This is a genomic window from Flavobacterium fragile (assembly GCF_023634865.1).
GTDB classification, from domain to species: Bacteria; Bacteroidota; Bacteroidia; order Flavobacteriales; family Flavobacteriaceae; genus Flavobacterium; species Flavobacterium fragile.
Map to the genome: position 1 here is coordinate 288,358 of NZ_JAMLJN010000001.1, position 57,671 is coordinate 346,028.

Annotated in this window: 53 protein-coding genes and 3 tRNA genes (2 of these 56 only partly in view); 35 read left to right on the forward strand and 21 right to left on the reverse strand. The window is 33.0% G+C overall.

Going from position 1 to position 57,671, the window contains the following annotated elements; translation table 11 throughout:
- The 3 genes from NAT47_RS01375 to NAT47_RS01385 all read left to right on the forward strand — a co-directional run.
- Positions 1–76: the end of a GatB/YqeY domain-containing protein gene (locus NAT47_RS01375; protein WP_250579629.1), read on the forward strand. It extends 374 nt beyond the left edge of the window; the window shows 76 of its 450 coding nt (coding positions 375–450); its start codon lies beyond the left edge, outside the window; the stop codon is at positions 74–76.
- Positions 77–136: 60 nt separating this feature from the next.
- Positions 137–210: transfer RNA gene (locus NAT47_RS01380), tRNA-Arg, on the forward strand.
- 190 nt (positions 211–400) lie between these two features.
- The gene (locus NAT47_RS01385) at positions 401–820 is read left to right on the forward strand and encodes a CBS domain-containing protein (protein WP_250579631.1); all 420 of its coding nucleotides are present in this window, start codon (positions 401–403) and stop codon (positions 818–820) included.
- A gap of 40 nt (positions 821–860) precedes the next feature.
- Here NAT47_RS01385 and rpe read toward each other — a convergent pair whose 3' ends face one another.
- The 6 genes from rpe to NAT47_RS01415 all read right to left on the reverse strand — a co-directional run bounded on the left by rpe (position 861) and on the right by NAT47_RS01415 (position 7,171).
- Positions 861–1,520 (reverse strand): ribulose-phosphate 3-epimerase, encoded by a 660-nt coding sequence (rpe, locus tag NAT47_RS01390; protein WP_250579633.1) that lies wholly within the window; start codon positions 1,518–1,520, stop codon positions 861–863.
- 207 nt (positions 1,521–1,727) lie between these two features.
- Positions 1,728–2,591: a sigma-70 family RNA polymerase sigma factor gene (locus NAT47_RS01395; RefSeq protein ID WP_014389330.1), complete on the reverse strand. Its 864-nt coding sequence runs from the start codon at positions 2,589–2,591 to the stop codon at positions 1,728–1,730.
- A 140-nt stretch (positions 2,592–2,731) separates the two neighbouring features.
- Positions 2,732–4,900 (reverse strand): polyribonucleotide nucleotidyltransferase, encoded by a 2,169-nt coding sequence (locus tag NAT47_RS01400; protein ID WP_250579635.1) that lies wholly within the window; start codon positions 4,898–4,900, stop codon positions 2,732–2,734.
- Positions 4,901–5,034: 134 nt separating this feature from the next.
- Positions 5,035–5,304 carry a 30S ribosomal protein S15 gene (gene rpsO / locus NAT47_RS01405; RefSeq protein WP_231843136.1) on the reverse strand — a complete coding sequence of 90 codons (270 nt, stop codon included), beginning with the start codon at positions 5,302–5,304 and terminating at the stop codon, positions 5,035–5,037.
- A gap of 117 nt (positions 5,305–5,421) precedes the next feature.
- A complete protein-coding gene (locus NAT47_RS01410) occupies positions 5,422–6,648 on the reverse strand; it encodes a cation:proton antiporter (RefSeq protein WP_250579637.1) in 1,227 nt (408 codons plus the stop codon).
- Between the two features lie 67 nt (positions 6,649–6,715).
- Positions 6,716–7,171, reverse strand: a complete 456-nt coding sequence (locus NAT47_RS01415; protein WP_250579639.1) for a GAF domain-containing protein — start codon at positions 7,169–7,171, stop codon at positions 6,716–6,718.
- Between NAT47_RS01415 and xrtF the strand changes: the two genes are divergently transcribed.
- From xrtF to NAT47_RS01475, 12 genes are all read left to right on the forward strand, one after another.
- A complete protein-coding gene (gene xrtF / locus NAT47_RS01420; protein ID WP_250579640.1) occupies positions 7,116–7,799 on the forward strand; it encodes an exosortase family protein XrtF in 684 nt (227 codons plus the stop codon). The genes NAT47_RS01415 and xrtF overlap by 56 nt on opposite strands.
- Positions 7,774–8,217, forward strand: coding sequence for an exosortase F system-associated membrane protein (locus NAT47_RS01425; RefSeq protein ID WP_408610579.1), 444 nt, complete (start codon positions 7,774–7,776; stop codon positions 8,215–8,217). The genes xrtF and NAT47_RS01425 overlap by 26 nt, the downstream gene beginning before the upstream one ends.
- Before the next feature lie 32 nt (positions 8,218–8,249).
- Positions 8,250–9,074, forward strand: coding sequence for a restriction endonuclease (locus NAT47_RS01430; RefSeq protein WP_250579642.1), 825 nt, complete (start codon positions 8,250–8,252; stop codon positions 9,072–9,074).
- Positions 9,075–9,085: 11 nt separating this feature from the next.
- The gene (locus tag NAT47_RS01435; protein ID WP_250579643.1) at positions 9,086–10,441 is read left to right on the forward strand and encodes an MBL fold metallo-hydrolase; all 1,356 of its coding nucleotides are present in this window, start codon (positions 9,086–9,088) and stop codon (positions 10,439–10,441) included.
- A gap of 45 nt (positions 10,442–10,486) precedes the next feature.
- Positions 10,487–10,894 (forward strand): HYC_CC_PP family protein, encoded by a 408-nt coding sequence (locus NAT47_RS01440; protein ID WP_250579644.1) that lies wholly within the window; start codon positions 10,487–10,489, stop codon positions 10,892–10,894.
- 56 nt (positions 10,895–10,950) lie between these two features.
- Entirely contained in the window at positions 10,951–13,188 is a 2,238-nt protein-coding gene (locus tag NAT47_RS01445) for a TonB-dependent receptor (RefSeq protein WP_250579646.1), read from the forward strand.
- Positions 13,189–13,204: 16 nt separating this feature from the next.
- The gene (locus tag NAT47_RS01450) at positions 13,205–13,549 is read left to right on the forward strand and encodes a heavy-metal-associated domain-containing protein (RefSeq protein ID WP_250579648.1); all 345 of its coding nucleotides are present in this window, start codon (positions 13,205–13,207) and stop codon (positions 13,547–13,549) included.
- A gap of 117 nt (positions 13,550–13,666) precedes the next feature.
- Positions 13,667–14,035: a hypothetical protein gene (locus tag NAT47_RS01455; RefSeq protein WP_250579650.1), complete on the forward strand. Its 369-nt coding sequence runs from the start codon at positions 13,667–13,669 to the stop codon at positions 14,033–14,035.
- 74 nt (positions 14,036–14,109) lie between these two features.
- Complete coding sequence (locus NAT47_RS01460; RefSeq protein ID WP_250579652.1) at positions 14,110–16,605, forward strand: YbcC family protein; 2,496 nt, start codon at positions 14,110–14,112, stop codon at positions 16,603–16,605.
- A 3-nt stretch (positions 16,606–16,608) separates the two neighbouring features.
- On the forward strand, positions 16,609–18,477 hold the full coding sequence (locus tag NAT47_RS01465) for a proton-conducting transporter transmembrane domain-containing protein (protein ID WP_250579654.1): 1,869 nt from the start codon (positions 16,609–16,611) through the stop codon (positions 18,475–18,477).
- A 15-nt stretch (positions 18,478–18,492) separates the two neighbouring features.
- A complete protein-coding gene (locus NAT47_RS01470) occupies positions 18,493–20,094 on the forward strand; it encodes a SulP family inorganic anion transporter (RefSeq protein WP_250579655.1) in 1,602 nt (533 codons plus the stop codon).
- A gap of 71 nt (positions 20,095–20,165) precedes the next feature.
- Positions 20,166–21,494, forward strand: coding sequence for a hypothetical protein (locus tag NAT47_RS01475; protein WP_250579656.1), 1,329 nt, complete (start codon positions 20,166–20,168; stop codon positions 21,492–21,494).
- An 89-nt stretch (positions 21,495–21,583) separates the two neighbouring features.
- Here the strand turns inward: NAT47_RS01475 and groL are convergent, their stop codons facing one another.
- The 7 genes from groL to miaB all read right to left on the reverse strand — a co-directional run bounded on the left by groL (position 21,584) and on the right by miaB (position 28,141).
- The gene (groL, locus tag NAT47_RS01480; RefSeq protein WP_250579657.1) at positions 21,584–23,209 is read right to left on the reverse strand and encodes a chaperonin GroEL; all 1,626 of its coding nucleotides are present in this window, start codon (positions 23,207–23,209) and stop codon (positions 21,584–21,586) included.
- Between the two features lie 46 nt (positions 23,210–23,255).
- Positions 23,256–23,531, reverse strand: coding sequence for a co-chaperone GroES (locus tag NAT47_RS01485; protein ID WP_250579658.1), 276 nt, complete (start codon positions 23,529–23,531; stop codon positions 23,256–23,258).
- 139 nt (positions 23,532–23,670) lie between these two features.
- On the reverse strand, positions 23,671–24,033 hold the full coding sequence (gene secG, locus NAT47_RS01490) for a preprotein translocase subunit SecG (protein WP_250579958.1): 363 nt from the start codon (positions 24,031–24,033) through the stop codon (positions 23,671–23,673).
- Entirely contained in the window at positions 24,033–24,839 is an 807-nt protein-coding gene (locus NAT47_RS01495; RefSeq protein WP_250579659.1) for a tetratricopeptide repeat protein, read from the reverse strand. Before NAT47_RS01495 ends, secG begins: the two co-directional genes overlap by 1 nt.
- Before the next feature lie 14 nt (positions 24,840–24,853).
- Complete coding sequence (locus NAT47_RS01500) at positions 24,854–25,357, reverse strand: LptE family protein (RefSeq protein ID WP_250579660.1); 504 nt, start codon at positions 25,355–25,357, stop codon at positions 24,854–24,856.
- Complete coding sequence (locus tag NAT47_RS01505; protein WP_250579662.1) at positions 25,357–26,613, reverse strand: sigma-54 interaction domain-containing protein; 1,257 nt, start codon at positions 26,611–26,613, stop codon at positions 25,357–25,359. Before NAT47_RS01505 ends, NAT47_RS01500 begins: the two co-directional genes overlap by 1 nt.
- Positions 26,614–26,692: 79 nt before the next feature.
- Positions 26,693–28,141: a tRNA (N6-isopentenyl adenosine(37)-C2)-methylthiotransferase MiaB gene (gene miaB / locus NAT47_RS01510; protein WP_250579664.1), complete on the reverse strand. Its 1,449-nt coding sequence runs from the start codon at positions 28,139–28,141 to the stop codon at positions 26,693–26,695.
- A gap of 266 nt (positions 28,142–28,407) precedes the next feature.
- Here miaB and topA point away from each other — a divergent pair, with 266 nt between their 5' ends.
- The 7 genes from topA (at position 28,408) to NAT47_RS01545 (ending at position 37,922) form a co-directional block, all read left to right on the forward strand.
- Positions 28,408–30,909, forward strand: coding sequence for a type I DNA topoisomerase (topA, locus tag NAT47_RS01515; RefSeq protein WP_250579666.1), 2,502 nt, complete (start codon positions 28,408–28,410; stop codon positions 30,907–30,909).
- 3 nt (positions 30,910–30,912) lie between these two features.
- Positions 30,913–32,061 carry a formimidoylglutamase gene (locus NAT47_RS01520; protein WP_250579668.1) on the forward strand — a complete coding sequence of 383 codons (1,149 nt, stop codon included), beginning with the start codon at positions 30,913–30,915 and terminating at the stop codon, positions 32,059–32,061.
- 143 nt (positions 32,062–32,204) lie between these two features.
- The gene (porK, locus tag NAT47_RS01525; RefSeq protein WP_250579669.1) at positions 32,205–33,569 is read left to right on the forward strand and encodes a T9SS ring complex lipoprotein PorK/GldK; all 1,365 of its coding nucleotides are present in this window, start codon (positions 32,205–32,207) and stop codon (positions 33,567–33,569) included.
- Positions 33,570–33,617: 48 nt separating this feature from the next.
- Positions 33,618–34,265: a type IX secretion system motor protein PorL/GldL gene (porL, locus tag NAT47_RS01530; protein WP_250579670.1), complete on the forward strand. Its 648-nt coding sequence runs from the start codon at positions 33,618–33,620 to the stop codon at positions 34,263–34,265.
- A gap of 49 nt (positions 34,266–34,314) precedes the next feature.
- Positions 34,315–35,841, forward strand: a complete 1,527-nt coding sequence (gene porM / locus NAT47_RS01535; RefSeq protein ID WP_250579671.1) for a type IX secretion system motor protein PorM/GldM — start codon at positions 34,315–34,317, stop codon at positions 35,839–35,841.
- Positions 35,842–35,890: 49 nt separating this feature from the next.
- On the forward strand, positions 35,891–36,805 hold the full coding sequence (gene porN / locus NAT47_RS01540) for a type IX secretion system ring subunit PorN/GldN (RefSeq protein ID WP_250579672.1): 915 nt from the start codon (positions 35,891–35,893) through the stop codon (positions 36,803–36,805).
- Between the two features lie 64 nt (positions 36,806–36,869).
- Positions 36,870–37,922 (forward strand): NAD(P)/FAD-dependent oxidoreductase, encoded by a 1,053-nt coding sequence (locus NAT47_RS01545; protein WP_250579673.1) that lies wholly within the window; start codon positions 36,870–36,872, stop codon positions 37,920–37,922.
- Positions 37,923–37,940: 18 nt separating this feature from the next.
- On the opposite strand, the gene NAT47_RS01550 is transcribed toward NAT47_RS01545, so the two are convergent.
- Positions 37,941–38,357 (reverse strand): DUF983 domain-containing protein, encoded by a 417-nt coding sequence (locus NAT47_RS01550; RefSeq protein WP_250579674.1) that lies wholly within the window; start codon positions 38,355–38,357, stop codon positions 37,941–37,943.
- Positions 38,358–38,501: 144 nt separating this feature from the next.
- On the opposite strand from NAT47_RS01550, the gene NAT47_RS01555 reads away from it, so the two are divergent.
- Positions 38,502–40,418, forward strand: coding sequence for an ABC-F family ATP-binding cassette domain-containing protein (locus tag NAT47_RS01555; RefSeq protein ID WP_250579675.1), 1,917 nt, complete (start codon positions 38,502–38,504; stop codon positions 40,416–40,418).
- 186 nt (positions 40,419–40,604) lie between these two features.
- Here NAT47_RS01555 and NAT47_RS01560 read toward each other — a convergent pair whose 3' ends face one another.
- Entirely contained in the window at positions 40,605–41,579 is a 975-nt protein-coding gene (locus NAT47_RS01560) for a GSCFA domain-containing protein (RefSeq protein WP_250579676.1), read from the reverse strand.
- An 80-nt stretch (positions 41,580–41,659) separates the two neighbouring features.
- Here NAT47_RS01560 and NAT47_RS01565 point away from each other — a divergent pair, with 80 nt between their 5' ends.
- Complete coding sequence (locus tag NAT47_RS01565) at positions 41,660–42,031, forward strand: RidA family protein (RefSeq protein WP_250579677.1); 372 nt, start codon at positions 41,660–41,662, stop codon at positions 42,029–42,031.
- A 137-nt stretch (positions 42,032–42,168) separates the two neighbouring features.
- On the opposite strand, the gene alaS is transcribed toward NAT47_RS01565, so the two are convergent.
- A complete protein-coding gene (alaS, locus tag NAT47_RS01570; RefSeq protein ID WP_250579678.1) occupies positions 42,169–44,820 on the reverse strand; it encodes an alanine--tRNA ligase in 2,652 nt (883 codons plus the stop codon).
- Positions 44,821–44,996: 176 nt separating this feature from the next.
- On the opposite strand from alaS, the gene NAT47_RS01575 reads away from it, so the two are divergent.
- The 5 genes from NAT47_RS01575 to NAT47_RS01595 all read left to right on the forward strand — a co-directional run bounded on the left by NAT47_RS01575 (position 44,997) and on the right by NAT47_RS01595 (position 48,242).
- On the forward strand, positions 44,997–45,974 hold the full coding sequence (locus NAT47_RS01575) for a M23 family metallopeptidase (RefSeq protein ID WP_250579680.1): 978 nt from the start codon (positions 44,997–44,999) through the stop codon (positions 45,972–45,974).
- 99 nt (positions 45,975–46,073) lie between these two features.
- On the forward strand, positions 46,074–46,406 hold the full coding sequence (locus NAT47_RS01580; RefSeq protein ID WP_250579682.1) for a MerR family transcriptional regulator: 333 nt from the start codon (positions 46,074–46,076) through the stop codon (positions 46,404–46,406).
- 33 nt (positions 46,407–46,439) lie between these two features.
- Positions 46,440–47,042 (forward strand): LemA family protein, encoded by a 603-nt coding sequence (locus tag NAT47_RS01585; RefSeq protein ID WP_250579683.1) that lies wholly within the window; start codon positions 46,440–46,442, stop codon positions 47,040–47,042.
- The gene (locus NAT47_RS01590) at positions 47,042–47,479 is read left to right on the forward strand and encodes a TPM domain-containing protein (protein WP_250579684.1); all 438 of its coding nucleotides are present in this window, start codon (positions 47,042–47,044) and stop codon (positions 47,477–47,479) included. Before NAT47_RS01585 ends, NAT47_RS01590 begins: the two co-directional genes overlap by 1 nt.
- 1 nt (position 47,480) lies before the next feature.
- Entirely contained in the window at positions 47,481–48,242 is a 762-nt protein-coding gene (locus NAT47_RS01595; RefSeq protein WP_250579685.1) for a TPM domain-containing protein, read from the forward strand.
- Between the two features lie 59 nt (positions 48,243–48,301).
- On the opposite strand, the gene NAT47_RS01600 is transcribed toward NAT47_RS01595, so the two are convergent.
- Together NAT47_RS01600 and der are read right to left on the reverse strand one after the other, a co-directional pair.
- The gene (locus NAT47_RS01600; RefSeq protein ID WP_250579687.1) at positions 48,302–51,085 is read right to left on the reverse strand and encodes an outer membrane beta-barrel protein; all 2,784 of its coding nucleotides are present in this window, start codon (positions 51,083–51,085) and stop codon (positions 48,302–48,304) included.
- Positions 51,086–51,217: 132 nt separating this feature from the next.
- Entirely contained in the window at positions 51,218–52,528 is a 1,311-nt protein-coding gene (gene der / locus NAT47_RS01605; protein WP_250579688.1) for a ribosome biogenesis GTPase Der, read from the reverse strand.
- A 288-nt stretch (positions 52,529–52,816) separates the two neighbouring features.
- Here der and NAT47_RS01610 point away from each other — a divergent pair, with 288 nt between their 5' ends.
- Positions 52,817–53,308, forward strand: a complete 492-nt coding sequence (locus NAT47_RS01610) for a hypothetical protein (RefSeq protein ID WP_250579689.1) — start codon at positions 52,817–52,819, stop codon at positions 53,306–53,308.
- A gap of 56 nt (positions 53,309–53,364) precedes the next feature.
- On the opposite strand, the gene era is transcribed toward NAT47_RS01610, so the two are convergent.
- Positions 53,365–54,249: a GTPase Era gene (era, locus tag NAT47_RS01615; protein WP_250579690.1), complete on the reverse strand. Its 885-nt coding sequence runs from the start codon at positions 54,247–54,249 to the stop codon at positions 53,365–53,367.
- Between the two features lie 117 nt (positions 54,250–54,366).
- Between era and NAT47_RS01620 the strand changes: the two genes are divergently transcribed.
- From NAT47_RS01620 to NAT47_RS01640, 5 genes are all read left to right on the forward strand, one after another.
- Positions 54,367–54,439, forward strand: a tRNA-Met gene (locus tag NAT47_RS01620).
- A gap of 29 nt (positions 54,440–54,468) precedes the next feature.
- Positions 54,469–54,541: transfer RNA gene (locus tag NAT47_RS01625), tRNA-Met, on the forward strand.
- A gap of 139 nt (positions 54,542–54,680) precedes the next feature.
- Entirely contained in the window at positions 54,681–55,130 is a 450-nt protein-coding gene (locus NAT47_RS01630; RefSeq protein ID WP_250579692.1) for a KTSC domain-containing protein, read from the forward strand.
- A gap of 59 nt (positions 55,131–55,189) precedes the next feature.
- Positions 55,190–55,672, forward strand: a complete 483-nt coding sequence (locus NAT47_RS01635; RefSeq protein ID WP_250579693.1) for a DUF1761 domain-containing protein — start codon at positions 55,190–55,192, stop codon at positions 55,670–55,672.
- A gap of 65 nt (positions 55,673–55,737) precedes the next feature.
- On the forward strand, positions 55,738–56,883 hold the full coding sequence (locus NAT47_RS01640) for a peptidogalycan biosysnthesis protein (protein WP_250579694.1): 1,146 nt from the start codon (positions 55,738–55,740) through the stop codon (positions 56,881–56,883).
- Between the two features lie 28 nt (positions 56,884–56,911).
- On the opposite strand, the gene NAT47_RS01645 is transcribed toward NAT47_RS01640, so the two are convergent.
- Together NAT47_RS01645 and NAT47_RS01650 are read right to left on the reverse strand one after the other, a co-directional pair.
- The gene (locus tag NAT47_RS01645) at positions 56,912–57,220 is read right to left on the reverse strand and encodes a rhodanese-like domain-containing protein (protein ID WP_250579695.1); all 309 of its coding nucleotides are present in this window, start codon (positions 57,218–57,220) and stop codon (positions 56,912–56,914) included.
- Positions 57,221–57,287: 67 nt separating this feature from the next.
- Positions 57,288–57,671, reverse strand: the 3' portion of a protein-coding gene (locus tag NAT47_RS01650; protein ID WP_250579696.1) for an aromatic amino acid hydroxylase. The gene runs 1,374 nt beyond the window's last position; 384 of the gene's 1,758 nt are visible here — the last part of the coding sequence; its start codon lies off the right edge, out of view; the stop codon is at positions 57,288–57,290.

The following is a 57,671-nucleotide window of genomic DNA, read 5'->3' on the forward strand; positions in this document are numbered from 1 at the left end:
CTTGGCTACGGCAAAAATCGGAGGACAAGCCGAAGGAAAAGTAATTTCTGGAATTGTAAAAAAATTATTAGTATAAAAATATTAGTGAATAGTAATTAGCGAATCACTAGTTATTATTCACTTATTAACAATAATAGGCTGCGTAGTTCAACTGGATAGAATATCAGATTTCGGCTCTGAGGGTTGGGGGTTCGAATCCCTTCGCGGTCACAATAAAATATCTAGCACCAAGTAATCTTGTCTCCTGACGAATTTAGATTACAATTTCCTTCTATCTTTTTGAAGATGATCAATTTTAATGAAAAATATTTTCATTTAGCTAACAAATTAGTTATCTGATATATATCATGTTTTCATTTTAAATTATTAGTTAACTTTATACTAATAAATAGTCAAGATCATGAAACAAAAGGTTCCAGTGTCAACAATAATGACCAAAAATGTAGTAAAGTTAAATTTATCAGATGATTTAACTAAAGCTGAGATATTATTTAAAAAGCATCATATCAGACACATTCCTGTTGTTTACAGTAATAAAATAGTGGGAATGTTAAGTTACACAGATTTATTACGAATCTCCTTTGCTGACGCTATTGACGACGACGAAGATGTAGTAGATACAACCGTTTATAACATGTTTACGGTAGAGCAAGTAATGGCGAAAAAGCTAGTTTCTATTTCTCCTGATACCACAATTAAAGAAGCTGCTGAAATTTTAGCTAAAAGGGAATTCCATGCGCTTCCAGTTTGTGAAGGGGAATTGCTGGTAGGGATTATAACTACAACCGATTTAATAAAATATTTAATCGATCAATATTAAAAGTAAAAGCCTAACATTTGTGTGTTAGGCTTTTTTTGAGTTATTTAGTAATCTGTTTTAAATCTGCTATAGTTGCTATTGGATCTTGAGCTCCAAAAACGTAGCTACCCGCTACTAAAACATCGGCACCAGCATCAGCTAATTGTTTTGCGTTTTTATTGGTTACACCACCATCAATTTCAATTAGAGTAGTAGCGTTTTTTCTATTGATTAATGCTTTTAGCTTTTCTACTTTTAAATAGGTGTTTTCAATAAATGATTGTCCTCCAAAACCAGGATTTACACTCATAATACAAACCAAATCAATATCCTGAATCACATCTTCTAACAAATCTACATTAGTATGAGGGTTTAACGCTACACCTGCTTTCATTCCTTCGGCTTTAATCGCTTGAAGCGTTCGGTGTAAATGCGTACAAGCTTCGTAATGTACTGTTAAAATATCCGCTCCTAATTTTTTGAATGTAGAAATGTATCGATCAGGATCAACAATCATCAAATGCACATCAATTGTTTTTTTAGCGTGTTTGTTGATGGCATCTAGAACAGGCATTCCAAACGAAATATTCGGAACAAAAACGCCATCCATAATGTCAATGTGAAACCAATCGGCCTCACTAGCATTAATCATTTCAATGTCACGTTGTAAGTTAGCAAAATCAGCTGCCAAAACTGATGGAGCAATAAGTGTGTTTTTCATAAACTTGTAAAGTGTGTGTTGTTAAGTGCAAATGTACAATATTTAAAATATTTCAACATTCAAAATTCTAAGTTGAATATTCAAAATTTTGAAATTGTGTAAAAAATAAAACTCCGGTAATCAGCCGGAGTTTCAATCATCAATCAAAAAACGAACAGTCTTAGACTGTTGTTATCTTTACAGTGTCACACTGAGCTTGTCGAAGTGTTATCCTAAATATGTCTTTAATATTTTACTTCTAGAAGTATGTTTTAATCTTCTAATTGCTTTTTCTTTAATTTGACGTACACGCTCACGAGTTAAATCAAAAGTTTCTCCAATTTCTTCTAAAGTCATTGGGTGTTGATCACCTAAACCAAAATACAAACGAACAACATCGGCTTCTCTTGGAGTTAAAGTTTCTAATGCCCTTTCGATTTCAGTTTGTAACGATTCGTGAATTAATTCTCTATCTGGATTAGGAGATTCACCAGAACGTAAAACGTCGTATAAGTTTGAATCTTCACCTTCCACTAAAGGAGCATCCATTGATAAGTGACGACCCGAGTTTTTCATTGACTCTTTTACGTCATTTACCGTCATATCTAATTCTTTTGCAATTTCTTCTGCCGAAGGAGCACGTTCATTAGATTGCTCTAACAAGGCATACATCTTGTTGATTTTATTTATAGAACCAATTTTATTCAATGGTAAACGAACAATACGAGACTGTTCTGCCAAAGCTTGAAGAATTGATTGACGAATCCACCAAACTGCGTATGAAATAAATTTGAAACCACGCGTTTCATCGAAACGTTGCGCAGCTTTGATTAATCCTAAATTTCCTTCGTTAATTAAATCAGGAAGTGTAAGTCCTTGATTTTGATATTGTTTTGCTACTGAAACTACGAAACGTAAATTAGCTTTTGTTAATTTCTCTAAGGCACGTTGATCTCCGGCTTTAATTCTTTGTGCTAATTCTACTTCTTCGTCAGCAGTAATAAGGTCAACTTTTCCAATTTCTTGTAGGTACTTGTCTAAGGAAGCAGTTTCACGATTGGTAACCTGCTTGGTAATTTTAAGTTGTCTCATCTAAATTTCTCCTTACTTTTTAAAAGTTCTGGTTGTTATACGTAACAGGTTTCAAAAAAGTTACAAAGAAATAAAATAAAATTCAAAAGCCCCAATTTTAAATTAAAATCGGGGCTTTTTATGAATTAACGTAAACTAAATTAACCTTGAGGTTTATCTTTTTTCTCGATAGGTTTCTCTTCTCTTGGAGGTCTAGGTAAAAGTGCTTTTCTTGACACTTTTTCTTTACGTGTTTTAGGATCAACACCTAAGTATTTTACCATAAACACATCTCCCATATTTACTACATCAGTAACATTTTCAGTTCTTTCCCAAGCCAACTCAGATACGTGTAATAAAACTTCGTTTCCTGGTGCTTGTGTGTATTCTACAACAGCTCCAAAATCTAACATTTTAATAACTTTCACTTCATAAGCTTCTCCTACAACTGGTTTGAAAATGATTGAGTCAATTTTAGCTAAAACAGTTGCAATTCCTTCTGGACTTGTTCCTAAGATTTCAACTACACCTTGTTCATCTACTTCGTTGATTACGATAGTAGTTCCCGTAGCTTTTTGTAATTCTTGAATTACTTTTCCACCAGGGCCAATTAAAGCTCCAATGAATGCTCCAGGAATAGTTCTGGTGATGATTTTTGGTGCTTTTGGTTTTACTTCAGGTCTTGGTGTTGCAATAGTTTCAGTGATTTTTCCTAAAATATGCATACGACCATCTCTTGCCTGACCTAAAGCTTGTTCCATAATGTCATAACGTAAACCATCGATTTTGATATCCATCTGACAAGCGGTAATACCATCAGCAGTTCCGGTTACTTTAAAGTCCATATCCCCTAAGTGATCTTCATCACCTAAGATATCTGATAATACTGCGAATTTCTCACCATCTGTGATTAATCCCATAGCAATACCAGAAACTGGTTTTACCATTTGAACTCCAGCATCCATTAATGCCATTGTACCCGCACAAACTGTTGCCATTGAAGAAGAACCGTTAGATTCTAATACTTCAGAAACAACACGAATGGTATAAGGACAATCTGCAGGAATCATATTTTTTAAAGCACGTTGTGCTAAATTTCCGTGACCTACTTCTCTTCTTGAAGTTCCTCTTAAAGGTTTTGCTTCACCCGTTGAGAAAGGAGGGAAGTTATAATGTAAATAGAATTTCTCTTCACCTTGTTCAGACGGAGAGTCTATTTGATTAGCTTCTCTTGAAGTTCCTAAAGTAACAGTAGCTAAAGCTTGAGTTTCTCCACGTGTAAATAAAGCAGAACCATGTACAGAAGGTAAATAATCGGTTTCGCACCAAATGGGTCTAATTTCAGTTGTTTTTCTTCCGTCTAAACGAATTCCTTTTTCTAAAATTACGTTACGAACCGCTGTTTTTTGAACTTTATAGTTGTATTTGCTTACTAATTCTGCTAAATCTGGGTTTTCAGCGTATTCTTCTTCTGTGAATAAAGCCTTAACCTCTTCTTTAATAGCTGCAAATTTTTCACCTCTTTCACTTTTTGCTGATGCTTCCTGAGCAATTGCATAGTATTTGTTGTAAGAAGCAGCTTTTACTTTTTCATAAATAGCTTCATCTTCTTTTTCACCTTCATATTCTCTGTAAGCAGGAGAACCTACAGCAGCTCTTAATCGCTCTTGTGCTTGAATTTGAATTTTGATAGCTTCATGAGCAAATTTGATAGCTTCTACCATTTCGTGCTCTGAAATCTCTTTCATTTCTCCTTCTACCATCGCAACAGAATCCATAGAAGCTCCAATCATCATGTCGATGTCTGATTGCTCTAATTCTTCTCTGCTTGGGTTAATAACAAATTTACCGTCGATACGTGCAACACGAACCTCAGAAATTAAGTTATAAAAAGGAATATCTGAAACTGCTAATGCTGCAGAAGCTGCTAATCCAGCTAATGCGTCAGGCATAACATTTTCGTCGTGACTCATTAATTGAATCATTACTTGTGTTTCAGCGTGGTAATCGTCTGGGAAAAGTGGACGCAATACACGGTCTACTAATCTCATAGTTAAAACTTCGCTATCACTTGGACGCGCTTCTCTTTTGAAAAAACCTCCAGGAAAACGACCTGCTGCTGCGAATTTCTCGCGGTAATCTACTGTTAAAGGTAGGAAATCTACCCCAGGATTGGCAGTACGGGCTGATACAGCAGTAGCTAATAGCATGGCATCGCCCATACGAACCACGACAGAACCATCTGCTTGTTTGGCTAATTTTCCAGTTTCGATTGAAATGCTTCTTCCATCTCCTAAATCGATTGTTTCTTGGAATACTTTTGGAATCATAAAATTTTAATTCTTAATTAAACAAAGGGTCAGTTGTGTTGTTGTGTGTGTAGTTGTTTGTAACCCAATGAAAAACCAAACTTTTTCTGTCAATATAAACAAAACAAAAAGGGGCACGAAGCCCCTTTAGTTGATTATTTTCTAATACCTAATTCTTTAATAATCTCACGATATCTGTTGATATCTTTCTTTTTTAAGTAGTCAAGAAGACTTCTTCTTTTACCTACTAATTTCACTAACGAACGCTCTGTGTTGAAATCATGACGATTTGCTTTTAAGTGCCCGGTTAAGTGGTTAATTCTAAATGTAAACAAAGCGATTTGCCCTTCAGCAGATCCAGTGTTTTCTGCTTTTCCTCCGTGTTTAGCGAAGATTTCTGATTTAACTTCTTTAGTTAAGTACATGCTAATATTGTATTAAATGATTATTATGTATGAATTGCGTTAACAATTCGGTTGCAAAGGTACTCTTATTTTTTTAATACACAAGTAATCTAACTTATTTTTAAAAAGCGAGTTAAATTATTTATCTATAGAGACAAATGCTCTTTTTAATAAGAAAGGTGTTGCTAATGTGGTAATTAACCCCATAATAACTAACATCGAAAAGATTTCAGTATTGATAATTCCAGCTTTGTAGGCAATGTTTGCAATTACTAATTCCATAATACCTCTAGCATTTAATCCAAAACCTAATGCAAGTGAAATTTTATGATCTAAACGAGCAAAACGCCCACCAACATATCCGCCAATAATTTTTGATAAAAATGAAACCGCAATTATGGCAAATAATAGGGGATAATTTTGAATAGATGAAAACTGAAATTCTAACCCAATTCCGGCAAAAAAGATTGGAGCTAAAAATCCCATCGCCATACTATTTGTGGTGTTGTGAAATGTGTTTAAATGTTTTTCACCAACTAATTCTTTTGAAATTAGCATAGAAGCAAAAAAAGCTCCAATTATAAAATGCAATCCAATGCTTTCTGTAATTGTAGCAAAAATCAAAATAAACACAAAGAAAACAGCAAAAAGAGATTCTTTTCCTTTTAATACCGAAAGTATTTTGTTTAGTTTATTTTCAATAAAATTTTCTTCTCTTGAAAAATTTCGAATAACGCGATAAGTGGCAACTACCAAAATTAAGAAACAACTTAGTTTTAAAAGTGTTAATAAAGTAGCATTCGTGATATTGGAAAATGTTTGTTCAACATCTTTTATATCTAATAAAATTCCCAAAATGGTTAGTGCAATAACATCATCAAAAATGGCAACCGAAATAATTTTTTGTCCCACAGGTGAATTTAATTTACCTAAATCCATTAGAATTCGTATACTAACAGGTAAAGCGGTAATAGCAACACATAATCCAATAAAAATGGTTGACATTACATCTAACTCAAAATATCTTCCAACAAAAAATCCAGAAACTATAGGAACAAAAAAGGCTAAAATTGAAATAACAATATTTCGACCTTTCAACGATTTTACAATATCATCTAAATTGATTTCTAACCCCGCAATGATGACCAATAAGAAAACCCCCAATTCAGAAATTACTTTTAACTCTTCAGTACGATGTATGAAATTTAAAATGGTTGGACCTAAAAGAACACCAGCTAAAATTTCACCAATCATAGCAGGTTGTTTAAAACGTTCCATAATTTCGCCAAAAAATCGAGCTAAAACCAATAGTAACAATAAATTGGCGAAAAAAGGAAGTTCTAAGCTAGGTACATTAAATCCCATATTCAGTTGTTGAAACTGTTAAAAATGATAGCAAATGTATTAAAAAGTGATAAGTCTTTTCAAAAACTTAAAATAATTTCGCTACTTGCTCGTTTACAAACTCCAAAAAGCGTTCATCTGCTTCAGTGAAAGGGTCTAAAACGTGAGAATCGATATCAATTTGTCCAATGTTAATTCCGTTTACAAATAGAGGAACTACAATTTCTGATTTAACCGTTAAACTACAAGCAATGTAATTATCCTGAGCTTTTACATCTGGAACAACAAAATTAGCATTAGATTCTGCCACTTGTCCGCAAATTCCTTTTCCAAATGGAATTACTGTGTGGTCTGTTTCGGCACCCACATATGGTCCTAAATGCAAAGTTTTGGTTTCATGATTGGCAAAATAAAATCCAACCCAATTGTAATAGCTTACGTTGTCGCTCAGTAATTGGCAAATTTCTTTTAGTTTTTCATCACGAGAAATGGTTTCTTTCTCAATAATACCAGAGATAACAGGTTTTAATTCTTCAAATGTCATAACTTTTTTTTTGCAAAAGTATTTATTCTTCTTAATTAAAAAATCTATATTTTTGTTAAAAATCTATACTTTGAAAAATATTGTAAGTCAAAACAAACCTTTTTTTAAATTCTTAATTAAGTTTTTACTTTTTTACATTGTTTTAACTTTTATTTATAAGGTGTTTCTTTTTCAATATAATGTTGAGAAAAATGAAATTGATTTTTTTACCGAGCAAGTGGCTAATCAAACATTTGAATTTATGAAGATTTTTTCAAATGAAGTCAGAACTGCTGATAATCTTCGGGAGCCATCTGTTAATTTTTATTACAAGGAACGTTTAATTTCGAGAATTATTGAAGGTTGCAATGCAATTAGTGTGATGATTTTGTTTGCTTCGTTTGTTTTTGCATTTTCATCACATTGGAAAAAAACTATCCTTTATATTACATTGGGAATTTTTATTATCCATGTACTAAATGTGGTTAGGATTGGCTTATTAACATTCGCACTTTACTACTGTCCTAGTCAAAAAGAATTACTCCATGATATTGTTTTTCCATTATTTATCTACGGAGTTGTTTTTGTATTATGGATTTTATGGGTAACTAAATTTTCAGGTTATGGTAAAACAACTTCTGCAAAATAAGAAGAAACTTATGTTTCTATTATTTGGTTTGCTTGGGCTTATTTCTGTTCGACTTTTTGAGAATGAGTTGTTTTATGATCCTTTTTTATTTTTTTTTAAATCTGAATTTCAAAAGAAACCGCTTCCTGAAATCAACTATTTCTTACTTTTTATAAATTTGTTTTTTAGGTTTGTGCTCAACACTTTTTTCTCGTTAATTATCATTTACGTTTTCTTTAATGATATAAAAATTGTTCGTTTTGCTGCTTGTCTGTTTCTCATAATATCGATACTGCTATTAGTTGTATTTTTCGGAATCTTATATTTTTTAAATCAGCCTGATTATTTGGTTTTATTTTACATAAGAAGATTCTTAATTCAACCTTTGTTGTTAATTCTTTTTATTCCTGCTTTTTATTATCAAAAGATAAGTCGTTAATTTTTTTGTATCTTTAACTAAATATATGCAGTATGAAGGTTACAAAATTTTCTGGCGAACTCGTACACTATGATGCTCAAAAACTAATCAATTCTTTACGAAAGTCGGGAGCGGATCAGGCTGTAGCGGAGACTATTGTGAAAGCAATTGAAGGTGAAATGTATGAAGGAATTTCTTCAAAACGAATTTATAAACGTGCTTATCAGTTATTAAAAAATATTTCAAATGTTCATGCTGCACGCTATAATCTTAGAACGGGGTTATTAGGACTAGGACCAGCAGGTTTTTTCTTCGAAAAGTTTATTTCCAAATTAATGCAAGAACAAAATTTTAAAACTAAAGTTAGCGTTATGCTTAATGGAAACTGTATTTCTCATGAAATCGATGTTTTGCTTCTTAAAAATGATGAGGTCACCATGATCGAATGTAAATTTCACTCTAGCCAAGATGCTAAAAGTGATGTAAAAGTTCCGATGTATATTTTATCCCGATTTAATGATGTAAAGGATAGAAAATATGATTTGTTTTCGAATAAAAGAATGATTTCAAAATGTATTATTGCGACCAATAACAAATTTACCACCGATGCAATTCAATTCGGAGAATGTTCAGGTTTGAATATGTTGAGTTGGGATTATCCACAAAAAAATGGCATTAAAGAATTAGTTGATAAATTTCGAATATATCCAGTAACATGTTTGACTACTCTAACAAAAGCGGAAAAAGATCAATTGCTTATCTTAGATTGTATTACTATTAAGGATTTAATTCTGCATCCCGATTATCTGAAAACCATCGAGTTAAGCCACAATAGAATTAAAAACGTATTAAAAGAGGCAAATCAATTAAGAAATTAAAAATAAACATTATGAAAATTCATTTTTTAGGCGGCGCAGGAACTGTAACGGGTTCAAAAACCTTAATAGAACACAATAATCTTCGAATTCTTATTGATTGTGGAATGTTTCAAGGAATAAAATCATTGCGAGAATTAAATCGAGAGCCGCTTTCCATATTGCCTGAAACGATTGATTTTGTAATCCTAACTCATGGTCATTTAGATCATTGCGGTTGGTTGCCGAAATTGGTAAACGAAGGTTTCAATGGAAAAATTTTCTGTACCCGACCAACGAAAGAAATTTCGCGATTGATTTTATACGATAGTGCCAAAATTCAGGAAGAAGAAGCTAAAAAAGCAAATGAAGAACATTTCTCAAAACACGATCCAGCCGAACCTTTATACACAGAGGCAGAAGTAGATACTGTAATCCCTAAGTTTCGAGTAGTTGACAAAGATTTGGATGTAAAACTCGATGATGATATTTCGTTTAAATTCTTTTATGCGAGCCATATTTTAGGTGCTTGTTCGATTGAATTAACGATTGATGGAAAAATTTTAGTTTTTTCTGGTGACATTGGTCAGGATGATGATGTACTTATGTTTCCACCTCAAAAACCAAAAAAAGCGGATTACGTTTTTTTAGAAAGTACCTATGGAAATCGTATTCATCCACAAACCGATGTATTGTTTGAATTGGAAACGATTATCAACAATACTTTCAACAAAGGAGGAACAGTTGTAATTCCAAGTTTTGCAGTGGAACGCGTGCAAACCATGATGTATTTGATTTGGCAATTGAAAAAAGAAGAACGCATTCCCAATGTGCCTTTCGTTATTGATACACCTATGGGAATTAGTGTTTTAGACATTTTTCAAGACAATCGAAGTTGGCACAAACTTTCCTTTGAAGATTGTGACGAAATGTGCAAAGTTTTTACCCTAATCTCAGATTACAAAGACAGCATGAATGCCGTTTACGATAAAACGCCCAAAGTAGTAATCGCAGCAAGTGGAATGATTACTGGCGGAAGAGTTCTGTCATATTTGGAAAGATTAATCGATAAACCCGAAACCACTGTTTTATTAGTTGGTTATCAAGCCGAGGGAACCCGTGGAAGAAAATTATTAGAAGGTGCTCAAGAAATCAAAATCTACGGAAAATATTATCCAGTGCAAGCAAATATTATGCTAATTGAAAGTTTATCAGCACATGGTGACCAAAAAGATTTATTGAATTGGTTATCAGAATTAGAAAATAAACCACAAAAAGTATATTTGGTTCACGGTGAAAATCAGGCAGCAGATGAGTTACGATTAAAAGTGCAAGAACAATATAATTTTGATGCTCAAGTGCCATTTTTAGGACAAGTGATTGAAATTTAAGATATTTTAACTAATTCTAAATTAAAAATTATTATTTTTGTTGCGATGAGTTTCAGAAAATACACAAGTATAGTTTTAGCCTCTCTAATATTGATTGCCAATTTAGGGTTAAGTTTTGCTGTGCATTACTGTAATGATAAAATTGCATCGGTTTCTTTTCAATATCAAGAAGACGAACCTTGTGTTGAGGATATAAAATCTTGTTGTGCTAAAGAAGACTCACACGATTCTTGTTGTTCTAATAAGCTAATCAAAGTAGAAAAAAAGACCGATGATATATTGGTTAAAACGCTTCAATTAGATTCAGAACCAGCTGTTTTTATCACAGAATGGAAACCAAATTTTGTTGGATTTGAATCAGAAAATATCGTTTCAAATGAAGTGGCTTTTTATTGCGATTCTCATGCGCCGCCACTCTACAAACTCTACTGTCAATTGGTTTTTTACGCATAAGTTTATTGTTTTTTATTCTGTAAATCAAAGAATTAATAACAATAAATAACTTTATTATGTTTAAAAATATAGCGTTTTTGCTATTCTTTGTTTCTCAATTTATCCATTCACAAGAAACCATAAAAGGAATAGTAACTGACGAAAATAATCAACCTTTAACAGGTGCTAATGTGTTTTGGTATAACACATCAATTGGCGCCATTACTAATGAAAAAGGTGAATTTTTAATCGAAAAATCTACCGAAACGAATTTATTGGTAGTAACTTATATTGGATTTGAAACAAAGAAAGTAGAAATTACCTCTAACTCAATTTCAGTTGTATTAAAAGAAGTAAATACCTTAAAAGAAGTCGTGGTTTCTAAAACGCAAAAAGGAACCGAGCATTCTTTATATAAAGTCCAAAACATTCAAGTTATGGGACAAAAAGAGTTGCTAAAAGCTGCTTGTTGTAACTTGTCGGAAAGTTTCAGTACAAATCCATCTATTGATGTAAATTTTTCCGATGCTGTAACCGGAAATCGTCAAATTAAAATGTTAGGTTTAACCAGTCCGTATATTTTAATTGCAGAAGAAAATATTCCTTCAGTTCGTGGTGCTTCACAAGCTTACGGATTGACGTTTGTGCCTGGAACTTGGGTGGAAAGTATCCAAATTACCAAAGGAGCAGGAAGTGTGATTAATGGTTACGAAAGTATTTCGGGTCAAATCAATTATGAAGTTTTAAAACCAGTTAATGATATTCCGTTTTTCTTAAATGTTTATGGTTCTCAGGATAGCCGTTATGAAATCAACACGCATTTCAATAATAAATTTACTGATAAATTAAGTTCGACTTTGTTTCTTCATGGCAATACTAGACAAAACAGAAACGATATGAACAACGACGGATTTTTAGATGGTCCAATCGGGAAACAAGTCAATATTTTAAACCGTTGGCAATATAACGATGCCGAAAATGGTATCGTAAGTTTTTTAAATGTTCGCTACATGAACGATGAAAAACAAGCAGGAGAAATGAGTTTCAATCCCGATATAGATAGATTAACAACTAACGCTTGGGGAAGCGAAATCAATACGGAGAAAATCGAAATTTCAAACAAAACAGGTTACGTTTTTCCCGATATGCCGTATCAAAGTTTCGGATTTCAGAACTCGTTTCAATCCCATAAACAAGATTCGTATTTTGGTTTAAGCCAGTATGATATCCATCAAAAAAGTTTTTATTCGAATTTATTATTCAATTCGATAATCAACAATACCAAAAATAAATTCACAACTGGTTTAAATTTTACTTACGATGATTATAACGAATTCGTTGATGTGAATTTCAGCCGCGATTTTTCAAGAATTGATAATTCTGTTGGTGCCTTTTTTGAATATACGTATGACAATTCTGATAATTTTAGTTTAGTAGCTGGTGCGAGAGTTGATAATCACAATCGTTTAGGAACTTTCATTACGCCTAGATTACATCTTCGATACAATCCTTGGGAAAATGCTGTAGTAAGAGCTTCCGCTGGAAGAGGAAAACGCGCTGCGAATATTTTTGCTGAAAACCAACAATTATTGGCATCCAATAGAAATTTTTCGATTTTGAATAATGAAGGGAAATTATACGGATTAAATCCAGAAATTGCTTGGAATTATGGTTTGAGCTTCATCCAAAAATTCAAATTAGTAGGAAAAGATGCTGAGGTAATTTTAGATTATTATCGAACAGATTTTCAAAATCAAGCGGTGGTTGATATTGATGCTTCTCCACAAGATGTTTTATTTTACAATTTAAAAGAAAATAGTTTTGCGAATTCATTTCAAGCCGAATTTTCAATTGATTTGATGACGCATTTGACTTTTAAAACGGCTTACAAATATTACGATGTGCAAACACAATTCACCCGTGGACAATTGCAAAAACCTTTACAAGCAAAACACAGAGTTTTTGGGAATTTGGCTTACGAAACACATATCAAAGATAAAGGACAACAATGGAAATTTGATGTAACCTATAATTGGTTAGGCCAGCAACGTATGCCCTTTACACAAAACAACCCAATGGAATATCGTTTAGATGAATATGCACCTTCTTTCGGTACTTTAAATGCTCAAATTACTAAAACATTTTCAAGTACATTTGAAGTGTATGTTGGAGGTGAAAATATGACAAATTACAAACAAAAAAACGGAATAATTCAAAATGAGAATCCTTTTGGAACTTATTTTGATAGTAGTTTGATATATGGCCCCACTTTTGGTGCCATGTATTATGCAGGATTACGATTTAAAATTAAGTAAATTAAAATAAATTAAAATGAAAAGAATTGTTTTATTAGTATTAGCGTGTTTTTTTACTTTGACTATGGTAGCTCAAGAAAAGAAAAGCAAAAATAAAAAAGTAGAAATAGAAGTGGCAGGAAATTGTGGTATGTGTGAAAAACGTATCGAAAAGGCTGCATACTCGGTAAAAGGTGTAAAAAATGCGGAATGGCATTCTGATCACAAAACTATACACTTGGTAATTGACGAAACTAAATGTTCAGCAGAAGATGTTGCTAAGGCAATCGCAGCGGCTGGACATGATACGGGGTCAGTTAAAGCGCTAGATGATGTTTATGAAAAATTACATGGTTGTTGTTTGTATGAACGCATGAAATAATTAAAGGCCCAATTAGAAACTCTGATTGGGCTTTTTTTGTTAAAATTTTGTATAAATTATAATTAAAAACTAATATATAATATACATTTGTATACTCTTAAATGAACAAATGTAGATTTGAAAAAAATAGTTAAAATAATAGTTGTATTTGCACTTACTTTATTTGTATGGTCCTTCTTACCAACAAATAAGATGAACTATGAGTTAACTAATTTATTTCAATTCGAATTACAAGATAGTAAAGAACATCCTCAGTATTCTCATTTTCAAACGGTAGAATTAGAAGAAAGCGATTTTGTATACACAGAGTTAGATCCTGATTTTGAATTACAAAATTCTTGGATTGTATTACCTGACATTTCTTATAATTTTTTCAAAACGCCATTAAGAGGAAAATCAAATTTATTTTCACTTACATTCTTTTCTTCAAAAGAAACTATACCACTTTACGATTTGTTTTGTAATTGGAAGTTTCATCTGTCTTAATACACATATCTCTTCTATCACAATATTAATTTGATTGTGAATTTTCACTGTGTATTAATTTATTTCATTAATCAATGAAAAAACATACCGTTAGTTTTGACGAACATGAAGTTCTTCATCACTTAACCCATTATTTACCAGCACAAAATCCGTTAAAAGACTTTGTGCACCACAATACTTTGCATGCTTTTCAAAGTAAAAAATTTCATGATGCATTGCATGAAGCAACAACTATTTTTGGATATAAAACGTATTTGTCAATATCTGATTTTAGACAACGATTTGCTAATAAGGAAATCAATGAAGCCGTTTTAGATGCTATCATTACAAAAGCAAAAGGAGCTGCAAATCTTCAAATCTGGAAAGAAAAATTACTGAAGACAAATTATGACGAATCCATTTCTCCAAGAATTGGAAGTTTGCGTGCTAATTGGAAAAAACATTATGCTATAAATCTTGAGAAATCAACACATAGTTTACTGTTTCGCGTATTGTGTAGCTATTTAGATCAAGGAATTGCTATTTGGAATTTTCCGATTCATAATAAAGGTTTTTTAGCTTCTATTAGAGAGTTAGAAAAGAATACTTTTAAAGGGATTTTTACTTCTAATAGAGCAAAAAAACTATTACAAGAAAACGCTTCAATTACGCAATTATTAGAGTTAATTGTAGGGAAAGAAGAATTATTTGAACAATATTTGTTTGACCAACAATTCGGACATCCAGGTTGGAGTGGGATGATTGCAACTATCGAAAATAATCCAAGTTCACTATTAGATTCAAAACAAATTACGTTAGAGGAATTAATCAAGTTTGAATTACTTCTTGAAATTGATACTTTAGATAATAAGTTTAATGATATTTGGGCACCACTTGGTTTTAAAATCGAAGACGAAGACTTCTTATTATTTGAAAAAGTTGAATACAATGAACTTTTCGATGTATTATCTATTTGGCAACAAGCATTTGAATGGAATTTCTACGATGCTGTTCTAGCTAATGTTCAAAATATAAAAGAAGAGAAATTGGAAGCAACTCCAAGTTTTCAAGGTATGTTTTGTATGGACGATAGAGAATGTTCTTTCAGAAGACATATTGAACATATTGATAAGAATGCCGTTACTTTTGGAACAGCAGCTTTCTTTAACTTCGAATTTTTCTATCAACCGGTAAATGGGAAATTTTATACCAAATTATGTCCCGCGCCAGTTACACCAAAATTCTTAATCAAAGAAGAACACAGAAAGAAAAAACAAGCTAAAGATTTACATTATCACAAGCAATCACATTCGTTGTTTTTCGGTTGGATAATTAGTCAAACCTTAGGGTTTTCTTCGGCTTTAAAATTGTTTTTGAATATTTTTAAACCTTCGATGTCGCCAGCTACAACGGCTTCATTTAAGCATTTACATAAAAAATCGAAATTGGTTATTGAAAACAAAGATACCAATCAAAAAGAGAATGATTTACAAATTGGTTTTTCAGTAGAAGAAATGGCCAATAGAGTAGAAGGTTTGTTAAAAAGTATTGGATTAGTCTCGAATTTTTCATCAATAGTTTATGTTGTCGGACACGGAGCTACTAGTGTTAATAATACCCATTATGCAGGTTATGATTGTGGTGCTTGTAGCGGAAGACCAAGTTCGGTAAACGCAAAAGTAGCTTCGTTTGCAGCAAATCACCCAGGAGTTAGAGCCATTTTGAGACAAAGAGGAATTGATATTCCAACTTCAACACAATTTTTACCAGCTTTACACGATACAACTCGCGATGAAATTGCTTTTTATGATGAAGATACGTTATCAGAACCAAATAAAGCTTTGCACCAACAAAATGTAATTACGTTTACGAAAGCTTTAGATAACAACGCAAAAGAACGTTCAAGACGATTTGATACGATTGATACTTCAGATACTTTAGAAAAAGTGCATGAAAAAGTAAAACGTCGTTCACTTTCTTTATTTGAACCTCGTCCTGAATTAAATCACGCTACGAATGCCATGTGTATAGTAGGAAGAAGAAGTTTGTCAAAGCAATTGTTTTTAGACCGACGTTCTTTTTTGAATTCATATGACTACGAAGTCGATCCTTCAGGTGATTATTTAGCGATTATCTTAGGAGCAGTTACACCTGTTGGCGGTGGGATTAATTTGGAATATTATTTTTCAAGAGTTGACAATCAAAAATTAGGAGCGGGCTCGAAATTACCTCACAATGTAATGGGATTAATTGGAGTTGCCAACGGAATCGATGGCGATTTACGTCCAGGTTTGCCAAGTCAAATGATTGAGGTGCATGACCCGGTTCGTTTGTTAGTCATTGCCGAACATTTTCCTGAAAAGGTTATGTATGCAATTACAAAAAATCCGGCTACTTATGAATGGTATAAGAATGATTGGGTGAAATTAGTGGCAGTTCAACCTGAAACTAAAGAGCTTTTTGTTTTTGAAGACGAAAAGTTTGTTCCCTATCAACCTATTCAAACTGTAAATTTCATTAAAGATGAAATGCAGTTGGTTGAAACTACAAAAGAAAATCTTCCAGTAGGAATAATCACTAATACCCTTTAAGTCATGAACGAGTTATTGCAATATTTTATACTGTTACCGTTTTTAGGCTTTATCATTAGTTTGTTTTTGCCTGAATCTAAAGAAAAAGCCATCTCATGGACGGCTTTTGGAACGGTTTTTTTACAATTAATAGGATTAGCAGCTTTTATCATTTTTTGGATAATTGACGGAGCTAAAGATTTAAATTTATTAGAATTGTCGGTATTAAAAACAGCTCATTACGAGTTTTATATCGCTTTCTATTTTGACCAAATCTCAGCTGTTTATTTGTTCATTGGAGCTTTATTAACTTCGATGATAACTACTTATAGTCGTTATTATTTACATAGAGAAAAAGGATACAAGCGTTTTTTTAATACGGTTTTGTTTTTCTTTTTCGGATATAACTTAGCTATTTTATCAGGAAACTTTGAAACCTTATTCATTGGTTGGGAGATCATTGGAATTTCTTCTTTCCTTTTAATTGCTTTTTATAGAGAACGTTATTTACCTGTTAAAAATGCATTCAAAGTATTCTCAATTTACAGAATTGGCGATGTTGGATTGCTATTAGCCATGTGGGCAAGTCACCATTTATTTCATGAAAATATTACCTTCATGAAGTTAAATAATTACGAATTGGTCAACGAACATCTGCAAAATCATTCCATTATCGGAATATTCATTGCGCTTTGTTTGGCTTGTGCGGCTGCGGCAAAATCGGCTCAGATTCCGTTTTCGTCTTGGTTGCCAAGAGCTATGGAAGGACCAACACCTTCGAGCGCTATTTTCTATGGTTCCTTATCAGTGCATTTAGGAGTTTTCTTGATGTTGAGAACGTTTCCATTTTGGGAACATCAAACTACCATGCGTTTTGCCATTGGATTAATGGGATTAACCACGAGTTTGGCGGCATCGGTTATGGCAAGAGTTCAATCTTCTGTAAAGAGTCAAGTTGCCTACAGTTCAATTTCTCAAATTGGAATTATATTTATTGAAATTGCTTTAGGTTTTGAAACATTAGCCTTAATTCACTTTGCTGGAAATGCATTTTTGAGAACATATCAATTATTGGTATCGCCATCAGTAGTGAGTTATTTAATTCGCGACCAATTTTACAATTTCAAACCAAGAGAAAAAGCTATCGAAGATTCGTATCCAAAGAAAATAGAATACACGCTTTACATTTTAGCTCTTAAAGAATTCAATTTGGAAGGTTTCTTAAATATGGTTTTGTGGAGGCCCTTGAAAATGATTGGTAAATCACTAGATTTCATGAATATTAAGAGAATTTATTTCTTCTTCATTCCAATCTATTTATTGGGATTCATAACGTATAAATTCAAGTTACATTTACCTTATCAAATTACCAATATTCTTCCTGAATTATTTGCTTTTATTGGTTTGGTATTCGTTTTCAAATCGTTTTCAGAACGTAGAAGTCCGTTTTTAGCCTGGATTTTAATTGTAATGAATCACTTTTGGATTGCTTTAGCCATTGTGTTTAATGACAAAGTTGGTATTAGCGAAATTGCTATTTATCTATCAGGAATTATTGTTGCTGGAATCATAGGGTATGTAGCTTTATTACAACTTCGAAAATTAGAAAGAAAAATTCTGATTAATCAGTATTTAGGGCATGTTTACGAGCATCCTAAATTTGCTTTCTTTTTCTTGTTAGCGACATTAGGAATCACGGGCTTTCCAATTACAACAACTTTCATCGGCGAAGATTTGGTTTTTAGTCATATTGAAAGTAATCAACTATTCTTAGCCTTTTTTGTAGCATCAAGTTTTGTGGTTTCAGGTATTGCTGGAATCCGAATTTATGCTCGTCTTTTCTTAGGTCCTCACGTTAAAACGTATCATGAGTTACCTTACAAATCATCTTAATTTATTCGAAAAAATATGAACGCAAATATAAAAAAATACATTCCTGCTGATGGATTAGCAGGTTTAAAAGAAAATTTTAAAACGGATGCCATTTCTGGTTTCATCGTGTTTTTATTGGCATTGCCTTTGAGTTTAGGAATAGCAAAAGCTTCTGATTTCCCACCAATTATGGGATTAATCACGGCTATTATTGGTGGAATTGTAGTTTCATTTTTCATGGGTTCTCGTTTAACAATTAAAGGGCCAGCTGCTGGTTTAATTGTTATTGTTGCTGGTGCTGTTGCAGAATTTGGAAAAGGAGATAACGAATTAGGTTGGAAGTTAGCCCTTGGAGCAATGGTTGTTGCGGGAGTAATTCAAATTCTTTTCGGAGTTTTAAAATTAGGTAAATTGGCCGATTTCTTCCCTCTTTCTGCTATTCACGGAATGTTAGCAGCAATTGGAATTATCATTATAGCAAAACAAATTCCCGTCTTATTAAATGATAATCCAACGTTAGCAAAAGGTAAAGGTCCATTGGAATTATTAGCTAATATTCCAAACTTCATTGCTAATTTAGATCCTAAAGCTTCTATTATAGGTGTTGTGAGTTTGTCAATTATGATGGGATGGCCTTATATCAAAAATAAAACTATTAAAATGATCCCAGCTCCGCTTGTGGTATTGTTGTTTGCTATACCATGTGAGTTATTCATGCATTTTAAACAAACAGAACCGGTTTATGCTTTAGTGAAAATTGGAAGTTTTGTTGATAATTTGAATTTCAATGCAAGTTTTGAAGGTTTTTCTCAAACAGGATTATTTATTAAGTATGTAATTATGTTTGCTTTAGTAGGAACATTAGAATCATTGTTGACAGTAAAAGCAATCGATTTGTTGGATCCTTTCAAAAGAAAATCAAACATGAATAAAGATTTAATTGCTGTCGGAATTGGAAATACAATTGCGGCTTTCTTAGGAGGTTTACCAATGATTTCTGAAGTGGCGCGTTCTTCTTCAAATGTTAACAATGGTGCAAAAACAAGATGGGCAAATTTCTTTCACGGATTCTTTATTTTAATGTTTGTATTACTTGCTACTCCAATATTAGAGTTGATTCCAAATGCCGCTTTAGCTGCAATGTTGATTACAGTAGGGATTAAATTAGCACATCCAAAAGAATTCATTCATACATTTCAAATCGGTAAAGAACAATTGGCAATTTTTTTAGTAACGATTTTCTTTACATTATTCGAAGATTTACTTATTGGTATTGCTGCTGGGATGGTTTTAAAAATCATCATTCATTTAATTAATGGAACACCAATTTCTTCATTATTTAAAGCACCAACATTAGTTTCTTTTGAAGGAAATAATTATTTGGTTGAAATTAGTAAAGCAGCTGTTTTTACAAATTACTTAGGTGTAAAAAGTAAATTAGAAGCAATTCCCTATGGTTTTGATGTAACAATAGATTTAAAGAAAACGAAATTAGTTGACCATTCTGTAATGGAAAACTTGGAGCACTTTAAACATGATTATGAAGCTAATGGAGGTACAGTTAAGATTAAAGGATTAGAGAATCATAAGCCACTTTCTGCTCATCCATTGTCTTCAAGAAAAGCAAAACTAGCTTAGTTTTTTAGTAGTAAAATAATAATTGGAAACCCATAATCAAATGGGTTTCCTAATTCTTTATATCAAAAAAAATGAAAAATATTTTTAAATATTTAGGAGTTTTTGCATTAGTGTTAGTTACTATAAAAGCAAATGCTCAAGAAGAAAAAAAGCCTGAATCCAATAGCTTTTTTAAAGATCGTAAATTCAATTTGAATGAAGATGGAAGTAACTATGTAAAGTTTACAATGTTAGCTCAGCTTTGGCTTCGCAGCCAAGATTATAATCCAGGAACAACAATTTTTGGAATTGAAAAAAGTAGTGGAACTGATATTGGAATTCGTCGTTTTAGAATACAAATTTATGGGCAAATAACCGATAGAGTTTTTATTTACTCACAATTTGGACAAAATAACTTAAATAACATTTCTGATAGAAAGCAAGGGTTCTTTTTGCATGATGCCATGGGGGAATATGCAATTGATAAAACAAAGTTGTCTTTAGGTATGGGATTGTCGGGTTGGAGTGGATTAGCTCGTTTTTCCTCTCCATCAACAGGTTCTATTTTAGGAGTTGATGCACCATTGTTTCAGCAAACTACAAATGATGTTACGGACCAGTTTTTAAGAAAATTATCAGTTTTCGCAAAAGGGAAATTAGGTAAATTAGATTATAGAATTGCAATGGCGCAACCAATGGCAATTCAAAAATCGGTTAACTATAATCCAGCCATAAATACCAATTGGAATTTTTCAGCTGCTCCTCCAAAAATGCAATGGAACGGTTACTTTCAATATCAATTTAAAGACCAAGAGAGTAATTTGATGCCTTATATGACAGGAACTTATTTGGGTAAGAAAAAAGTATTCAATATCGGTGCTGGTTTTATTTATCAAAAAGACGCCATGTGGAAATTAAATGCAGTTGGTGATACTATTAATCACAATATGTTACATTTATCTGCCGATATTTATTATGATGCTCCAGTTGGATCAAAAGGACAGGCTATTAGTGCTTATGCAAGTGTTACAAAATATGATTTTGGAGATAATTATACCCGTAATTTAGGTGTGATGAATCCAGCAAATGGAAATAACAACGCTACAATTTTAAATGGTGCCGGAAATGCATTTCCAATGTATGGTACAGGTACAACTTTATATGGTCAGATCGGATATAAATTAAAAGAGAATTTAATTGGCAAAACCACACTTATGCCTTACGCATCAATTCAGAGCTCTAACTTTAATCGTTTAAACGATCAAATGAATTTTTATGATATTGGTGTAAACTGGTTATTAGCAAATCACACTTCTAAGTTTACTGTTTCTTATCAAGATAGACCAATTTATAATACTGCTGGAGACCAAGTTTCAAGAAATGGTGCTGTAATAGCACAATATCAAGTTTTTTTTAATTAGATAGTTTTATTTTTTGTTTTAAGTTGTTTTTAAAATAAAACCCGATTAGAACTTTCTAATCGGGTTTTATGTTTATGATTATTTGAATCTTACAGCATACCTGGCATTCCTCCGCCCATTGGCATTGCAGGACTGTCTTCTTTGATGTCGATTAATGCACATTCAGTAGTTAAAATCATTCCAGCTACAGAAGCAGCATTTTCTAAAGCTACACGAGTTACTTTTTTAGGATCGATGATACCCGCAGCTAACATTTGAACGTATTCTCCAGTTTTTGCATTGAAACCAAAGTCATTAGTTCCTTCAGTTACTTTAGCAATTACAACAGAACCTTCACCTCCTGCATTTTCTACAATAGTTCTTAAAGGTGCTTCAACTGCTTTGTTTACGATTTGAATTCCTGTTGCTTCATCAGCATTTTCAGCTTTTAAGTCGTTTAAAGCAGCTTTAGCTCTTACTAAAGCCACACCACCTCCAGCAACAATTCCTTCTTCTACAGCTGCACGAGTTGCATGTAAAGCATCGTCTACACGATCTTTTTTCTCTTTCATTTCTACTTCTGAAGCAGCTCCAACATACAATACCGCAACACCACCAGCTAATTTAGCTAAACGCTCTTGTAGTTTTTCTCTGTCGTAATCAGAAGTGGTTGTTTCGATTTGCGATTTAATTTGATTTACTCTTGCTTTGATGTTTTCAGCATCACCTGAACCGTTAACAATTGTCGTATTGTCTTTATCAATGGTAATGTTTTCTGCCGTTCCTAACATATCTAAAGTAGCGTTTTCTAATGAGTATCCGCTTTCTTCAGCAATTACAGTTCCTCCGGTTAAGATTGCGATGTCTTCTAACATTGCTTTTCTTCTGTCTCCAAAACCCGGAGCTTTAACCGCAGCAATTTTTAATCCACCACGTAATTTATTAACTACTAATGTTGCTAAAGCTTGTCCGTCAACGTCTTCAGCAATAATTAATAATGGTCTTCCAGATTGTGCTACTGGTTCTAAAACTGGTAATAACTCTTGTAAGTTAGAGATTTTTTTATCGTATAATAAAACGTATGGATTGCTTAATTCGGCTACCATTTTATCAGCATCAGTTACAAAGTAAGGTGATAAATAACCTCTGTCGAATTGCATTCCTTCAACCACATCTACATAAGTATCTGTTCCTTTTGCTTCTTCTACAGTGATAACACCTTCTTTACCTACTTTTGAGAAAGCAGTAGCAATTAAATCACCAATAGTTTCGTCATTGTTAGCCGAAATAGAAGCTACTTGTTTGATTTTATCAGAAGAATCATCTACAGCAACCGCTTGTTTTCCTAATTCTGAAACAATAGTTTCAACCGCTTTATCGATTCCACGTTTCAAATCCATCGGATTAGCACCAGCGGCAACGTTTTTCAACCCTTCTTTCACGATTGCTTGAGCTAAAACGGTTGCAGTTGTTGTTCCGTCACCTGCTAAATCATTGGTTTTAGAAGCTACTTCTTTTACCATTTGAGCCCCCATATTTTCTAATGGATCTTGTAATTCGATTTCTTTTGCAACAGAAACACCATCTTTAGTCACTGTTGGTCCACCAAATGATTTTGAAATAATTACATTTCTTCCTTTTGGACCTAAAGTTACTTTAACTGCATTTGCTAATGCATCAACTCCACGTTTTAAACCATCGCGTGCTTCAATGTCGAATTTTATATCTTTTGCCATTTTGTTTTTTGTTTAAGTGTTTAACTTTCTATGTTTTTATTTACGATTAAAGAATAGCGTAAATTTCGTCTTCACGCATGATTAGGTAATCTTTACCTTCGTATTTAAACTCTGTTCCAGAGTATTTCCCATAAAGAACTACATCGCCAACTTTAACTGTCATGGTATAATCTTTTTTACCATTTCCTACGGCTACTACAGTTCCTTTTTGAGGTTTTTCTTTTGCAGTGTCTGGAATAATAATTCCTGAAGCGGTTGTAGTTTCAGCTGCTAAAGGCTCAATAACTACTCGATCTGAAATTGGTTTAATGTTTAATGACATAGTTTTTATATTTTAATGTTGTTATTAATTTGTTGCTTGCTTTATTTCAGAAATTGTGCCAAAGCCATTTTCTGACAATTTTTCGGTAAAAAAAATGCCAGCACTGACATGCTGGCATTTTGTATATTGCTTTAAAATCTTATTTTGTAGAGTCAGCTGCGGTTGGTGCTGGTGCAGCAGGTGCAGCTTGTTTTGCAGCTTCTGGTGTTGATGGAATAGTGGTTGTTGGAACAGCAGTATCGTCATTACCTAAAACTTTAGAACCAGATGCAGTTCCATTAAAACTTAAACTAGAAAGTAAAATTAATGCTATTAAAATTCCTCCTAAAGTCCAAGTACTTTTATCTAAGAAATCGGTTGTTTTTTGAACACCACCTAATTGTTGAGAACCACCAAATGAAGAAGATAAACCTCCACCTTTAGGGTTTTGAACCATAATAGCTAAGATTAATAAAAAACAAACAATTGTTATCGCAATTAAAAAACCTGTGAATCCCATAATTAATTATTATTTTGTTGTAAATTTTTGATTTCATTTATTCGGTCTGCAAAGAAACTACTTTTTTCTGGATATTTCAAAATTAATATTTCATAAGCTTGTATCGCTTTTGTATATTTTTTTTGTTCTAAATACACTTTAGCCAAAGTTTCAGTCATTAGATGCGTAGGTTCTTCAACGCTTTTGCTAATATTTGCAGGTGTTTTGGTGCTTTCTTTTACTGGAGCAATTTTTGGATTGGCTTCAATAAATTTATCGATTATCTCTAATTTTTTTTGTTTTTCAGGGTCGTTTTGAATGATTTTTTCCTCATTTTTACGCACAATTGGTGAAATTCTTGTTAGTTGCAACCATTCTTGAAACGAATGTCTCTCATTTGGAGTGAAAGGTAAAGGTTTACCAATTTCTAACTTTTTTTCTGAAGTCTCTTGAGTGTATTCTGATTTTGGAGTTTCTTCTTCAGCACTTGTGTTTTCAATCTCATGCAAAACAATGACTTGTTCTGAGTAATGTACTTCTATATCCAACATAGATTTTTGAATTTCGTCTATTTTCTCCTGTTGAATAGCTGTAAAATTATCTGATGTAATGAATTCAAATAAGATGGTTCTATCAGTAGTGTAAGCTGCAGTTTTCTTTAACTCGTAATTGTATCTAAAACTTTCCTGATTGTACAACCCTTTTAAATGTAAAGCTCTTGCCGCTTGAAAATAGGGAAACTGTAAAACTACATTCTCTAAAGCAATCGTTTGCTTTTCGTTTATAGTTTCGGTTTTGTTTAAAAGATATGTTAAATCAGTTATATTCAAAATTTACAAATTAATTACCATTTAGCTAATGATTCGTTGAAAATGTCTTGTGTAATTCGTTCGAAAATAACATCTAAAGCTGTTGTTAATTGTGAACCTACCAATTGTTGATTGGCATCGAAATCATAGAAAAAAGAAAAACGTTTTTCAAAATTATCATCTTCTTTATTTCTGTTAATAAACCTAACATTAATACTAATTGTCAAACGGTTCTGAGCAGCTCTTTGATCTGCTGTAGCTGTCATTGGAGTTATGCGATAATCTACAATTTCACCTTCATAAATTAATTCACCTCCTTGATTGACTAAGTTTAAATTGGTTTGGCTTTGTATGATATCTTGTAATTCTAAAGTAAAAGTTCTTTCAATTCCTGGCTCTACTAGCGGAGCGTTGTTCTGAAAATAGTTAACTTGAAATGTTTTAGCATTTACCGGACTTGCCCCAGTGAAATTGTAAACACTACAACTATTCAAAAGAAATGAAAAAGTGAAGGTTGTTATAATTATGAAATATCTCATTATAAATTGTATTGTTTTATTTTTCTGTAAAGTGTTCGTTCCGAAATTCCTAATTCATCTGCTGCTGCTTTTCGTTTTCCTTTATTTCGTTCTAAAGATTTCTTAATTAATTCAATTTCTTTAGCTTCTAAACTTAACGTTTCTTCTTCATCAACCGTTTCGGCAAATAAATAATTTTCATCATCATCTTCAAACTCTTCCTGAATTAAATTATTCTGACTAGGAAGCATTTCTACTGATGGTTCTTCTTCAAAAATTGCATTTTCTTCAGGCTTACCGTAAATCTTTTGAATTAAACTTTTGTTGGTTTCTTGAACTTTTGAACTTCCGTTTTGCATCAATTCTAAAGTCAATTTTTTCAAATCGTTCAAATCGCTCTTCATATCAAAAAGAACTTTATACAAAATTTCTCTTTCGTTACTAAAATCGCTCTCTGATTTTTTTGTTCCAATGACTGAAGGTAAACTCGCATTTTCCATTGGCAAATAGGAGAGAAGCGTTTGCGATGAAATCTCGCGTTTCGTTTCCAAAACCGAAATTTGTTCGGCTACATTTCGTAGTTGACGAATGTTCCCGCTCCAACGGTATTTTAAAAGTATTTCAACTGAGCTGTCATCTAATTTGATGGCAGGCATTTTATATTTATGCGCAAAATCAGAAGCAAATTTTCTAAACAACAAATGAATGTCATCTTTACGTTCGCGAAGCGGTGGCAACATAATATCAACCGTACTCAATCGATAAAATAAATCCTCACGGAATTTCCCTTTTTCAATCGCGTCAAACATATTGACATTCGTAGCCGCTACAATTCTAACATTTGTTTTTTGTACTTGCGATGAACCTACTTTTATAAATTCCCCATTTTCTAAAACACGTAACAAACGTACTTGAGTAGTTAAAGGTAATTCGCCAACTTCATCCAAAAATATAGTTCCGCCATCAGCAACTTCAAAATAGCCTTCACGTGTATTGGTTGCTCCAGTAAATGAACCTTTTTCGTGACCAAAAAGCTCACTATCAATCGTTCCTTCTGGAATGGCACCACAGTTGACGGCGATATATTTTCCATGTTTTCTGTGCGAAAGGGCGTGAATGATTTTTGGAATACTTTCTTTTCCAACACCACTTTCACCTGTTACCAATACCGAAATATCCGTTGGAGCAACCTGAATGGCTTTCTCCACGGCACGATTGAGTTTTGGGTCGTTCCCAATAATTTCAAATCGTTGTTTTATAGCTTGTACTGATTCCATATAGTTTGTTTCAGGTTTCAGGTTTCAGGTTTAGAAAGTTAACTTGAAACTTTTAAACTTGAAACTTGAAACAAAAAAATTAATTCATTATTTCAGAATATCCAACTGCTTCTCCAATTAAAGTTGCAGCGGTACAATCTGTGATTTTTACCATTACGAATTCACCTACTTTGTAATTTTCTTTTGGGAAAACTACTACAGTGTTTTGTGAATTTCTTCCGCTCCAATGAGCATCAGAACGTTTTGATTCTTTTTCAATCAATACTTCAACTTCTTGACCAATGAAACGTTGTGTTCTTTCTAAACCAATTCGTTGTTGTAAGTCGATGATTTCATTTAAACGTCTTTTCTTCACTTCTTCTGGAACGTCGTCTTCCATTTTTCTAGCAGCTAAAGTTCCTGGACGTTCAGAATACGCAAACATAAATCCGAAATCATATTTTACATATTCCATCAAACTCAACGTGTCTTTATGATCTTCTTCTGTTTCTGTTGGGAAACCAGCAATCATATCTTGTGACAACGAAATGTCTGGAATAATAGAATATATTTTATCAATTAACGAGATATATTCTTCACGCGTGTGTTGACGATTCATTTCTTTTAAAATTCTAGTGCTTCCACTTTGAACAGGTAAGTGAATATATTTACAAATGTTGTGGTGTTTCGCCATAGTTTCAATTACTTCCACATGCATGTCTTGCGGATTAGAAGTTGAAAATCTAAAACGCATTTTTGGAAACAACGTGGCGCATTTGTCTAATAATTGTGCAAAATCAACTGCTGTAGCTTTTTGCATTTCGGTTGCTTTGTCGAAATCTTTTTTCAAACCACCACCATACCAAAGATAACTGTCTACGTTTTGTCCTAATAAGGTAACTTCTTTGAAACCTCTATCGTATAAATCTTGGATTTCATCATAAATACTTTGAGGCTCACGGCTACGCTCACGTCCACGAGTAAAAGGAACTACGCAGAAGGTACACATGTTATCGCAACCTCTTGTAATCGACACGAAAGCATTAACTCCGTTGCTATTCAAACGAACAGGTGAAATATCACCATAAGTTTCTTCTTTTGAAAGAATTACGTTGATGGCATCTCTTCCTTCTTCAACTTCGGCTAATAAATTTGGTAAATCTTTGTAAGCATCGGGTCCAACGACCATGTCCACAATTTTCTCTTCTTCTAAAAACTGACTTTTCAAACGCTCAGCCATACAACCTAAAACCCCAACTTTCATTGAAGGATTGATTTTTTTTACCGCGTTGTATTTTTCTAAACGCTTGCGAATCGTCTGCTCCGCTTTATCGCGAATAGAACAAGTGTTTACCAAAACCAAATCAGCATCTTCCAGATTTTGAGTCGTATTATATCCGTTTTCATAAAGAATAGACGCCACAATTTCGCTGTCCGAAAAATTCATTTGGCAACCATAACTCTCTATAAAAAGTTTTTTTGTATTTCCTACTTTTTGGTCAAGCACTAAACTCTGACCTTGTTTGTTTTCATCAATTACCTTTTCCATATCAAAGATTTCCATTAAATCATTCCGAAGTTTCGGAACGCAAAGATAATACTAAATTATAAAATCTGACAAGATGGCAGAAAAGGTTTAACATGAAATTTTAAATTATTTTTTATTGCAATTCCAAGTAGCCGTTTTTCGTGGATTTTATACCTATATATATAGGAGTAATTTGACTGATATTTTGGTTAATTATAGGTAAAAAAAAGCTCAAGATGTTAAAATTTAAAAAAAACCTATACTTTTGCGATTCAAAAAAATATGAAATGGCAAAGAATTTAGTAATCGTTGAGTCACCTGCAAAAGCAAAAACCATCGAGAAATTTCTAGGAAGTGAGTATCAAGTTGAGTCGAGTTATGGACATATTGCTGACTTGCCTTCGAGAGAAATAGGAGTGGATGTAGAAAATGGTTTTAAACCGAAATATGAAGTTTCGGCAGATAAAAAAGCATTGGTGACCAAATTAAAAGGATTAGCTAAAAATGCCGAAATGGTTTGGTTGGCTTCCGATGAGGACCGTGAGGGAGAAGCAATTTCTTGGCACTTATCTGAAGAATTAAAATTAAAACCAGAAAAAACAAAACGTATTGTTTTTCACGAAATCACAAAATCAGCTATTCAAAAAGCAATCGAAAATCCGAGAGGAATAGATTATAACTTAGTAAACGCACAACAAGCTCGTAGAGTTTTAGACCGATTAGTAGGTTACGAATTATCGCCAGTACTTTGGAAAAAAGTTAAAGGAGGTTTATCTGCAGGTCGTGTGCAATCAGTTTCGGTTCGTTTGATTGTGGAGCGTGAAAGAGAAATTCAAAATTTCAAACCAGAAGCTTCTTACAGTATTACAGCAGAGTTTACAAACGAAGCAGGAAAAACATTCAAAGCAAAATTACCTAAGAACTTCGCAACTAAAAAAGAAGCAGAAGATTTCTTAAATAAAAATATTGGTTCGTCTTACAAAGTAGGAGATTTAGAAACCAAACCAACAAAAAAATCACCAGCAGCACCATTTACCACTTCAACGTTGCAACAAGAAGCGGCGAGAAAATTGTATTTGCCAGTTGGGATTACCATGCAAATTGCACAACGTTTGTACGAAGCCGGACTTATTACTTATATGAGAACGGATAGTGTAAATTTATCGCAAGAAGCCATGGCAGCAGCTCAAGCTGAAATTACCAGTTATTACGGAAAAGAGTTTTCTAAACCGAGAAATTTCAATACCAAATCAAAAGGAGCACAAGAAGCACACGAAGCGATTCGTCCAACAGATATGTCAAGACATACTGTGGATATTGATAGAGATCAAGCGCGTTTGTACGAATTGATTTGGAAAAGAACATTGGCTTCTCAAATGAGTGATGCTGAATTGGAGAGAACTAATGTAAAAATCGAAGCAAGCAATCATTCGGAAACTTTTACAGCAACTGGAGAAGTAATCAAATTTGAGGGTTTCTTAAAAGTGTATTTAGAAGGACATGATGATGATGAAGAGGAACAAGAAGGAATGTTACCGGCTTTAAAAGTAAACGAAAAGCTTACGAATAATTATATCACGGCTACAGAACGTTTTTCGCGTCCACCAAGTCGTTACACAGAAGCTTCTTTGGTGAAGAAATTAGAAGAACTAGGAATTGGTCGTCCATCAACGTATGCGCCAACTATTTCTACTATTATCGCTAGAAATTATGTAGAAAAAGGAAGTTTCGAAGGTCAAGAAAGAAAATACAACCAATTGATCTTAAAAGGAGGAGAAGTAAAATCTCAAGTTTTAACGGAAAATGTGGGATCAGATAAAGGAAAATTAGTTCCAACTGATATCGGAATTATCGTGAATGATTTCTTAGTTAAGAACTTTAATACGATTTTAGATTACAACTTCACTGCAAAAGTGGAGCAAGATTTCGACGAAATTGCAGAAGGAAAAGTGGATTGGGCAAAGATGATGAATGATTTTTACAAACACTTCCATCCCAATGTAGTCGATGTAGAGAAAAATGCGGATAGAGAAAGTGGTGAAAGAATCTTAGGAGTACATCCCGTTTCTGGAAAACAAGTTTCGGTTCGTTTAGGAAAATATGGAGCAATGGCTCAAATTGGAGATGCGGATGATGAAAACAAACAATTTGCAAGTTTACGTCCTGATCAAAATATTGGAAACATCACTTTGGAAGAAGTATTGAACTTATTCTTGCTTCCAAAACAATTAGGAACATATAAAGGAGAAGAAATAGAAGTGAACAATGGTCGTTTTGGACCTTATGTTCGTTTTGGTTCTCAATTTATTTCCTTACCAAAAGGAATGGATCCAATGGATGTTACCATGGAAACGGCTCAAGGTTTAATTGATGAAAAAATGCAAGCAGATGCTCCTATTGGAACCTACGAAGGATTACCGGTTCAAAAAGGAGTGGGACGTTTTGGACCTTTCATCAAATGGAACGGAATGTTTATCAATGTTAATAAGAAATACAACTTCGATAATTTATCACAATCAGACATTGAGGAGTTAATCGAAGAAAAACAACAAAAAGACATTGATAAGGTAATTCATGATTGGAAAGAGGAAGGAATCAAAGTGGAAAAAGCACGTTGGGGTCGTTCTGTAATTACCAAAGGTAAAATCAAAATTGAATTAAGCAAAGATGTTGATGCTTCAAAATTAACATTAGCTCAAGTTCAAGACATGATAGAAAAGAAAACACCAGCAAAAAAGACAGCTGCCAAAAAAGCTCCAGCTAAGAAAACAACCGCTAAAAAGAAATAAGCAATGGTTTTTGATTTTTTACAACCTATTTCAACTTCTGTAGAAGAATACATTGCAACATTATCCAATCAAACATTAGGAAAAAAAGTGGTGTTTCATACCCAAACCGATTTTCCAGTTTTGGACAATGTTGCGATCGCTGTAATAACGGTTAATGAGTTTAGAGGAAGTAAAAAAGACAATGATGATTTTTCGTTTGATTCTTTTAGAAAACAATTTTATAGTCTTTTTCCTGGAAATTGGAATACTACAATAGTGGACTTAGGAACTATTGAGGCGGGAGCTAGTGTTGAAGATACTTATTTTGTAGTAAAAAAAATAGTTGCTGAACTAGTAAAGAAAAGAATTATTCCAGTAATTATAGGAGGAAGCCAGGATTTAACCTATGCGATGTATCGTGCTTATGATAATTTGGATCAAATGGTAAATATTGTTTCGGTTGATAGTCAATTTGATTTTTCAAAAGAAAATAGACTAGACTCCGAATCGTATCTTTCAAAAATAGTTGTAGAAGAACCTAACAATCTTTTTAATTACAGTAATTTAGGTTTTCAGACGTATTTTAATTCACAGGAAGAAATTGATTTAATCGAAAAATTATATTTTGAAGCCTATCGTTTAGGAGAGGTTTCTAATAATATTGCTATTGCAGAGCCTGTTTTTAGAGATGCTGACTTGGTAAGTGTGGATATGCATTCAGTGCAATCTTCCTATTCTGGGAATTTTGATGATTTCAATCCAAATGGATTTACAGGAAAAGAAGTTTGTGCTCTAACTCGCTATGCAGGTATCAGTGATAAAGTGACATCGTTGGGTATTTTCAATTTTAATCCAAATTCGAACGAAGTTGTGTTAATAAGTCAAATGTTGTGGTATTTTATTGAAGGATTTTCTTTTCGTTCTCATGAGTATCCTTTTGGGACTAAAGAGCAGTATATCAAATATATAGTTCCAATAGGCGATGAAGAATTAATCTTTTATAAAAGCAATAAAACCGCGAGATGGTGGATAGAAATTCCTTTTTTAACACATGTTAACAATAAATTGAAAAGAAATACGTTATTACCTTGCACACATGAAGATTATTTAGCAGCTTGCGAGCAAGAAATTCCAGAACGATGGTGGAAGGCTCAGAAACGAAATGTTATATGAAATTATAATATTTTAAAAATAAGTTAAAGGTTGTAGACTTGTGAAAAATATTTTTTATGTTTTTAAAAAAAATAATTGTTTTTTTGAAAATTAATGAATAGGTTTACGCCCTGAAAATAGAAATTACATTTAACCTAATTTATATGAAGAAGTTTGTTGCATTATCAGCAATATTATCATTGTTTATCAGTTGTGGTAAAGGCGATAAAGGAGAATTAGTAGGAGTTAAAGGGAAGAAATGGCATCCTGAAAAACCTTACGGCATGACGTTAATTCCTGGAGGAGCTTTTATTATGGGTAAATCAGATGACGATTTAGCTAATGTTCAAGACGCGCCAACTAAAACAGTAACCGTTCGATCATTTTACATGGACGAGACAGAAATTACGAATAGTGAGTATCGTCAGTTTGTTGATTGGGTTAAAGATTCAACAATTAGAACAAGATTGGCTATACTAGCTGATGAGCAAGGAAAAAAACAAGGAGATGGTATTGGTAATTACGCTTTTGCTGATGTAGATCCTGCAAAAATGACTCCATATGATAAATACATGTATGAGAATTACTACAGTGTAGGAACTGATGATGATATTTATGCTAATAGAAAATTAAATAAAAAGGCTAAATTGATTAAGGAACCTAGTAAATATCCTGATGAGTTTTATGTAGAAGTAATGGATTCTATGTATTTGCCAGAATCAGAATCTTATAATGGTTTGAAAACTATTGACGCTTCAAAACTTAAATTCAAATACAATCAGGTTGATTTAAATAAAGCTGTTAAGAAAAAGGGACGTAAAAACTTTTATGAAGATGCACCTGCTATTGAAATCTATCCTGATACAACAGTATGGATTAAAGACTTTGAATATTCTTACAACGAGCCTATGCATAATGATTACTTTTGGCATCAAGCTTATGGTGATTATCCAGTTGTAGGGGTGTCATGGAATCAAGCAAAAGCTTTTTGTGCTTGGAGAACTATGTACAAAAATGCCTATATCAAAAAGAAAAAAGGTAGAGATCAAGTAAATTCTTTCCGTTTGCCTATTGAAGCGGAGTGGGAATATGCAGCTAGAGGTGGAATTGAAGGAGGAACTTATCCTTGGGGAGGACCATACTCTAAAAATGATAGAGGTTGTTTCTTAGCAAATTTCAAACCAAATAGAGGAGATTACGCTGCTGATGGAGCTTTATATACAGTAGAGGCTAAGTCTTATGAACCAAATGATTTTAATCTTTACAACATGGCCGGTAACGTAGCGGAATGGACTGAAAGTTCATATTATGCAGAGGCTTATGAATTTGTTTCTACAATGAATCCTCACGTTTCTGACAAGAAAAATCAAAGAAAAGTAGTTCGTGGAGGTTCTTGGAAAGATGTGGCTTATTATTCGCAGGTAAGTACTCGCGATTATGAGTATGCAGACTCTGCAAGAAGTTATATTGGATTCAGAACAGTGCAAGATTACATGGGTAAAGAAGCTACTGGTACATCACCGAAATAATTTAACCAATTTTATATTTTAACTTAACTAACTAAAAATTTATTTATTATGGCGTTATTATCACCAAAAGTTATGAACTTCTCATATGGTATGGGAGCTGCAGTTGTTATCATCGGGGCTTTATTTAAAATTGCTCACTTTGAGATTGGACCTTTAACAGGTACTGTAATGTTAACTATTGGACTTGTAACAGAAGCTGCTATTTTCGCAATTTCTGCTTTCGAAGAACCTGCAAAAGAACTTGATTGGTCTTTAGTTTACCCTGAATTAGCAGGTGGAGAAGCTACTACAAAAAAATCAAAATCTGAAAATCCAACTGAAGCACAAGGTTTATTGTCTCAAAAATTGGATGCTATGTTGAAAGAAGCTAAAATTGACGGTGAGTTAATGGCTAGCTTAGGTAATAGTATCAAAAATTTTGAAGGTGCTGCAAAATCTATTTCTCCTACTGTTGATGCTATGGCAGGTCAAAAGAAATATGCTGAAGAAATGACAACAGCGGCTGCTCAATTAGAGGCTTTGAATAATTTATATAAAATTCAATTAGAAAGTGCAGATAAAAATGCACAAGCTAACCAACAAATTGCTGAAAATGCATCTAAATTAAAAGAGCAAATGCAGTCAATGACATCTAACATTGCGTCTTTAAACGCTGTTTATGGAGGTATGTTATCTGCTATGAGTAACAGAGGATAATTAGTTTTATCATTAAATATTTATTAATTAAAAACTAATTTAAAAAGAAATGGCAGGAGGAAAATTAACCCCTAGACAGAAGATGATTAACCTGATGTACTTGGTTTTCATCGCAATGTTGGCAATGAACATGTCAAAAGAAGTACTTTCGGCTTTTGGTTTAATGAATGAAAAATTTGAGTCATCAAACACTTCAACTATTAAAACTAACGAGCAAAGTTTAGCTGCATTAGATTTAAAAGCTAAAGAAAATAAAGGTGAATTTATTAATGCTGCAGCTACAGCACACAAAGTTTCGGATGCATCAAAAAAGTTTTATGCTTTCATAGAAACTTTAAAACAAGAAAATATCCAAGGTACAGAAATGGAAGATGGAAAACTTCCATATGAGGCTATGGATAAAGCTGATAATTTAGATAATAGCTGGTTTACAGGAGATGGTTACACAAAAAGAGGTAACGAAGTTATGGCTGCTATCGAAACTTACAAATCGGAAGTAAAAGCTGCCTTAAGTGATCCTAAGTACAAGAACATCGTAAATCAACTTAATGACGCATTCAATACTGCTGACGTTAAAAATAAAGAAGGTGTTTCAATTAAATTCTTAGATTATCATTTTAAAGGATTTCCTCAAATTGCATCTTTAGCTAAGTTATCTGCTTGGCAAAGTGATATCATCAAAATTGAGACTGATGTTATTAATTCTGCTTTAGGTAAAGCAGCTGTTGATGAATCATCTTACAGCAAATTTGAAGCTATCGTGGTTTTAGATAAAAATGCTTATTTTGCCGGTGAACAAGTTTCAGGTAAAGTTGTTTTAGGTAAATATGACCCAAATGCTAAATTTGAAGGTTTTGTTGGGCCTGGAAAATTAGTTAATGGTCAGGCAGTTATTTCAACTACTGCAGGAGGAATTGGTGAACAAACTTTGTCAGGTTCTTTCAATTTTAAAGAAAATGGTAAACCAATTAATTTACCTTTCAAAGGTTCTTACGTTGTAGTACCTAGACCAAATCAAGCAATAATTTCTGCTGATAAAATGAATGTTGTTTACCGTGGAGTTCCTAACCCAATCTCTATTTCTGTTCCAGGTATTGCTTCTAACAAAGTGAATGCTAGTGCTCCTGGTATGTCTAAAGTTGGTGATGGTAAATTCATGTTAAAACCAGGTGCTGGTAGCGAAGTTAAAATTAATGTTTCTGCAACTATGCCTGATGGTAAAGCAATGTCAAGCTCTCAAGTATTTAGAATTAAAAGTCTTCCTGCTCCAACTGGTAAAGTAGGTGGAGCTGAAAAGAATAAAGGACCAAAATCTAATCTTGAAGTATGTACTGTAACTGCTGTTATGGAAGATTTTGACTTCCCAGTAAATGTTAATGTTACACAATTTAATATTAAAGTTCCTGGACAAGCAACAGTAGTTGTTAATGGTAATAAAATGGATTCTAGAGCTAGAGCTGCTATTGCTAAAGCCGCTAAAGGTGATGTGGTGGTGATTTCAGATATTAAAGCTAATTTCGTTGGAATTGACCAATTACCTAAAAAAGTATCTATTTGTACTTACGAAATACAATAATTTAAATCAATTTGTGTTTATATTATAGACCAAATAAAAATAGAATAAAATGAATTGGAGAAATAGTATTGCAATTTTAACATTAATCTTAAGCACTTCTACATTCGCTCAGTCAAATTTGCTTAACGCAAAAACACCTGATCAAATTGGTAAAAAAACTGAAGCAGAATTAAATGCTGATAATGATAAACCATTACCTTACGGATATGTACATGATAGAGATATTTTAATGGGAAAACGTATTTGGGAATTTATTGATCTTGATGAAAGAGTAAATTTCCCTTTGTATTTTCCTGTTGAAGGAGATGTTATGACTTCTCCTGATAGAAGACCTCTTTACAATGTACTGGTAAGCGCTATTAAAGAAGGTAAAATTACAGAAGTTTACGACTCAAGTTATTTCACCACAAAAAAATCTCTTAAAGATATTGAAAGTGCTTTATTCAAAATTGATACTACTGATGCCGGTCGTGATCAAATGAATGAGGATATTGAAGCTTATAGAAGCGGAAAAATGAAAATTTCTGAAGAGTATATTATTAAAACTGAAATCGAAGCTTACAATGTAGATGCATATAAAGTGGTAGGTTATTGGTATTTTGATAAAAGACAAAGTGAATTAAAATATCGTTTATTAGGTATTTGCCCTGTTGTTCCTGATGTTTATGAAATGGACAACCCAAATCCTGAAATGGTTGAGTTATTCTGGGTATATTTCCCAGCTTCACGTGATGTTTTACACAAAGCCAAAGCTTTTAATAACAGAAACTCAGCAATGCCTTTTACTTTTGACCATTTATTAAATGCACGACGTTTTAATGGTGTAATTTATTTAGAAGAAAATGTGTACGGTGATCGTAAAATCGCCGAATACATGAAAGAAAATGCACAAATGCAGTTATTAGAATCAGACCGAGTTAAAGAGAAGATTCGTGATTTTGAACAAGATATGTGGAATTATTAATAGTATTTCTCCAATTTCATTTAAAAACTCTTACCATTTGGTAAGAGTTTTTTAATTTTACAACATGATAGATTATATAATTGTAGGTAGTGGTCTCGCTGGAATTTCATTCGCTGAAATCGCTTTGAAGGCTTCTAAAAGTATTCTAGTTTTTGATAATAATTCGCAACCTTCTTCAAGAATAGCTGGTGGTTTATACAATCCTGTAGTTTTAAAACGTTTTAGCGAAGTTTGGAAAGCCAAAGAACAATTAGAATTTGCATTTCCTCTTTACGAGGAAATACATGAAAAATTAAACGTTGTTTTCGATTATAAAATCCCTATTCTAAGAAAACTAGCTTCTATCGAAGAACAAAACAATTGGTTTCAAGCGGCAGATAAACCTAATTTAGCCTCTTTTCTAAACCCAATTTTAGTCAATAAAAAGTATAACTTTATTGAATCACCTTTTCATTATGGATTAGTTAATGAAACGGGTTATTTAGATATTAACACTTTGATAATTTCCTATCTCGATTATCTTAAAAGTATACAATCTCTATCTGCAGAAACCTTTGACTATAACGAAATTAATTTTTTTGAAAATTATTTGGTTTACAAAGGAGTTAAAGCCAAACATGTTGTTTTTGCTGAAGGTTTTGGCTTACATAGTAACCCTTTCTTTAATGATTTGCCATTAGATGGAACAAAGGGTGAGTTACTTATCATAAAAGCTCCTAATCTCAATTTGGATGTAGTAATTAAGTCAAGTGTGTTCATTTTACCGATTGGAGATGATTTGTATAAAGTAGGAGCTACTTATAATTGGAAAGATAAAACAAATACTCCTACAGAAGAAGGAAAACAAGAGTTGGTAGAAAAGTTGAAAGAAATAATTTCTTGTGATTTCGAAATAGTACAACATTTTGGAGGTGTTCGTCCCACAGTTAAAGATAGAAGGCCTTTAGTAGGAACGCATCCAATTCATCAGCAACTACATGTTTTAAATGGCTTAGGCACGCGTGGTGTTATGCTAGGTCCTTTTTTAGCGAATCAATTGTTTCAACATATTGAAAATAAAATACCACTTGACAAAGAAATTGATATTGCTAGATGTTATAAAAAAAACCGAAACTAATTTGTTTCGGTTTTTAATTTATCGAATAGTAGGTTTGTTTTTGTCTTCAATATGTTCTTTCCAATTTTTGTCGTAAGTAATAAACATATTAATCCAAATATTTCTGGAAAGTCTCATAATTACTGGCATAAAAACAACCAAGGTAATAATAATTACAATAAAATTATTAATTAAACTCTTCTCTCCAACGAAGAAATAAGTAATGATGAAAGCGGCTACACCAAAAGCAATTCCAAGTGCATAACTCACATACATAGCACCATAAAAGAACGATGGTTCCATTTTATATTTTGTATGACAGTGATTGCATTTTTCATGCATTTTGTAAACATTCATAACATTATACGGATTTTTGTCTAAATACATGCTTTCTTCATGACATGTTGGACAACTTCCTGTTAAAATACTATTTAATATGGATCCTTTTTTTAACATTTGCAAAATATTTTACACAAAGGTACAATAACATATAATTTCTTGTGTAACAATTATTACAAATATCAATTAGTTTAAGATGAATTTAAGTTTTTAGTGTAAACTTTTAAACCCATAAAACTTTTAAACTTATAAACTTTTCAAATGCTAAACATACATAATTTATCGGTTTCATTTGGTGGAACTTATCTTTTTGAGGAAGTTACTTTCAGATTGGGTTCTGGAGATAGAGTAGGGCTTGTAGGGAAAAATGGTGCAGGTAAGTCAACCATGTTAAAAATGCTTGCTGGTGATTTTAAGCCTGATAGTGGCACTATCGCTACCGAAAAAGAAGTAAAAATCGGATTTCTTCGTCAAGATATTGATTTTGTTAAAGGACGTACGGTTTTAGAAGAAGCCTACATGGCTTTCGAAGAAATTAAACGTGCCGAATTCAGAATTGATGAAATCAATCACCAGTTAGCCACAAGAACCGATTACGAAAGTCAGGAATACTCCGATTTGATTGAGGAGTTGAGCGATGTTACACATCATTATGAAGTTTTAGGAGGTTATAATTATGTAGGAGATACCGAGAAAATCCTTTTAGGTTTAGGATTTAAACGGGAAGAATTCAACAATCAAACCGATACTTTTTCGGGTGGATGGAGAATGCGTATCGAACTAGCAAAATTATTACTACAATCAAACGATATTCTTCTTCTAGATGAGCCTACCAACCACTTAGATATAGAAAGTATCATTTGGTTAGAAGGTTTTTTAAGAAATTTTACCGGTGTTGTTGTAATCGTGTCTCACGATAAAATGTTTTTGGATAACGTTACGAATCGTACCATTGAAATTTCTTTAGGTAAAGCATACGATTTCAATAAACCGTATTCAGAATATTTAGTGTTGCGTCAAGAAATTCGTGAAAAACAATTAGCTACTCAAAAAAATCAAGCCAAAAAAATCGAAGAAACCGAAAAACTAATCGAGAAATTCCGTGCTAAAGCCTCTAAAGCTTCAATGGCTCAGTCTTTAATTAAGAAATTAGATAAAGTAGAACGCATCGAAGTAGATGAAGATGATAATTCGGTGATGCATATTTCGTTTCCCGTTTCTCAAACTCCAGGTCGTGTTGTAATCGAAGCCGAACATGTAACCAAAGCTTACGGTGATAAAGTGATTCTAAAGGACATTTCACTTTTAGTAGAACGGGGTAGTAAAATTGCATTTGTAGGTCAAAACGGTCAAGGGAAATCTACTTTTATCAAAGCCATTGTAAACGAATTCGAATACGAAGGAACCATCAAACTCGGACATAACGTACAATTAGGGTATTTTGCTCAAAATCAAGCAGAATATTTGGATGGCGAAAAAACCTTGTTAGACACCATGCTAGAAGCGGCAACTGATACCAATCGCTCTAAAGTGCGCGACATGTTGGGGGCGTTTTTATTCCGTGGTGATGATGTGGAGAAAAAAGTAAAGGTGCTTTCTGGAGGTGAGCGAAATCGTTTGGCGCTTTGTAAATTGCTTTTACAGCCAATAAATGTTCTGGTAATGGACGAGCCAACAAACCACCTAGATATTAAGTCTAAAAACGTCTTAAAAGCTGCTCTACAGCAATTCGAAGGTACCTTATTGTTGGTGTCGCACGACCGTGATTTCTTACAAGGAATGTCCAATATTGTGTACGAATTCAAGGATCAAAAAATCAAAGAATATTTGGGCGATATCAATTTCTTCCTAGAACAAAGAAACGCGACCAACATGCGCGAAATTGAGAAAAAAGAAACAGAAGTAAAAACGAATGTATCTAAAGAAATCAAAACTATTTCCTACGAAGATCAAAAAAAGGCAAAAGGACTTCAAAATAAATTAAGCAAAATCGAAAGCCAAATACAACAACTAGAAAAAGACATCCAAGCCGACGATAAGGCGTTAGCAACTCATTACGACAAACATGCTGAAGATGCTAATTTCTTTGCTGCTTACGAAAAAAAGAAAAAGGAATTGGAGCAATTACTTGAAGATTGGGAAAGTGTTCAACTCGAAATTGAAGTTCTGAATTCTTAATTTTAGAGCCTTTTTCCAGCTATTCGTTGCAAGTTTTTGTCAAAAAAATAAGTTTTGTAAGCGATAAAAAGAGCTTCTTAGGTCGCTTTTTTATCGCAACAAAACTAAAATTTTTTCAACAAAAAGCTTTTCACTGCTATCTGGGGCAAGTTACCAGAATTTTGAGGTAGTCTAGTGTATTTTTATTTAAAAGGAAACATGTGGTAATTTTTTCTTAATCGTTTCAATTTTCAGATTCAATTGAGCTAAAAATTTCTGATGACTTTCCGTATTCGGATTAAACGGACGATGCGCCAATCCTTTTTGAATGGCATCCACTTCTTCCATCAATTTTGCTGCCGATTCCGATATGTAATGTTCATAAAAGCGCAACCAAATATAATCAATTGCAGTTTGATTCGGATGCAACATATCTTCAGCATAAAAACGATAATCGCGCAATTCGTCCATCATAATTTCGTAAGAAGGAAAATAGTTACGATTCTGATTTGTCACTTCGAGCGAAGTCGAAAATTTCTTATTCAAAATCGAATGAATTGCTGCAATCAAATGTGCTTTACTCAAGGTGTTTTCGATAAAACCATCCTTTATATGCCGCACAGGTGAAACCGTAAAAATAAAATGACAATTTGGATTTACAGAATGGATTAATAAAATAATATTTTCTAAACTTTTTTCGGTTTGTTCAATCGAAAGTAATTCTTTCGTAAATTGTTTTTGCGGCACTTTATGACAATTGGCAACAATTTCATGGGTTTCAATATTGCTGTAAACCCATGAAGTCCCTAATGTAATAATACAATGTGTTAATGCAGCAATATGGCGATGTGTTGATTCTAAAATCGAATTCAAATGACTCAAAAATAGGTCTTTATCTGGATTTGATAATTCGGAATGCACTTCATAACAATGCCATAATTCATTGTGAAAAAAAATGTCGTTTTCGGTAAATTTTTTATTTTCAACAACACGGCGGATTAACTTTTCTAACGAAACCGCATTAAAAATAATTCCAAATGGATTGGTAGTGGCCTGATACTTAAAATACGAAAACTTCTTTCCTATATTCTCTGCAAAACAGGAACCCAACAACATAATTTTCGAATCATAATCGATTGGGAAACTGCTTTTTTGAACGGGTATTTTGGTTGTGAATTGCAAATCAATAGGGTTTAAAGCCCAAATTTAAACTACTTTTTACAAAAAACGCGTATTTTTACTCAAGATTTAATGCAATACAAATGATTGAAAAAGAATACATCGAACCAAACGAAGGTTTTTCTCAAACTGTGGTAGTGAAAACTGGAAATTTCAAAACACTTTACATTTCAGGACAAATAGGTGATGGTGTAAATTTAGAAACACAAACCATTTCTACATTTCAAAATTTAGAAAAACAACTTACGAATTGCAATGCAACTTTTAAAGATGTAGTAAAAATGAATACCTATATCGTAAATTTCAATCCCGAAGTGGATTTACCAATTTTTAGAAAAGTCAGAAAAGAATTTCTTGGAACTGAAAATTATCCAGCAAGCACATTAGTGGGTGTAGAAAGTTTAGGAAGAAAAGAATGGTTGATTGAGATTGAGGCGATTGCAGTAGTAGAATAAAAAATACCGACAAAATTTTATTTTTATCGGTATTTTAATATAAATTCTCCTTGTCATCCTGAACTCCTTTCAGGATCTAAAATAATCTGTATTCTTGAGATGCTGAAAGGAGTTTAGCATGACAACGTTTTTAATTGCTATTTCAAAAATTCAACCGCTTTCTCCAATGCCTCTTTAATTCCACCAACATTCTTCCCTTTTCCTGAAGCAAAGAATGGTTGTCCACCACCATTTCCGTCGATTAGTTTTCCTAATTCTCTGATGACGTTTCCGGCGTTTAATCCTTTTTCAGCAACTAATTCTTTTGAAATGTAGCAGTGAATATTTGGAGCATTATCTTCAATAGAAGCTAAGAATACAAACGCGTTTGGTTTTGAAGTTCCGATAGCTTGTGCTAAATCTTTAGTTGAACTCATAGACAAATCTACTTGTTTTGCTAAAAATTGAATGCCGTTGATTTCTTGGAAATCGTTGATTAAAGTATTTTTTAATCCTTCGATTTTTTCTTTAACTAATTGCTCTAATTGTTTTTTCAATTTCGCATTGTCATCTTGTAATGAAGCCACCGATTTTAAAACATCTTGTGGGTTTTTCAACACTTCTTTGATTTCAGCTAATGTATCTTCTTGATTTTTATAAAAATCTTTCACCGCATCACCTGTAATCGCTTCAATACGACGAATTCCAGCCGCAACAGCTCCTTCTGAAACAATTTTGAAATGCCAAATATCAGCAGTGTTTTTCACGTGAATTCCTCCACATAATTCTTTACTATCTCCAAATTCAATCATACGAACATTGTCGCCATATTTCTCTCCAAACAATGCCATCGCACCTTTGTCTAATGCTTCTTTAATTGGAATATTTCTATGTTCTACTAATTGCAATTGCGCTTCAATTTGTTGATTTACACTTGCTTCAACTTGACGTAATTCTTCATCCGAAACTTTAGAAAAATGCGAGAAGTCAAAACGTAAGTAATTTGGATTTACTAACGAACCTTTTTGTTCTACATGTGTTCCTAAAATGCTTCTCAAAGCCAAATGCATCAAATGCGTAGCCGAGTGATTTTTAGAAGTTGAAGTTCTTAATTCGGTATTTACTTTTGCAACAAATTCAGCTTCCACATTTTCAGGAAGTTGTTTTGCGAAATGTAATATTAAGTTGTTTTCTTTTTTCGTGTCGATAATTTCGATGGTTTCGTTTGCAGAAACTAATGTTCCTTTATCTCCAACTTGTCCACCACCTTCTGGATAGAACGGCGTATTATCTAAAACAATTTGGTACAAAACACCATCTTTTTTAGAATCTACTTTACGAATTCTAGTGATTTTAACATTGTTTTCCGTTTGGTCATACCCAACGAATGTTTCCACATTTCCATCAATTAAAACGTTCCAGTCGTCAGTAGTTACTTCCGAAGCCGCACGAGAACGCGCTTTTTGTTTTTGTAATTCAGTTTCGAATTCGGTTTCGTTAAACGAATAACCTTTTTCTTTTAAAATCAAAGCCGTTAAGTCTTTCGGGAAACCAAAAGTATCGTACAATTCAAAAACTTTTTCACCCGAAACTTCTTTTCCAGATGTTTCAGCAACTACTTTGTCTAATAACTGTAATCCTTGTTCTAAAGTTCTTAAGAAAGACGCTTCTTCTTCGCGAATTACATTGGTAACCAATTGTTGTTGCGATTTAATCTCTGGGAAAAATTCACCCATTTGATTCGCCAAAACTTCCACTAATTTGTTGATGAAAGGTTCTTTTGTTCCTAAAAACGTAAATCCGTAACGAATCGCACGACGTAAAATTCTACGAATTACATAACCCGCACCTGTATTTGAAGGCAATTGACCGTCAGCAATAGCAAAAGCTACCGCACGAACGTGGTCTACAATTACACGAATCGCAATATTGGTTTTGTTTTGTTCTTCTTGTATTGACAAGTCGCGACTTGTCATTGCATCATTTGAAGTGTATTTTAATCCTGTAATTTCTTCAACTTTCGCGATAAGCGGTGTAAAAACATCCGTATCGTAATTCGAAGTTACATTTTGCATCGCCATACACAAACGCTCAAATCCCATTCCGGTATCAACGTGTTGTGCTGGTAATTTTTCTAACGAACCATCTGCTTTACGGTTGAATTCCATAAATACGTTGTTCCAAATTTCCACTACTTGCGGATGATCGGCATTTACTAATTCTCTTCCTGAAACTGCAGCACGTTCTGCATCGGTTCTTAAATCGATATGAATTTCTGAACATGGACCACATGGACCTTGGTCGCCCATTTCCCAGAAGTTGTCTTTTTTATTCCCTAAAATGATTCGGTCTTCCGAAACATATTGTTTCCAAATATCAAAAGCTTCTTGGTCAAACGGAACGTTCTCTGCCGGATTTCCTTCAAAAACAGAAACATACAAACGGTCTTTGTCTAACTTTAAAACTTCAGTAAGAAATTCCCAAGCCCAAGCTAAGGCTTCTTTCTTGAAATAATCGCCAAACGACCAGTTTCCAAGCATTTCAAACATGGTGTGGTGATAAGTATCAAAACCTACATCTTCCAAATCATTGTGTTTTCCAGAAACACGAAGACATTTTTGCGTATCGGCTATTCTTGGACTTTTTGGAGTTCCATTGCCTAAGAAATATTCTTTGAATTGGGCCATTCCCGAGTTGTTGAACATCAAAGTTGGGTCGTCTTTTAAAACGATTGGCGCAGAAGGAACAATTAAATGTCCTTTCGATTCAAAAAAATTCAAGTATGCTTTACGAATGTCTTGCGATTTCATTATCAATAATTTAGATCTGTTTTTGTTTGTTTATTGTGAAAAGGGAACAAAGTAAAATGTTCAAAAAAATAGCTCAATTAAAAATAAAATAGCTCAAGAATGAAACATTTCTTAAATTTGTTCGTATAACCTATGTCAACCAATAAATTTGGCACAAAAATAGTATATTTTCATATATGTCGAAGGTAAAATATTATTACGATTCAGAAAATTTAGCATACAAGCGCATTCTGCCTAAAAAGAGAAAGAAATTTGCTTACGTAATGCTTTTTTTATTGTCTTCGGCATTGTTTGGATTTTTGAGTTTTTTCTTATTGGTTAACACGAGTTATTTCGAAACGCCAAAAGATAAAATTCAAGCCAGAGAAATCGAAGCCTTAAAGTTGAATTACACCGTTTTGAATAAGAAATTGGATTTGATGGACGATGTTTTGGAAGCCATTGAAAACAGAGATAATAATATTTATAGAATTTATTTTAACGCAACACCTATTTCTGAAGAAGAACGAAAAGCAGGATTTGGAGGCGTTAACCGATACAAAGATTTACAAGGTTTCAATAATTCTGAATTAATCGAAAATACGACAAGACGTGTTGATGTTTTAACTAAAGAATTGGTAATTCAATCGAAATCGTTAGATGAAATTGTAGCGTTAGCGAAACAGAAAGAGAAGTTGTTAGCGGCTATTCCTGCAATCCAACCAGTAAAAAATGAAGATTTAAAACAGATGGCCTCAGGTTTTGGTTACCGAAGCGATCCATTTACTAAAATTAGAAAATTCCATTACGGAATGGATTTCACTGCCAGAACAGGAACTCCAATATATGCCACTGGTGATGGTGTAGTCATGAAAGCAGATGCCTCGTTGTCAGGATACGGTAATCATATTGAAATAAATCATGGTTATGGATACAAAACCTTGTATGCGCATTTAAGCAAGTACAAATGTAAACCAGGACAAAGAGTAAAACGTGGTGACATCATTGGCTATGTGGGTAGCACAGGTAGGAGTCAGGCGCCTCATTTACATTATGAGGTTTTTAAAAATGGAGAACGCGTAAATCCGCTGAATTTTTATTACGGAAGTATTTCAGCTAAAGAATATATAGAAATAGCAAAATTAGCGAACCAAGAAAACCAATCTTTGGATTAGATTTGGGAGTTAGGAGATGGAAGTTAAGAGTAGTTATATTATTTAAATTTCATAAATTTCTTTAATCACTTTTCCAAAAATTAAAATTGAACTTGAAAAATGCATTTAGAATTACCACCAAATAAAAGATACTACAGCATTGGCGAAATTGCCAAAGCGTTCAACGTGAATGCGTCTTTGATTCGTTTTTGGGATAAAGAATTCGATATTCTAAAACCAAAGAAAAATGCAAAAGGAAATCGCATGTTTACACCAGAAGATGTAAAGAACTTGCAATTGATTTATCATTTAGTAAAAGAGCGCGGATTTACTTTGGATGGAGCTAAAACGCATCTGAAAGAAAATCAAAAGAAAACGCTTGATAAATTCGAAATTATTTCAAAACTAGAAACTATTAAAGCACAATTGAACACCATTAAAAATCAACTATAAATTATTAATTAAACTTTTAAAAAATTAAAAAACATGAGAAAATTTTTGCCTTGGATAATAGCAGGAGGATTATTATTAATCATCGGATTTTGGTACATCGGTATTAAAAACGGAGCCGTTCGTGTAAATCAGGAAGTAAATAAAGAATGGGGAAATGTTGAAACCTCATACCAAAGAAGAAATGACCTTATTGGAAATTTAGTTAAAACGGTTCAAGGTTCGGCTGATTTTGAAAAATCTACTTTAGAAGCGGTTATCAAAGCGCGTTCTGAAGCAACTTCTGTAAAAATTGACCCAACAAATATTACACCAGAGCAATTAGCACAATTTAATCAAGCGCAAGGAAACTTGAATAGTTCTTTGTCAAGATTATTGGTTACTGTGGAGCAATATCCTGATTTAAAAGCAAATCAAAACTTCTTGAAATTACAAGATGAATTGGCTAGTACAGAAAATCAAATCTTAACAGCAAGAACACGTTTCAACGAATCTGTTCAAAAATATAACAATTACATTTTGGTTTTTCCTAATTCAATGTTCTTAGGAAACTACAAAGAAAAACCTTATTTTGATGCAGTTGCAGGTGCTGAAAAACCAGTAGATGTTGAGTTTGACTTTAATAATGAGAAAAAATAATGTCTAAAACAGAAGATTTCTTATCAAAAGCTGACGAACAAGAAATTGTTCAAGCGATTATTGAAGCGGAAAAAAACACTTCGGGAGAAATCAGAGTGCATTTAGAAGAACATACTGAAAAATCACCTCTTGACCGAGCTCAGGAGGTTTTTTTTGAACTTCAAATGAATGAAACTAAAGACCGAAATGGAGTGCTGTTTTATGTAGGTATTTCGGATAAAAAGTTCGCTATAATTGGTGATGAAGGTATTGATAAAGTAGTAGAAGCTGATTTTTGGGATGGTACTAAAGACGTTGTAATCGCTAATTTTAAAGAAGGAAACTATAAAAAAGGCTTGGTAGAAGGAATCTTGAGAGCTGGTGAACGATTGAAGCAATACTTCCCACATCAAACCGATGATACCAATGAATTGTCTAACGAAATTTCGAGAGGTTAATATGAAAAAACTAATTATACTAGTATTTTTCCTTTCCGGAATTTATGCTAATGCCCAATTTACAATTCCAAAAGTTCCGTCTTTTCAAACGAGTGTATATGATTATGCTGATTTGTTAAATCCAACAGAAGAAAAAGAATTAGAGAACAAATTGGTTCGCTATTCGGATTCTACAACAACGCAAATTGTAGTTATTACGATTGATGATTTAAAAGGAGAATCTATTGGGATTTTGACTCCAAGATGGGCTCACGAATGGGGAATTGGTCAAGAAAAAGAAGACAACGGAATCTTGATTTTACTTTCCAAAAACGATAGGGAAATTTGGATTGCGCCAGGATATGGAGTAGAAGATAGGTTAACCGCAGGAATCAACGGAGAACTTATCCGAAACATCATCATTCCCGAATTCAAAGCAGGAAGTTATTATAACGGTTTAGACAAAGGCGCCGATGCTATTTTCGAAGTCTTAAAAGGAAAATACAAAGGTTCTAGAAAAGAATCAAAGAAAGATTTTCCAATTTTACCTGTTATCATTTTTGTAATCATTCTAATATTGATTGTTTCAAAAGCAAGTAAAGGAGGAGGAAATTCTGGTGGAGGTTCAAGAGGTTTAGATTTAGGCGACATCATAATTCTTAGCAGTCTCGGAAGAGGAAACGGAGGTTTTGGGGGTGGAAGCTTTGGTGGCGGATCAGGAGGATTTGGCGGCGGCTTCGGCGGTGGCGGTTTCTCAGGTGGTGGCGCTGGAGGTAGTTGGTAAATTAAATTACAAAGTAATCATAAAAAAAACTCGTTAGTAAACACTAACGAGTTTTTTGTTTAATCCATAAACATAATGCCTCCCTCTTTTTTCTTGCCTCCAAATTTCTCTAATTTATAGGTTAAAGAAAACATGGCATATTGTTGTAAAACTGTATTTTCCATATCGGTAATAGCGGTTGGTGTAATGGTTCGGGTTGCGCTGATATTTTGATTTAAAACATCATACACTTTTACTTTGGCTAATAATTTGTCTTGGAAGAAATTGTATCCAAAACTCAAATTCCATAAGTAGAAATCTTTTTGAAAACCATCTGCTATATTAGAGTTGTAGTTGTAACCAAAATCACTTCCTAAAACTACTTTTTTAGGCCAGTAACTTGTGATTTCTAATTTAGCACTATGCTTGAAGTTTTTAGTATTATCAATGACATAATTCGTAAAATCATTAGTAATGTATGTGTATCGATATGATGGATTAATCGTAATCATTTCGTCAATTGACCAAGTAATATTGGCTCTTGGACTTAAAGTTAAACCTTTTGATTCAAATAATTCGGCATTTGTTAATCCTTGATCATAATTGTAATCAAACTGCAATCCTAATCCATATTTAAACGTTCTTTTTTCTTTCTTTAACGATTTATTTAAACTAAAACCCACGTAAGTATTATAAGCTCTGTCAACATTTTGATAGGTTGTTGTTGCTTTAAAATCGGTATCATAAGTAGTAGAAGCCACAATTTGATTTACATTGTAATCTCCTCCAGCGTAAGCATAAAAACCACTTCGGGTCGCATAATCATAATTGTTAAAGTTGGTGTAAAGGGAGTAGTTTTCGTTAGGTTTTAAATTGGCATTTCCAATAATAGTATTCAGTGGATTTGCTAAATTTTCGAAAGGTAAAATTTGATTAGCATTTGGTAAATTTACTTGATAAGAATAATAACTATAAATAGATTTTGATTTACCTAACGTGATACTTAGATATCCATTCATTTTTGGGTACATATAATTTTTATTTACTGTAGTTGTATTGGATAAATAGTTAGATTGATTGTTGAAATTTATAATTTCTGTTCCCATGGAAATACTTCCTTGTATTTTTTTCTTTCGGATACTGATACCAACCATTGGAGTTAATGATGAAGTTGAAGAGATGATATCGTTTGAGAGTAAATCATTAAAGTTTGAATACGAATTTAATCCGTTGTCATAATCATAAGTTTCTCTAATATCATTTGATTTTTTATAATTATAAACGGTTTTTAGATTTAAGACTAATGAATCTTTTAAAGGTTGGTTGTAGCCCATTTCAAACCTATAACTATCATCTTTTGAGGTATCAACTCTAAATTGGTCTCTTTCGTCATTTGAACTTCCTGACTGAAAGAAAGTAGTAGTAGTTTTTGTAAATAAATCAGAATCATTTTTGCTGTTTTCGTTGCTTATTGATAAACTCAAACCTTTCCCTTTTTTATTTAACTGTTTGTAAAAATATAAGCTATTCTTAAAGTTGTTATTTGTACTCGACCAACTGTTATTACTCGTATTTTCATTTAATGCTGTTCCGGATTCATCAAATGTTGCATCGAATCCAGAATTCTTGTTTTTAATTTCATTCTTTGTAAAACTTGGACTCCAATATAAAGTTGTTGTTGAATCTATTTTTATTTCAAAATCCATTGCAATGCTATGTCCGTCAGAAATAGACTTAGTTTTTGATTCGGCTAAAGTATTGGTGTTTCCTGTTGGTAGCAAGTTGATTCTATTCGTTCTGTTATTATTGTTCGTTTCTGTATTCGAATAGTAGTAACTTCCATTTGGATTGATTTTCTTTTTTGCCCATTCATCAGCAAAATTGACCCCAATCATATTTGATGTTGTTATACCATTGTTACCACCAAACTGCATCCCGTTAATTCCAAAACTACCATTATCGTTTACCCAAATAGAACTATTTCTTCCGCCACCCATATTATCAAAAATCTCATCCATTGAAAATCCGACAGAGTTGATGTTATTTGAAGAACCTAAAACACTAATCTTTTGTGTATCTTTAAAATAATTAAATAGTAAACTAGATTCGTACCGTTCATCGGTTCCATAACCCACATTTGCTTTTCCAAAAACACCTTTATTTTTATCTTCTTGAATGGTTAAATTGATGGTTTTTTCGTCAGAGGTAGCATTTTGTCCCGATAATTCTTCCTCTTTAGTTTTAGTATCGGTTACTTGAACTTTGCTAATTATTTCGGCAGGCAAATTTTGAGTGGCAATTTTACCATCTTTACCAAAGAAAGGTTTTCCGTTGACTAATATGTTGTTTACTTCTTTTCCGTTAACGGTAATTTTACCATCTTCATCTATTTCAACACCCGGTAGTTGTTTTAATAATGCTTCCACATTAGCATCAGGACGAACTTTAAACGATGAAGCGTTAAATTCTAAAGTGTCGTTTTTTATAGTGATAGGGGGAGCTTCTGCCTTAATTAATATTTCTGATAAAGTATTGATGTTTTCTTCTAATTGAATAGTTCCGAAATCTTTATCGTTAATTATTGATTCTAGTTTTTCAGAATATTCTTTATAACCATTATAAGAAATCTTGAAAAAAATAGGAGTATTGATTTTTTTAGTTTTAATAGAAAAATTTCCTGACTTGTCAGTAATTGTGTAATCAATAACTGTAGAATCTTTTACTGATTTTAAATATACTGTCGCAGATTCTAAAGGAAACGAACTTCCTTTTTCTACAATTTTTCCTTGAATTGTGACTGTATTTTGACCAAAACCATTAAATGTAAATAAAAATGTAATGAACGAAAAAAAATATTTGAACATGAAATAAAAGAGATTGGTTAGTAAATTCTTATTAACAGCGAAATAAGTTATTTATTTTGTAAATATAAATTTTCTTACGAAAAATTTAACAAAGAACATAAAAAAACCGAAGCATTAACTTCGGTTTTTTTACTATTTCTGTCTGAAATAAATATCAATTGGAACACCACTAAAATTGTAGTTTTCTCTCAGTTTATTTTCAATAAAGCGTTTGTACGGATCTTTTACATATTGTGGTAAGTTCGCAAAAAACACAAACTGAGGCGTTGGTGTTGGCAACTGCATACAATATTTAATCTTGATGTATTTTCCTTTCAATGCTGGCGGCGGTGTTGCTTCAATAATTGGTAACATCAACTCGTTGAATTTCGAAGTTGAAATACGTTGTTTTCTGTTTTCAAAAACTTCCACTGCAGTTTCTAATGCTTTTAATAAACGTTGTTTCGTTAAAGCGGAAACGAATAAAATTGGCACATCAGTAAAAGGAGCAATTTCTTCTCTAATTTTTCTTTCGTAATCGCGAGTCGACATGGTGTCTTTTTCAACCAAATCCCATTTGTTCACTAAGATTACGATTCCTTTACGGTTTTTCTCTGCCAACCAAAAAATACTTTGATCTTGTCCTTCAAATCCGCGAGTCGCATCAATAACTAATAAACACACATCACTGTGCTCAATTGCTCTTACCGAACGCATTACCGAGTAAAATTCTAAATCTTCTTTTACTTTTGCTTTACGTCTAATTCCAGCCGTATCTACTAAGTTGAATTCAAATCCAAAACGGTTGTATTTCGTGTCAATCGCATCACGAGTAGTTCCTGCAATATCGGTTACTACAAATCGATCTTCACCAATTAAAGCGTTGATGAATGATGATTTTCCAGCATTTGGTCTTCCTACAACACAAAATCTTGGTAACGGATTTTCTTCTTCTATCGCTTCTGGCAATTCAGGTAAAACCTCTACGATTTTATCTAATAATTCCCCAGTTCCGCTTCCGCTCATTCCTGAAATGGTGAAATATTCACCTAATCCTAAATTATAGAACTCCACAGCGTCTTTTTCACGCATGGCGTTGTCTACTTTATTAACAACTAAAAGTATAGGTTTTTTAACTTTACGAAGCAATTTCGCTACTTCTTCATCCATTGGAGTTATGCCTTCCTCAACATCTACCACAAAAACAATAGCATCCGCCTCGTCAATAGCTAATTCTACTTGACGACGAATTTCTCCTTCAAAAATATCATCCGAACCTTTTACATAACCTCCGGTATCAATTACCGAAAATTCTTTTCCGTTCCACTCACTTTTTCCATAATTTCTATCACGCGTAACACCGCTTACCGAGTCAACAATGGCTTCTCTTCGCTGAATTAAACGGTTAAAAAATGTGGATTTTCCAACATTTGGTCTTCCTACAATGGCAACAATATTGTTCATAATCTTATTTTGAATCGGCAAAAGTACGATTTTTTTTGGAGCTTTTTCCAGCTATCCATTACAACTCCACAATTTTACGTCTTTTTTTCTAAATTTATTGCAACAGCTTCTAAGGTCGCTATCACAATAAAAAGAAAAAATAGGTGTAAAATTTGCGGGGTTTTTATTGCAAATTAAATTCATCGAACTCCTATAGAAAATATTAAATTAGTGAGATAATCTGGGCTAAACTGAAAATTTTATTCAACATTTGTTAAAAATTTATATATTCGCACAAATCCCAAGTGTATGGAACCCGAAAAAAGCATCGCACTTCGTCCCAGATTTGAAGTGGAGTCAAAAAATAGTGTGGAAAAAATCCTCGAAAGAGCTAAAACGCTAAAATCAGAATTAAAGTCGGATTACCAAATCAAAATCATAGACGAACATTTGTATTTCTATTTCAGTAAAGAAAAAAGAAAATATTATTCACCATTTTTACATTTGGAACTAGAAGCCAACGAAGGTAAAACTATCGTAAAAGGTTTGTTTGGACCTGAGCAATTGCTTTGGACCCTTTTTATGTTTCTACACTTTGTTGTAGCGGGATTGTTTTTGGTGTTCAGCATGATGGCCTACACACATTGGTCGCTAAATCAGTCAATAGTATTGGATGTTGTCGTGATTTCTCTTATGGTTGTCTGTTGGATAATACTTTATTTTACAGCAAGAATTAACCGAGAAAAAGGTGTGCCTCAAATGCACGAATTGGAAGATTTGATGTATAAAGTTTTAGAATAAAAAAACATGATGAAGTTCATCAGGTATCTTTTATCTTTCTTCTTTGCTCTTTCTTCTTATTTCTGGTTATACCCAAAACGTCTCAATTGACGCTCGTTACTTCTCCAATCTTTATTTACTTTAACGTAAGTAGCTAAGTGAATTTGTTTTCCAAAGAATTTTTCTAAATCTTCACGGGCTTGAATACCAACTTTCTTCAATGCAGCACCTTTGTGTCCAATGATGATTCCTTTTTGCGTATCGCGTTCTACCATAATTACGGCACGAATTCTAATGATGTTGTCGTCTTCAATAAATTCTTCCGTTTCAATTTCTACTGCATAAGGAATTTCTTTATCATAATTCAATAAGATTTTTTCACGAATGGTTTCGTTAACAAAGAAACGCTCAGGTTTATCAGTCAAAGCATCTTTTGGATAAAATGCGGGAGAAACAGGAAGCAATTCGATAATTCTATCAAAAACGGTTTGCACATTAAAGTTTTCTAAGGCTGAAATCGGATAAATTTCGGCATTTGGCACTTTATCTTTCCACAATTGAACTTGCTCGTCTAATTGTTCTTGGTTCGATTTGTCAATTTTATTCAATAATAACAAAACCGGAATCTTAGAATGGATAATTTTATTAAAAAACGCTTCGTCTTTTAATTCTTTTTCGCCAATTTCTACCATGTAAACCAAAATGTCAGCATCTTCAAAAGCCGATTTCACAAAATCCATCATCGAATTTTGTAATTCATACGCTGGTTTAATAATTCCAGGCGTATCTGAAAATAAAACTTGAAAATCATCTCCATTTACAATTCCTAAAATACGGTGTCTAGTGGTTTGTGCTTTCGATGTGATAATAGAAAGACGTTCACCTACAAACGCATTCATAAGAGTTGATTTCCCTACATTCGGATTTCCAATGATATTTACATAACCTGCTCTGTGCTCCATTTCAATAAATTTATGGGTACAAAGGTAGTGATAACGCCTGAAATAGTAGAAAGAAAACATTATTTTTAAAAAAGTCTTGTAATTTTAAATAAAGATTGTACCTTTGCACTCACAAATCGCGGGATAGAGCAGTAGGCAGCTCGTCGGGCTCATAACCCGAAGGTCACAGGTTCGAGTCCTGTTCCCGCTACTAAGAATTTTTGAATTACAACCGTACATCGCGGGATAGAGCAGTAGGCAGCTCGTCGGGCTCATAACCCGAAGGTCACAGGTTCGAGTCCTGTTCCCGCTACTAAGAAGCTTCACAGAAATGTGAAGCTTTTTTATTTATAATTAATTCATTAACAAATGATTATGATTGTGATTGTTTTTGTTTTTCTTGCTTGATTAAATAATAAAACACTACTTTTGCACCTTTATTTTTAAAAATTATGAATCCAAAAAAAATTGCCGAGTACAGAAAATTACTCAATGTTACTAAAACAGCTACGCTGAAAGAATTGAAAACCATCTACAGAAATAGCATGAAGGAAGATCATCCTGATACTATTGCTGATCCTGTGGAGCGTTTAGCTGCTGAAGAAAGAAGTAAAAATATTATTGAGGCATACCATTTTTTGGTTAGTATTGCTCCTGAAACACAAGAGAAAAATAAAGAGGTTTACCAAAGAATTACTTCAACTGTAAATATTCAAGATTTTTATATGGATAATGGCGTGTTGTATATTTCATTTTTAGATGGAAGTAACTACGAATATTTCAGCGTGCCAAAAGTAACCTACATTAAAATGGTAAATGCTGAGTCTCCAAGTCGTTTTGCAAGAAGACACATTTATAATGAGTTCTTATATCGCAGTGCAAGCAAAATAGTTGCAGAATAAACAATTGTTAAAAAATATCCCTACTTTTGATATACTAACCAAAAAAAACTATATCAATTATGGAAATTAATTTTTTAGCTGTTTTAGTGGCAGCACTCTCCAGTTTTGTCGTTGGATTTGTGTGGTATAATCCTAAAGTATTCGGAACGATTTGGATGAAGGAAGTCGGGATGACTGAGGAAAAAGCCAAACAAGGAAATATGGCAAAAATCTTCGGATTAACATTTCTATTTGCCTTTATGTTAGCTTTTATAATGATGCCAATAACGATTCACCAATTTGGTGCTTTAGGAATGGTTGGAGGAGATGAAACAAAAGCATTACCTTCTTATGCCGCTTTTATAGCAGATTATCAAGATGCCTTCAGAACTTTTAAGCATGGTGCGTTACATGGTGCTATGATTGGTCTTTTTGTAGCCCTGCCAGTAGTTGCAACAAACTGTTTATTTGAACAAAAATCATTCCGATATGCTGCGATTACTTCAGGTTATTGGATTGTAGTCATGACCTTAATGGGTGCTATTATCTGTGGCTGGAAATAAATTGAATTTTAACATTTAATTATATAGGAATCGCTCTACATTTGTGGGGCGATTTTATTTTCACTTTGGACAAGATTTCATTTAAAATATATAATTCGGTTAAGGAATTACCTGAACTTTGGGACATCGTGGCTCAGAGTAATGTATTTCTTCAAACTCCTTATTTGACGGTTTTGGAAAAATCAGCTCCGGTGAATATGGAGTGTTTTTATATTGGAATTTTTGAAAATTTAGAATTGATTGGTGTTTCTTTGGCGCAATATCTAGATTTGAATAAATTGGAATCCTTTGGTGAACGCGATAAATGTTTGAAAACGGCAATTCGTAATTTTATTTTTAAAAATTTTGCTTCTCATACTTTGTTTCTTGGAAATAACATGATTACAGGTCAAAATGGGTATGTTTTTTCTAAGGAAATCGACTTCAATCATATAAGTGAAATTCTTTTGCAAAGCGCCAATGAAATAACACTGTACTTCAAGAAAAAAGGAATTTCAATTCATCTGGTTTCGTTTAAAGATTTTTATAATCATTGTTCTGTAGAGTTGAAAAAGTATCGTTTTTCGAATATGTACGAATTCAATACACAACCGAATATGATTTTCTATTTGGATAAAAATTGGAAATCACTAGACGATTATGTCGCAGCACTTTCCAAAAAATACCGCGATCAATTCAAAAGAGCTCGTAAAAAAATCGATGGTATTCAAGTGAAAAATCTTTCTTACGAAGAAGTACTTAAAAATGAAGAGAAGATATATGATTTGTATCATTATGTAGCCAAAAATGCACCTTTCAATACGTTTTTCTTATCTAAAAATCATTTTTCAACCTTAAAAGGTCAATGTGGAAATCGATTCCAGATTTTTGGTTATTTTCTAAATGATGAACTAGTCGGATTTCATACATTACTGCTAAATGATGAAACTCTTGAAACCTATTTCTTAGGGTATAACGAACACATTCAGAAAGAAAATATGTTATACTTGAATATGTTGTACAACATGACCGAATTTGGTATTATGAACGGATTTAAACGTATCATTTTTGGGAGAACGGCTCTGGAAATTAAAAGTTCTATTGGAGCAATACCAATTCAAATGTCGGGTTTCATTTATCACAACAATAAATTAATTAACCGATTTATTGGTGAAATCTTCAGAAATTTAGAGCCAGAATTGCATTGGCAACAACGTCATCCTTTCAAATAAAAAGTCCCGATTCAATCGGGACTTTCTATTATAATTTACTTTCTAAACTTTGCCAACCACCACCGTTGATGCAATCAATTCCGTGTTGTTTTAAAATGGAAGTCGCTTGAGCGCTTCGCATTCCTGAACGGCAACAAGCGATAATCGGTTTGTTCCATTTTTTAATGGTTTCAATATTTCCGTTTAATACTTGTAAGGCAATATTTTTTGAACCTTTGATGTGGCCCTCTCTATATTCTTCTGGAGTTCTTACATCTAAGATAATAGCGCCTTTTTGAACGTATTCCTGAACATCATTCGTTTTATTTCCTAATCCTAAAAAATTTAAAATTCCCATAATTGTTTCTTTTTTTGACAAAGATAAAGCGGATTGAAAATCTTTTCAGTAACAAAAGTTACTTTGATTAAGCGTTAGCTTTCTCAAAAATCAATTCCAATCCATTATCCACTAAGTGCACAATTTCTGGACGATTACTTTTAACTTTCTCTAAGTGATTCAATACTTTGTCTACTAAATCTGAGTTCCCTTCTTTTTTTGCCAATTCTACAATCTCAACAGATAACAACCAATCATTAGGATGCCCAGCAGAAACTGAAGCAAAGGCCTCTTTTAAAGTGGTAGTAGCAGTTTTTCCTTCTCTAATGTTACGTACACTTAAATAAAGTCTTTCTAATTCTTCTCGTTCGGCCGTTTTTTTCTGTTTAATCGTTTGTGAAGATGGAACGTGATTAATCATATCAAAACTATTCACGTCAGCCGGTCCCGAAAAAGCAGAAATTACTTGTTG

What these genes read in the sequence shown, in the direction of transcription:
- porM (WP_250579671.1), top strand. Translation starts at nt 34,315, where the DNA reads ATGGCAGGAGGAAAATTAACCCCTAGACAGAAGATGATTAACCTGATG.
- NAT47_RS01400 (WP_250579635.1), bottom strand. Translation starts at nt 4,900, where the DNA reads ATGATTCCAAAAGTATTCCAAGAAACAATCGATTTAGGAGATGGAAGA.
- topA (WP_250579666.1), top strand. Translation starts at nt 28,408, where the DNA reads ATGGCAAAGAATTTAGTAATCGTTGAGTCACCTGCAAAAGCAAAAACC.
- NAT47_RS01555 (WP_250579675.1), top strand. Translation starts at nt 38,502, where the DNA reads ATGCTAAACATACATAATTTATCGGTTTCATTTGGTGGAACTTATCTT.
- NAT47_RS01385 (WP_250579631.1), top strand. Translation starts at nt 401, where the DNA reads ATGAAACAAAAGGTTCCAGTGTCAACAATAATGACCAAAAATGTAGTA.
- NAT47_RS01475 (WP_250579656.1), top strand. Translation starts at nt 20,166, where the DNA reads ATGAAAAATATTTTTAAATATTTAGGAGTTTTTGCATTAGTGTTAGTT.
- porL (WP_250579670.1), top strand. Translation starts at nt 33,618, where the DNA reads ATGGCGTTATTATCACCAAAAGTTATGAACTTCTCATATGGTATGGGA.
- NAT47_RS01450 (WP_250579648.1), top strand. Translation starts at nt 13,205, where the DNA reads ATGAAAAGAATTGTTTTATTAGTATTAGCGTGTTTTTTTACTTTGACT.
- miaB (WP_250579664.1), bottom strand. Translation starts at nt 28,141, where the DNA reads ATGGAAAAGGTAATTGATGAAAACAAACAAGGTCAGAGTTTAGTGCTT.
- NAT47_RS01585 (WP_250579683.1), top strand. Translation starts at nt 46,440, where the DNA reads ATGAGAAAATTTTTGCCTTGGATAATAGCAGGAGGATTATTATTAATC.
- NAT47_RS01590 (WP_250579684.1), top strand. Translation starts at nt 47,042, where the DNA reads ATGTCTAAAACAGAAGATTTCTTATCAAAAGCTGACGAACAAGAAATT.
- NAT47_RS01550 (WP_250579674.1), bottom strand. Translation starts at nt 38,357, where the DNA reads ATGTTAAAAAAAGGATCCATATTAAATAGTATTTTAACAGGAAGTTGT.
- xrtF (WP_250579640.1), top strand. Translation starts at nt 7,116, where the DNA reads ATGGTTTCTTTCTCAATAATACCAGAGATAACAGGTTTTAATTCTTCA.
- NAT47_RS01415 (WP_250579639.1), bottom strand. Translation starts at nt 7,171, where the DNA reads ATGACATTTGAAGAATTAAAACCTGTTATCTCTGGTATTATTGAGAAA.
- NAT47_RS01565 (WP_250579677.1), top strand. Translation starts at nt 41,660, where the DNA reads ATGATTGAAAAAGAATACATCGAACCAAACGAAGGTTTTTCTCAAACT.
- era (WP_250579690.1), bottom strand. Translation starts at nt 54,249, where the DNA reads ATGGAGCACAGAGCAGGTTATGTAAATATCATTGGAAATCCGAATGTA.
- NAT47_RS01575 (WP_250579680.1), top strand. Translation starts at nt 44,997, where the DNA reads ATGTCGAAGGTAAAATATTATTACGATTCAGAAAATTTAGCATACAAG.
- rpe (WP_250579633.1), bottom strand. Translation starts at nt 1,520, where the DNA reads ATGAAAAACACACTTATTGCTCCATCAGTTTTGGCAGCTGATTTTGCT.
- NAT47_RS01520 (WP_250579668.1), top strand. Translation starts at nt 30,913, where the DNA reads ATGGTTTTTGATTTTTTACAACCTATTTCAACTTCTGTAGAAGAATAC.
- porK (WP_250579669.1), top strand. Translation starts at nt 32,205, where the DNA reads ATGAAGAAGTTTGTTGCATTATCAGCAATATTATCATTGTTTATCAGT.
- NAT47_RS01430 (WP_250579642.1), top strand. Translation starts at nt 8,250, where the DNA reads ATGAAGGTTACAAAATTTTCTGGCGAACTCGTACACTATGATGCTCAA.
- NAT47_RS01505 (WP_250579662.1), bottom strand. Translation starts at nt 26,613, where the DNA reads ATGGAATCAGTACAAGCTATAAAACAACGATTTGAAATTATTGGGAAC.
- NAT47_RS01595 (WP_250579685.1), top strand. Translation starts at nt 47,481, where the DNA reads ATGAAAAAACTAATTATACTAGTATTTTTCCTTTCCGGAATTTATGCT.
- NAT47_RS01580 (WP_250579682.1), top strand. Translation starts at nt 46,074, where the DNA reads ATGCATTTAGAATTACCACCAAATAAAAGATACTACAGCATTGGCGAA.
- NAT47_RS01460 (WP_250579652.1), top strand. Translation starts at nt 14,110, where the DNA reads ATGAAAAAACATACCGTTAGTTTTGACGAACATGAAGTTCTTCATCAC.
- alaS (WP_250579678.1), bottom strand. Translation starts at nt 44,820, where the DNA reads ATGAAATCGCAAGACATTCGTAAAGCATACTTGAATTTTTTTGAATCG.
- NAT47_RS01440 (WP_250579644.1), top strand. Translation starts at nt 10,487, where the DNA reads ATGAGTTTCAGAAAATACACAAGTATAGTTTTAGCCTCTCTAATATTG.
- porN (WP_250579672.1), top strand. Translation starts at nt 35,891, where the DNA reads ATGAATTGGAGAAATAGTATTGCAATTTTAACATTAATCTTAAGCACT.
- NAT47_RS01395 (WP_014389330.1), bottom strand. Translation starts at nt 2,591, where the DNA reads ATGAGACAACTTAAAATTACCAAGCAGGTTACCAATCGTGAAACTGCT.
- NAT47_RS01610 (WP_250579689.1), top strand. Translation starts at nt 52,817, where the DNA reads ATGGAACCCGAAAAAAGCATCGCACTTCGTCCCAGATTTGAAGTGGAG.
- NAT47_RS01645 (WP_250579695.1), bottom strand. Translation starts at nt 57,220, where the DNA reads ATGGGAATTTTAAATTTTTTAGGATTAGGAAATAAAACGAATGATGTT.
- rpsO (WP_231843136.1), bottom strand. Translation starts at nt 5,304, where the DNA reads ATGTACTTAACTAAAGAAGTTAAATCAGAAATCTTCGCTAAACACGGA.
- NAT47_RS01425 (WP_408610579.1), top strand. Translation starts at nt 7,774, where the DNA reads ATGGTAAAACAACTTCTGCAAAATAAGAAGAAACTTATGTTTCTATTA.
- NAT47_RS01545 (WP_250579673.1), top strand. Translation starts at nt 36,870, where the DNA reads ATGATAGATTATATAATTGTAGGTAGTGGTCTCGCTGGAATTTCATTC.
- NAT47_RS01485 (WP_250579658.1), bottom strand. Translation starts at nt 23,531, where the DNA reads ATGTCATTAAACATTAAACCAATTTCAGATCGAGTAGTTATTGAGCCT.
- NAT47_RS01600 (WP_250579687.1), bottom strand. Translation starts at nt 51,085, where the DNA reads ATGTTCAAATATTTTTTTTCGTTCATTACATTTTTATTTACATTTAAT.
- NAT47_RS01500 (WP_250579660.1), bottom strand. Translation starts at nt 25,357, where the DNA reads ATGAGATATTTCATAATTATAACAACCTTCACTTTTTCATTTCTTTTG.
- NAT47_RS01445 (WP_250579646.1), top strand. Translation starts at nt 10,951, where the DNA reads ATGTTTAAAAATATAGCGTTTTTGCTATTCTTTGTTTCTCAATTTATC.
- NAT47_RS01630 (WP_250579692.1), top strand. Translation starts at nt 54,681, where the DNA reads ATGAATCCAAAAAAAATTGCCGAGTACAGAAAATTACTCAATGTTACT.
- NAT47_RS01435 (WP_250579643.1), top strand. Translation starts at nt 9,086, where the DNA reads ATGAAAATTCATTTTTTAGGCGGCGCAGGAACTGTAACGGGTTCAAAA.
- NAT47_RS01465 (WP_250579654.1), top strand. Translation starts at nt 16,609, where the DNA reads ATGAACGAGTTATTGCAATATTTTATACTGTTACCGTTTTTAGGCTTT.
- NAT47_RS01410 (WP_250579637.1), bottom strand. Translation starts at nt 6,648, where the DNA reads ATGGGATTTAATGTACCTAGCTTAGAACTTCCTTTTTTCGCCAATTTA.
- der (WP_250579688.1), bottom strand. Translation starts at nt 52,528, where the DNA reads ATGAACAATATTGTTGCCATTGTAGGAAGACCAAATGTTGGAAAATCC.
- NAT47_RS01470 (WP_250579655.1), top strand. Translation starts at nt 18,493, where the DNA reads ATGAACGCAAATATAAAAAAATACATTCCTGCTGATGGATTAGCAGGT.
- NAT47_RS01635 (WP_250579693.1), top strand. Translation starts at nt 55,190, where the DNA reads ATGGAAATTAATTTTTTAGCTGTTTTAGTGGCAGCACTCTCCAGTTTT.
- groL (WP_250579657.1), bottom strand. Translation starts at nt 23,209, where the DNA reads ATGGCAAAAGATATAAAATTCGACATTGAAGCACGCGATGGTTTAAAA.